Raw genomic sequence first — 52,385 nt, forward strand, 5'->3', positions numbered from 1 at the left:
AACAGGAAGAAATTATAAATAAAAATAAAATAATCATTAATGAAAAACCAGTGTCACAAGAACAAATGAAATTATTATCAGACTTTCTAAATTCATTTGAAAAGTGAGTCAAAACTATTCTTATGTAGGTTCTTTTAACTCTTGAATCGCTACAGGATAAGCTGGATTCTTATCTACAGTGATCACACGAGGGGTACGATTATGAGAAGCAGGCAAGGCTTTCTTGAAAAAGCCTTGCCTGCTTGTTTATCTCTTGATTCACTTAGTTAAAAATCAATCGTATGCTTTGCTGAATCAACTGCACGATACAGATACATCCATTGACCTTTGACTTTCACACAGGTTTCACCCACTCTCCAAGAGTCATTGGTTGTTTTCAGATGACGGCGTATTCTTTTGTCTAATTCAGAACCATATTGATCGACCCAACGCATAATGGTGGTGTGTGATCGATAAACCTCGTTCTTCCATCATTTCCACTAAATCACGAAAACTTAGGTTGTACCGTAGGTACCATCTTACTGTTAATAAAATGATGTCAGATTGATAGTGCTTCCATTTAAATTGATTTTCCATACTGATCATGTCCTTAGTATCAGTATTGTCCAATATTTAGAGATTACTTGCATGGTTGCATCAGAACCCCGAACTCTATATTCTCATGTAGGGTTTAGCTTGTCTTAAAGATGTCCCTCACTTGCCTATATTCCTCGTGTGAAATTTTACCTACTTCTTTAAGATTATTTAGTACTTCTCCAAGATCAATTTTTCCACTTGTCATATAATCGTTTAACTCTACTCCCAGTCTAGTTAACATTCTCGCTATATTATACTCTTCATCCATTTCTATCCCTCCCCAAAATATGGTTAAATTAAAGTGGTCATTTATTCAAAGTATATAAAATTCGCTGGCCACCCCTTACAACGACTGAAGGACAGTACCTCGTGTGAGATACTGCCCTCCATACAATCAACCAGTAGGTGGTTCGCCTATTGGTTCTGGTTATTCTATTTGAATTTCCTCTGTTACTGGAGGAATGAATAAATGAAGTTATGAACGCTACAGCTAATCCTTCAATTATAATTTTTTTCATTTTCAAAAACCTCCTTATTAAATTTGTTAAATATCAAATCGGGAAAATCTTTAAAACGATAGTCCGATTTTCAAAGATCAGACGTGCCTCATCAAGAAACTACTCTCATCCCATTTCGGTTAGTTCAATCAACGAACGTATAATGGTAGCAAATACAGCATCGTAATAGTCCCAATCTTTAATTTTCAGTTTTTCTCACGCTTCTTCAACTCTTCCTTGTGTAGCTAATAACGCTTTACTTATTGAGTCAGTACATTGTAAGTTTTCAGTTTGACCATGATAGACCAAAGTAAACTCTAAATAAAAAAACAGTTTCGCTATCAGGATTTTGTAGAAATTAATAATTATATTCTATTAATACTTGGTCCCCAGTTAATTTTCCCATCTTCGACCTTTCCTAAATTGTAATAAAGATTATTATAACTTCCACTCCCTCTATGAACCTCTAGTACTTCTCCGTTGTCAAGTACGGTTATAGAAGGGGTCTCTCCTGAATTATAATGATTATCTTTACTATACCAATTAATTTAACCATCTTTGTATTCCCCTATATTGTATTGCTTTTTTCATTTTTTCCTCCTCGTACTGTATGTTTACTCTCTTCTTTCACAAGTGTCATGGAGACGATCCGACAATCTTTTTTGAGAGTCCAATAACTCAACAAATCAATCAGGCTTTCAAATATAAGGACTTGGGCGAACCTAAAGAGACAAATTCGTTCCTCTACTCCTGTCCCTTGGAGATCAGCCCCACACATTTAGCAGGAGACGATACCACTTGTAGCATATACTTGTATATACAAATAGTCAATTTTTTTTGAAAAAATAATTTTTTATAATCCAAGAAGTTGAAATTCTCAAAGAAGCGGTGTCAATTACGTCAGTTTAATAGGAGTGTATAAACCAATTTTCGTCTTGAAATTATGATATATTAGACGGTACATAGTTAGTAAAGGAGTTCGAACAAAATGGTAAAAAGTGTAGTAATTGCTGAGAAACCTTCCGTTGCACGTGATATTGCAAATGTATTGAAGTGTAATAAAAAAGGCAATGGATTTTTAGAAGGGGATAAATACATCGTTACGTGGGCATTAGGACATCTAGTGACACTAGCAGATCCAGAAGCTTACGATAATAAATATAAAACATGGAATCTAGAAGACCTTCCTATGCTTCCAATGCACCTGAAATTAGTTGTCATGAAACAAACTGGAAAGCAGTTTAATACTGTAAAAGCACAGTTAAATCGCAGTGATGTGAAAGAAATAATCGTTGCTACTGATGCAGGGAGAGAAGGAGAATTAGTTGCTCGTTGGATTATTGACAAGGCAAAAGTTCATAAGCCTATCAAACGTCTTTGGATTTCCTCTGTAACAGATAAAGCGATTAAAGATGGATTCAATAACTTAAAGCCTGGTAAAGCCTATGAAAATTTATATGCTTCAGCAGTAGCACGTTCTGAAGCTGACTGGTATATCGGCTTAAATGCAACTCGCGCTTTAACAACAAAATTTAATGCACAATTAAACTGTGGTCGTGTGCAAACACCAACCGTTGCAATGGTTGCAGCACGTGAAGATGATATTAAGAATTTTAAAGCTCAAACGTATTATGGAATCGAAGCACAAACAGACGGCCCAAAATTAACGTGGCAAGATCAAAACGGAAATAATCGTAGCTTTCACAAAGAGAAGATCGATGCAATCGTAAAATCACTTGGAAGTAAAGATGCTACGATTGTTTCCGTTGACCGAAAAGCAAAGAAAACATACGCACCTGCTCTATACGATTTAACAGAGTTACAACGTGATGCGAATAAAATCTTTGGCTACTCAGCTAAAGAAACATTGAACATCATGCAAAAACTGTACGAGCAACATAAAGTATTAACTTATCCTCGTACAGACTCACGTTATTTACCATCAGATATCGTAAGTACTCTTCCAGAGCGTTTGAAAGCATGTGCTGTAGGTGATTATCGTTCTCTTGCAAATAAAGTGTTAAATAAACCGATTAAAGCGTCAAAAGGGTTTGTTGATGACCATAAAGTAAGTGATCACCACGCCATCATTCCCACTGAAGGATATGTAAATTTTTCAGCCTTCACGAATAAAGAACACAAAATTTACGACCTTGTTGTGAAACGTTTCTTAGCTGTTTTATTCCCTGCTTATGAATACGAGCAGGTAACCGTTCAAGCGAAAGTTGGCGACGAGACATTCATTGCAAAAGGGAAAACAGTCATAAAAGCTGGCTGGAAGGAAGTATACGAAAATCGATTTGATGATGAGGAATCAATGGATGATGTAAAGGAACAGGTATTGCCTCGCATCGAAAAAAACGACGTATTGAAAACAAAGTTAATGTCTCAAACTTCAGGACAAACAAAGCCATCAGCACGCTTTACAGAGGCGACCTTATTATCTGTTATGGAAAATCCTACGAAATATATGCAAACGAGCAATAAAGAACTTGTAAACACGTTAAAATCGACAGGTGGACTTGGCACAGTTGCAACACGTGCAGATATTATCGATAAACTGTTTAACTCATTCTTAATCGAAAAACGTGATGGGAAAGAAATTTACATCACATCGAAAGGCCGTCAGCTACTAGACTTAGTACCAGAGGAATTAAAATCTCCGACAACAACAGCTAGATGGGAGCAAAAACTGGAACTAATTGCTAAGGGCAAACTGAAAAAAGATGTATTCATTAACGAAATGAAACAACATACAAAAGAAATCGTAGCTGAAATTAAAGCAAGCGATAAAAAATATAAACATGACAATATCTCAACAAAGTCTTGCCCAGACTGCGGGAAACCAATGTTAGAGGTTAACGGCAAGAAAGGTAAAATGCTGGTCTGCCAAGATCGTGAATGCGGTCACAAAAAGAACGTGGCACGCGTAACGAACGCACGCTGCCCTCAATGTAAAAAGAAAATGGAACTACGTGGTGAGGGTGCAGGTCAAATTTTCACATGTAAATGTGGATATCGTGAGAAGCTGTCTGCCTTTAAAGCAAGACGTAATAAACAATCTGGTGGAAAAATGGATAAACGTTCTGTACAGAAGTATTTAAAACAGCAAGAAAAAGAACCTGAACCGATTAATAATGCCTTTGCTGATTTATTAAAAGGGATGAAATTTGATTAAATGATCAATGGAAGTGTCTATCTTAGATAGGCACTTCTAAATAGGCCAACCATTTTAAGTGACCTTTCAGATGGTCTAGCTCAACATGGGATAACAATAGTAGAAAATAAAGAAAGCCCTTCTTCAAGCGATTGAAGAAGGGTTCGTTTAGGATAAAAAATAGAAATATTTTCTAATTATTGTATTAATCTTTATGCAAAACTAGTGAGCGAATGTCTACTTTTTATTTAATACTTTCCGTTTCAGTTCATATTCTTCTTCGTTTATCTCACCTTTGACATATCGCTCTTTTAATATTAGCAACGGATGGTCTGTCACACTACTTCTTTTCATCAACTGGCGAACGACCATATAAATGGTCACTCCAACTAGAGTAATCAAGAGCAATAATCCAATGCCCATCATGAGAGACATTCCCATCATAGAATTCCCACTCATCATTCCATCCATCATAGAATTACCATCCATCATTCCATCCATCATAATCTTCAGCTCCTATCTAGATTGCTTTTCTCATAACCGCCTAAAACTGTTTAGACTAAGTGCTTGACTTACATCAAATGAAAAGCTATTGCCATTGCTATTCCTACCGTTTCTCAAAGGAGATTTCCCTTCGAGCCAAACGGGTTATCAGCTGATCAGAGGACTTACGTTTCCTACCGTTTCACTTTTTGTAACATGCTTCTTTTTATTTGTTGGTCCACAGCACATAACCAAGTCCACCTTTTCTTATAATGATGTTTCTTTAGGTTTTAAGCTATTGTCTTTTGAATCAAATTGACCTTCTTTATCTTGAGAAAGATTCCATGAACTTGTTGCAACTTTCCACCATTGTTTTTCCTTCCGGAGAGTTCATAGCGTCCACCACGTTGCCCATACTTGGATCTCTCATCATGCCGCCTGACATGCTGTCACTGTTCATCATTTGACTATCATTATAATTTGTTTTTTCAGCAAATATTATATTTCCTCCAGCCAAGCCGGCAGCTAATGTAAGGCCTAAAACAGTGAATGTGATCTTCTTTTTTTTCATCTTGTCCCCTCCTTATCACTTGATGCTTTTAGTATAAACAAGAAGTTTGTTCAAACCTTGTGTAGTATTTGAAGAATTTGTGTGTAGTCCTCTTTCTTTAATTTGGAGCAGAACCCTCTTGTGATTAAATTCTTCCTCGGTTATTTCTCCCTTAAGATGTCAAGTATCAGGTCTTCCCTTTTCTTAACGGCTTTTCTAGCGAAAGAAACCAGTCGATACACCATGACCTCTGCAATAAAAATAACAAAAAGAAAGACACATAAACCTCCTAAGACCATCGTTTCTTCTCTTTTACTGTTTTTTTTCTTCAATGCCTTTCCCTTGATCGGCCACTTTCGTCCAAGTACCACCATTATCATTTGAAACATAAACATCTTTCTTAAACGTAGCGAAGGTTATTTCGTTTGCTTTGACTGGATTTTCCGCGATATAGGCAATCGCGTCTTCGGTTAAGTCAGGAATTATTATTTCATCTGATTGTTTGTTTTCAACATTCCATTTCAAAAGATATGGTTTGTCACTGTAACCGCCAACAAAAAGGGTTCCATTACTATTAAAAAACAGGGAAGTTGCTTGACCTTTTGAAATTACTTTTTCAAAGTTATCTCCGTTATCTTTGGATAGAAATACACCCGTTTCAGTGCCAATGGCCACCACCGCCTTGTCTATAGGCTGTACAGCTATCGCAGTCGGTTCCTCACTAATCCCCTTCATAGCACTTTTAGCCCAAGTTTTAGTATCATCGATTGAATAGTAAAGTCCAGTAGAATCCATTCTTGAATTCGGTTGAGGATTTATCACGTAAATCGCATGGGATTGATACCCTACACTCATTAAATGGAAGTCCATTTCCTCATAAAGGTCTAACGTTTTAAATGTTTTTCCTTCATCTGTACTTTTTACAACACCAAAAGGATTCTTCTTATCAGATCCAGGGGCAGGGTGTCCACTGCTGTAAAAACCATCATCAACGGCAGCAAAGCCCATGTAATCATGTTTTTCTCCTTCAACATTATCCCAATGTCCATCTGAGTAACTTTTCAGTCCATCATGCGCAGGAATAACGATTCGCTTTCCATCAGCGGAATAGCCTAAACCATGCACATGTTCTAGATATACTTCGCTTTCCGTCGCAGTCAATCGGTCTCCCATAACGGTGAGACTACCGGTAATCACAACTCCTACAATAGATAATATCCATCCCCATTTTATTAGTTGCAGCCTTTTCGATAACTGCTCGCGTTTTTTTCGATCCTCATTCTTTTTTACATTTTGTAAAGCTTGTACTTTCTTTTTTACATTCAGATAGAAAGCGACGAATAAGATCAATAATAATCCCATTGCTACCAATCCATACATACTTAAAGGTAACCCAGCTGATGGTTCCTCAGCCCCACCATGTGCAAAAGCTTTAGTAGGCAGTAAAGCTATACCAACACTGAATGGATAAATAAGTTGTTTAAAAGCTCGCATTATGAATCTCTCCTCTTCCTTGTCCCTTTTATCACGTAGTAAATCAATCCCCCACCAACCGCCGGGAGTCCAATCCAAAGGCAGATTTGGAGAAAGTTTGTGAAATAAGAGCGAGTGGAATCGGTATACATCATCGCTGACATGGTTAAACAGGATAAGCCGACTACAAGCAAGAGCAAAACAATAACCCAGTCTAGCCTTTTCATTCTTCTTCCCCCTCCTTTGCTGTATCAGATGAAACGGGGAATATGATCTCAAATCGAGTGCCTTTTACTACCTCACTAAAGACCTGAATAGACCCTCCCTGTTGCTCTATTAGGTTTTTCACAATGGACAGCCCTAACCCTGTCCCTCCAAATTCGCGCGATCGGGATTTTTCCACTCGATAAAATCGCTCAAATATGTAGTCTAATTCTTCCTCTGGAATACCAATGCCTGTATCTTCTATTGAAATCTTCACTACATCATCCTCTTCCAACATTTCCACTAAAATTGTTCCTTGTTCAGTGTAACGGATAGCATTTTCCAACAAGTTGATAAAAACTTGTGCCATTCGATGACCATCGCAATAAACATACGTCAAATCATCTTGAATATGATCTTGCATGACCAGTCCTTTTTCTTCAATTTTCCATTTTACGGTTCGAATAGCACTATTCATCACTTCTGATAAATCGATCCATTCATAATGAAACTCAAGCTTGCTCTCCTCCATTTTGGAAAGCTCAAATAAATCGCCTATCATTCTAGTTAGGCGGATGGACTCTTGGTGCATAATGTCGAGGTATTGCTCCTTCTCCTCTTCCGTTTCATACAACTTCTCTTTTAACACTTTTGAGTATCCTTTCAAGCTTGTCATTGGTGTTCTTAACTCGTGAGAAATGTTGGATAAAAACTCACTTTTAGATTCCCGATATTTTTGTAAGTCAAAAGCCAAATCATTGATCGATTGGGCTAACGATCCTATTTCATCTTTGGATTCTAGGCTCACACGTGTTTTCAAATCCCCTTTAGCAATTTTACGGGTTGCTTTTTCCATTTGAATTAATGGATTTGATAATTTTTTTGAGAGGACATACGTGAACGCAAGGGCAAGAAAGAATGCACCCATTCCCGATAGCCATAACATACTGCGTATTCTTTCGACAGACTGGTCCATGGTTTCAAGTGAGGATACAACATACACCCCCCCGTAGAATTGATTTTCGGCCATAATAGGCTTTCCGGAGACCAAGTATCGTAGGTTGTCTGACGGTTCGATCCATTCCTTTTCCAGAGATTTACCCCGTGACAGGGTCCGAAGTTCATTTGCTGGTATAGAAGACCCTTTTACTGTACTAGGAATACCTGACTGAGCAACGATTTCCCCCCGGGTATCCACTATATATAATTTTATGTTCGAAAATTCAGCCATCATTTCGATCATGTAAGGTTGCTGTGAATGGTTGGTAACAGCCATTGATTCAGCATATCGAGATGATAGATCATCAATCTCAGTTCGCACCTCACTGTAATAAAACTCTGAAAAAGCTCGATCAATAACAAACCCAAGAGGAAGTAAAACCATTAAAAAAAGTAAAAGGATCGTTCCACCAAGTTTTAAGACAATACTGTTCCGAATCATTTTCGCTCATCTGTCCATTGAAATTTATATCCTACTCCCCATATGGTTTGAATAGGGTTAAAGGACAAACCTGCTTTTCTCACTTTTTCACGTATATTTTTCACATGCGAATCTACTGTGCGAAAATCCCCAAAATAATCGATTCCCCACACTCTTTCCAACAAATTCTCGCGTTTAAAAGCCCGACGAGGTTGTTCGGCTAATACAAGAAACAGTTCAAATTCTTTAGGAGTTAGAACGACCAACTGTTCTCTCACCAATAACTGTCTGCCCTCAGGATCAATCGTCAGATCTTGATAGGTAATGACTGTTGATTCCGTCGTTGTCTGAGAGATACTCGATCTTCTAAGAAGAGCGAACACACGGGCCATCAATTCGTCCGAATCAAAGGGTTTAACCAAATAATCATCTGCCCCAATAGTTAATCCCTTTACTTTATCTTTTGTGTCGGTACGAGCCGTTACCATCAAGATCGGAGTATTTTTCGTTTCACGGATTTTCTGACAAACTTCCCAGCCATCCATATTAGCCATCATGACATCCAAAATAATAAGATCAAAGGATAGTTGGTTGGCTAATTGAACTCCCTCATTTCCATTTTTGGCTTCCTTCACTTCAAACCCTTCTTTAGCGAGATAGATACGAAGGAGATTGCGCACATTCCATTCATCATCAATAACAAGTACTTGTAATTTATTCATCGTAATCCCTCAGATCTTGAGTTTTTTCTTTAAGTATTCAAGATTGTCCCCATTTTGCACGATTCATAATTTCCTTACCTTGATAAAGTGATTTTCCATAAAGAATTGCATTGCTACACATGGATTTACTTCTTTCAAGAAAGTAAAAATAACTTAACGAAACGATTTGTCATTTTCTCTTTCTCTTACTCCCATTATCATTCTGAAATCATTCTATACTAAAAATATGTTGAAAGTATGATAAAAAAAATCTTATGTTAATTATGTACCCTTAGATATGACTTGGAATCAAAGAAAGAGGATACAAATATAAACTTAGGTTGCCTCTTTTCGTTTGTTTTATTTATCGATCACTTGCTTAACTCAAAGGAGATAAATGCCTTAGCTCAAGAGTTTAAAGAATATGAAATAATTCGATCGATACCTAGTAAACCCCTCTTCCTCTTGCTCCCTGCGGTCGTCTTGTCAATTTATCTTGAATAGACACAAAATGAGAAAATGGCTTTTTCATTTTGTAGGTATTTATGTTATATGGCGATGTGGCAGTACTCCAAAAAGAACTGTTTTCCCCTATGCTAATTAAATCACTTTTTCCGGATAACTTGACTTCTGCTCTGAACTAATTTATATTAGTTGAGGCATCAATGATTGACCCATCAACTAATTGTCAGATCATGAAAAGGAGGGGTATTTTGTCTGACTCATGTTCTAAAGAGACGCAAATAGCATTTCAATTATATGGAATCACCAAGCAAATACTTCCGAAGTTTGAGCGTTGCACTGGCATCAGCCAATCGCGGCTAGAACTTTTGCACAAGCTATATGAAGTGGATGAAATCAGTCAGACTGCACTTCAAAAAGAAGTGAACATTGATCGTGCAGCCGTGACCAGACATTTAAAGCAGCTTGAAGACAAGGAAATAGTCACACGCCGTAAGAACCCTGAAGATAATCGGATTACGTTTGTCCGTCTAACTGACCAAGGACGTAATAGGATTGTTGCCTATCAAGAAGAGAAACAACTTTTTATTACTAAAGTCTTGAAGGACTTTAAAGAGGAAGAACGTTCAGTCCTTTTAGACATGCTTACACGTATACAACATAATATCGACCAAATTTAATCCTAACGATGGGAAAACACTATAAATATTAAATCAACTTAGATTAGACACAAAGGAGAATGCAAAATGAACAAAACAAAATTGAACGATTTTAACGAAATTATCACTGGACGCCGCTCCATTCGAAACTATGACCCAACTGTGAAAATTAGTAAAGAAGAGATGACTGAAATATTAACAGAAGCAACACTTGCCCCTTCATCGCTTAATATGCAGCCTTGGCGTTTTGTTGTAATCGACAGCGCGGAAGGAAAAGAGAAATTAGCCCCACTTGCAAAATTCAACCAAAAACAAGTGGAAACATCAGCAGCCGTGATTGCGGTATTTGCTGATATGAACAACATTGAAAATGCAGAAGAAATCTATAGTAAAGCAGTGGAGTTAGGCTACATGCCTGCTGAAGTGAAAGAAACACAATTGCCAACCATTAAAGGGTTATTTGAAACGGTAGATAGAGAACAGTTGAAAGATATAAACCTTATCGATGCAGGTCTCGTATCTATGCAACTTATGCTAGTTGCGCGTGCTCACGGTTACGACACAAATCCAATTGGTGACTATGAGAAAGAAGAAACGTCAAAAGCCTTCGGAATGGACGTTAATCGCTACGTTCCTGTTATGCTCATATCAATCGGCAAAGCAGCAGAAGAAGGTTACAAATCAGTCCGTCTGCCAATCGATACGATTGCAGAGTGGAAGTAATCTATAACAGAGAGGAAGATTGGTCATGATCATTATTCACGCTATTCTTCATGTAGATCCAAAGAAGCAACAAGCATTCATTGAAGATATCCACCCACTGATTGCAGCTTCTAGAGCAGAAAGTGGTAATGTTTCATATGATTTAATGAAGGATACAGAAAAAGAAAACGTGTATACGATGGTAGAAGTATGGAAGGATGCTGAAGCGATCGAGATCCATAACGTGAGTGAACACTTTACGTCCTTTGTTGGGAAAGCTAGTGAGTACTTAACAGCTCCGCTAGACGGAAAGGTTTATGATGCTAGAGAGATGGAAAGATAGTATCTTTTTTGAAACATGTTCTTTAAATAATGAGTTACTTATGGGGTGCAAATAAGCTAAAAGAAGCGTCAAAGACATTGAGTTGTACTTTGACGCTTCTTTAATAAAAATAAGTATGTGCTACTTATTATACGGTTCACCGTATTGGATCTAAAAGGTTTTCTTCTTCAAAAATGCATTCCTTGGATACAACTACAATGCGAAATTTGAGATTAAAATGTAGGAAAGACTTTAAAAACAATCAAAAATTATCCCTAGAAAGCGAAGAAACTAAACGATGTTTTCTAGGGATAAACTATTATAAAAGTAGGATTATTTGTAGAAAAATTATATAATGTCTCCGATTTTATTTCGTACTACATTTAAAAATCCTTTTATTTGTTGAATTGACTTTTCTTTTGAATTTTCTATAATATTTATGGTTTATATTATGTTTAAATCATGGATTAAGAGTGGGGTTCCCCCAAACAAGGTATTTTTGGAATAAGAGAATGGGTTGGTCCTAGTATTCAATTGTCAGTAAGAAACTACAAAAAACCGTTCCCTAGATAGTTACACGTAGGGAACGGACTCTTAAACAAACATCATAAATTTACTCTGTTACTAATTCTAATTCTACTGGTATAAATTCTTCTACGTTTTCTCCGTTAAAAATATTTTGGGCAGTTTCAACAGAGCTCATTCCGATCTCATCAGGTTTTTGTGCAATAGTTGCCGTCATATACCCATTTTCAATAGCAGTAATCGCGTCTTCATTCGCATCGAATCCGACAACTAGTACATCGCTCATCCCTGCTGCTTCCAATGCTTCTTTTGCACCTAGTGCCATTTCATCGTTATGGGCGAAAACCGCATCGAATTGTACATCACTTTGAATGATATTTTCCATAACACTTAAGCCTTCAGCACGGTCGAAATTGGCTGTTTGACTTGCGACCACTTCAATGCCACTTGCTCCAATTGCTTCATTGAACCCTTGCCCTCTTTCACGAGCTGCTGAAGAGCCTGAAATTCCTTCTAACTCAACTACACTTCCTTCTCCACCAATCTTTTCAACAATAAACTCACCTGCAAGCTTGCCACCCTCAATATTGTCTGATGCTATGTGCGTGACTACTTCTCCTTCACTAGCACCTCGGTCAACCGTTATAACCGGAATATCCGCATTGTGGGCTGATTCAAGTGCAGATACAACAGCGTCTGAATCAGCGGGATTGATCAAAATAGTATCGACACCTTGTTGAATAAGGTCTTCAATATCACTAATTTGTTTGGCTGGGTCACCTTGTGCATCGACAATCGTAATCTCCATGCCAAGTTCCTCAGCCTTCGCTTCTGCACCTTCTGCTAACGTCACAAAAAATGGATTATTTAATGTGGAAATTGAAAATCCGATCGTTTGTTCATTGCCAGATTCAGCACCATCATTGTCATTTTCAGAAACTGGTGAATCAAGTGAACATGCAGCTAGAATCAATGACATTACAACCAATAATGCTAAAATTGAATTCTTTTTCATTTTGTAACTCCCCTTTAATAAATTTATTGTATTAAGCAGCCTTCTTCCGGTCTAACAATACCGCTAGCAGAATTACGCCACCTTTAACCACTTGTTGATAAAACGAAGAAACGTTCATCAAATTAAGTCCGTTGTTCAGTACACCGATAATAAGAGCACCAATTAACGTACCAAAAATCCATCCTCTACCGCCTGTCAAACTTGTACCACCTAACACAACAGCAGCTATCGCATCTAATTCATATGCAGTGCCTGCAGTAGGCTGTGCGGAATTCAAACGTGAAGTTAAAATAATACCAGCCAACACACTCAACATCCCTGTCAAGGTGTAGACACCAATTTTGATTCGATCAACACTAAGTCCAGCAAGACGAGACGCTTCTTCATTCCCGCCGATGGAATAAACACCACGCCCGAACGTGGTCTTTTTTAAAATAAACCAAAGCACAGTAAAAGCAATAAACATCGTGATGACGGGAAATGGAATGCCGAGTACGTATCCTTTTCCGATGAATTGAAAAGTAAAGGAGTCAGAAAGGCCCGTTATTGGCCGACCTTCTGTGTAAACAAGTGTGAGACCTCGATAAATCGTCATCGTCGCCAATGTAGCAATAAAAGGTGCAACCTTTCCTTTTGTAATGATTATTCCATTAAACGCTCCCATTGCAGCACCAATTAGCAGTCCAATTAGTATAGCCAGAATCGGATCAATACCCGATGTCATGGCACCTGCCGTTAGTGCCGCGCCAAGCGCAAGCATCGAACCAACCGATAAATCAATTCCTCCTGTTAAAATAACAAAGGTCATACCAAAAGCGATCAACGCATTGATAGAGACTTGTCTTAAAATATTAAAAATATTTGTCACATCTAAGAAATTTGGGCTTACAATCGACAGTACCAAGATTATTAGAATGAGCCCGAAAAATGGACCGAGTTTTTGAATAATGTTTGTATTTTTCACCTTTACTTCCCTCCAGTAGCGGCGGTCATGATCTTCTCTTGAGTCGCTTCATCTCGATTAATACTTGCTTTAACACTACCCTCGTGCATGACGAGAACACGATCCGACATACCGAGGATTTCCGGAAGTTCCGAGGAAACCATAATAATGGAAACGCCTCGCTTTGTCAGTTGATTCATAATTTGATAGATTTCTTTTTTTGCTCCTACATCCACACCGCGCGTTGGTTCGTCAAGGATTAAGACTTTCGGTTCAATCGCAAGCCATTTTCCAATCACAATTTTTTGCTGGTTACCACCGCTAAGTGATTTCGATTGTTGCTCCATGCTGGATGTTTTTATTAGTAACTGCTCTATCAGTTCTTGTGCGGACTGTTGTTCCTTTTTTTGATTGAGTATTCCCCACTTCGACAGCCTTCTCAGTTGAACAGTTGCCAAATTCTCTCGAACAGTTTGATTCAGGATCAATCCTTCTTCTTTTCGATCTTCCGTTACAAAAGCAATCCCTGCTTCGATTGCTTTTTGAGGATTTTGGCTTGCAAGTGTTTTATTATTGAGTACAATATTTCCTTTTGTGCGTTTGTCAGCTCCGAAAATGGCACGCATAAGTTCGGTTCTTCCTGCCCCCATTAAACCTGCTATCCCAAGAATCTCTCCTTCTTTTAAGTTGAAACTAGCATTTTTCACACCCGTTTTCGTTGTTATACCCTCAACCGTCATACGTACTTTACCTGGTTCGTTTTCCCTAGCTGGAAACTGATCCCCTAGTTCTCGACCAACCATCATTTTTACTACTTCTTGAAAATTTGTTTCCTTAATAATTTTGGTTCCAATTGAATTCCCATCACGCAAAACGGTTATGCGATCGCACATTTTAAAGATTTCGTCCATCCTGTGGGAAATGTAAACAATTGCCACATTACGTTTTCTTAATCCTTCCATAACATTAAATAGAACATCGATTTCTTTGCTTGTCAGTGCTGCCGTTGGTTCATCCATAATTATCACTTCACTGTTTGAGGAAACAGCACGTGCAATTTCAATCATTTGCTGCTGACCAACGGAACATTCCGCTACGGATTGTTGTGGGTCCATCTGTATACCGAGCTCCATTAACCAATCTTTCGCTTCTTTATTCATTTCTTTATCTTTAAGCACTCCCCATTTCCCATACGTTTTTTCCTTTCCAAGAAAAAAATTTTGAGCAACGGTCAATTCCGGAATAATATTTAATTCTTGATGAATCACACTTACTCCAGCTTTTTCTGCTTCCTTTGGTCCTTTAAATTGAGATTTCTTTCCTTTATACGTAATTTCACCTTTATCCATTTCATGAATCCCTGTCAAAATCTTCATCAACGTTGATTTTCCAGCACCGTTTTCCCCCATTAATGCATGAATTTCACCTGGAACTAAATCAAACGTAACTCCTTTTAAAACGCTTACACTGAAAAACGACTTATGAATATCGTTCATCGTAATAATGGCTTTGCTTGTCAAAAAATCACCCCCGCATGAAGAATGAGATTGGCATAAGGAGTCGCTTCTCCTGTCCGAATGATTGCTTTTGCCTGATGAGTTTGTTTTTTAAACAATTCATGTTCAACCATTTCTACTTGTGAAAAATCTTTGTGAATTTTCTTAGCTAGTAAATGATTTTGCTCTTCAATTTCTTTAGCGATCGTTACCTTTTCAATTACCATTTCATTCATTAAGACGTCTAATACCGATTCAAAACTTGGAGAACCTACTGTTAATGCAAGATCAATTTTCTTGACGTGTTGTGGAATAGGGAGTCCACAATCCGCAATCACTACGGTATCTGTGTGCCCTAGATCCGAAAGAACCTTTGTTATTTCACTATTTAATGGACCTGATAATTTCATTTTTGTACCGCCTCTAGAAAAACTTCAAGCTCTGATTCAGTCGGCATTCCACCCTGTGCGCCAAACGCTGTAACAGAAAAGCTCGCAGCCACCACTGCTCGTTGGATTGCTTCTTTTACATCTAGACCACGATCAAGACCTGTAGCTAGTGCTCCATTAAATGTATCTCCTGCGCCAGTTGTATCTTCAACCTTCACAAAAGGTGCTGGTATCAATTGTCGTTGCCCTTGATTCATAAAAGAAGCACCTTTTGAACCTTCAGTTACAATTAATTTTTCTTCATATGACGATTTAAACTCTGGACTCTCTCGTAGCTCTTCTGCTTCATGTTCATTCGGAGTGACATAATCGACCAACTGCCACCAATGAGATGGGATTGGTTGGAAAGGTGCTGGATTCAAAATAATGATCGCATCTGCTTTTTTGGCGATCTCCATTGCACTTTCCACTGCTTCTATAGGAATTTCTAACTGTACCATCAACACATTACACGCTTGTATCACTTTGGTTGCTTGTTTAACGGCAGAGGGTGTCACCTCTTCATTAGCACCTTTAACAATCACAATTGAATTATCATCCTCTGAAACCGTAATACTTGCTGTTCCAGTTGACAGGTGTGTAACCGGTTTCACATGAGACACAAAAACTCCTTGCTTCTTTAAATAGGAATGATATGAATGACCAAATTCATCCTCTCCGATGCGACCAACCAGCTCTACTTGACTGCCTAACCGGGATGCTGCAACAGCTTGATTGGCACCTTTTCCTCCAAACACTGTAGCAAAAGCAGTCCCTTGAAGCGTTTCTCCTTTTTTTGGAAAACGATCAACACGTGTTACAAGATCCATATTTAAACTTCCTACAACGGTAATCATTTAAATCACTCCTTATCGAACCGATTGTCTAACCTTTAATTCGGCATGTAATTGGTGGTGTTCCACCTTACTGTGTACATTTTGAATTCGATCTAACAATAACTCCGCAGCTCGCTGCCCCATATAATAAATAGGCTGTTGCATCGTTGTTAGCTCCGGTGTTACCAATGTTCCCCATTTCACACCATCAAAGCCCATAACTGATAATTCCTCCGGTACTTTGATACCTAATTTCGACGCTGCTTTTAACGCACCAATTGCCATCACATCATTCCCAGCAAAAATACCATCTACTTCTGGGTGCTCAGACAATATCTTCATCGTACTAACCATGCCCTGTTCAATCTCATATTGTCCTTGTTGTAACAAAACCGGCAATTTATGATCGTTCATACTATCCAAGTAAGCACGTTTTCGTTCCATGGACGTAAACACATGAGGAGGTCCTTCTATATGAGCAATCTGTCTGCACCCACGATCAATCATGTATTTAATTGCTTTTTTACTGCCCTCATAATTATCGATTGTTACAGAAGATATCCGCTCATCCATAGCGCGGTCTAGCGCAACAACCGGTACGTGGAGCCCTTTTAAATGCTCCCACTGAAGAGTATTTGAAGCAATAATAAACCCATCGATATATTTAGATGTCATCCCTTCAATATACTCCAGTTCATGTAAAAGATTTTCATCGCTATTAAATAACATCGTGGTATACCCAGCAGGATACATCACATCCTCAACCGCTCTTACAAGCTGAGGAAAAAAGGGGTTTGTAATATCAGGAATTAAAAACCCGATTGTTTTTGACGTTTTTTTTGAAAGGCTTCTAGCTACACTATTTGGCTTATAATCTAATTCCTTAATCGCAAGGGTCACTGCTTTTCGCGTATCCTCATGAACATATCCCTTGTTATTTAACACTCTAGATACTGTCGCAACAGATACACCTGCTCTTTTCCCTACTTCCCTAATTGTCGACATCTACCATCACCGTGCCTTCTTCTATAACAATAGCAATCTTAAACACATTGCATGTAATCGGTTACACACAGTTTAAGGAGTAAGATTTATTTTGTCAACAGGACTTACTAATTATAAATTTTATGATGAAATTCATCCTAATGATCACTGATATACAAGAATATTCATTGAACAACACTCTCTTTTTCTACAATAATTACTTGGTAGACCATTAATTTCATAATTATTGAAACTTAATACCCTCAATTTCGCCCCTTTCTTTCACGAGAGTATTGTTTCGTTTGGATTTTTTATAGGTATCTGCTTGGCTGCTAGAACCCCATACTCATTAACCATTTAGAAAGTTTTTCTTCCCTTTCTTTAAAATCATTGTTTTTCACTTTATATTTACCAAGATGTTGTTCACCGATAATTTTTCCATCCAGCATATAAATGACACGTTCTGTTTTTGCTGCCACTTTTACATCATGTGTTACTAATAGAATCGTCGTCCCTGTCTGATTTATTTCTGCTAATAATTCCATGATCTCAACAGCTGATTTTGAATTGAGTGCACCCGTCGGTTCATCACCAAATATAATATCAGGATTATTAATGAGTGCTCTGCAAATCGCTACTCTTTGCAATTGCCCCCCTGAAGCTTGCGTAATGTCATTATCAGCAAGCTCTGCAATACCTGTCTTCTCCATTAATTTCATCGCTCTATTGTTAATTTCTTTACGGCTATTTTTTTTCGCCATATACGCAGATAGAATGATATTATCAAAGATAGACAAGTTTTTTAAAAGATGAATTTGCTGAAAAATAAACCCCATTTTATGCAAACGAAATCTGGCCAGCTCTTTTTCAGAAAGAGAAGATATCTCTTGTTCATCAAGAATAACACTTCCTGATGTCATTCTATCCATCCCGCTAATATTGTAGAGCAGCGTCGACTTACCAGAACCAGATGGACCCATGACAGATACAAATTCCCCCTCTACTATCTCTACGTTCACATCTTTAAGTATTTGGTTTGTTTGATTGCTCCCGAAAGCTTTATTTAACCTTTTTGCTTCTAGTATGGTTTTCATATTTTCGCCTCCTATTCAACTCTCAAATCAGCTAATTTCGCTTGCTTTAAGGATTTGGTACTCAATAATGTTGTAACTGTCACACTTAAAATTAATATAAGCGGGCAAAGAACGTAAGCCTGAACAGGATTAATGACAAACTCAATTTTAGAAGCACCCAAAAAAGACAATAAAACGTTAACCAAACTCTGTCCAATTGTATTTGAAATAATTGTTCCAACAATGATTCCTATAACCATTACAAGCAATACCTTTACTACATTTTGCACTTGAATATCCTTTAAAGAAAAACCTATACTTTTCATAATCGCTATTTGGGAATAGTCTTTGGCAACTAACATTTGCACAAACAAAGATGTAATGAGTATGGAAACACATATTGCAATCACGATAGCTACGATTGTCATAAGCTTTAACTGTTCAATCGTACCTCCTAGTGTTTGTGCTAAATATCCTTCCAAATGAGTCACCTTTGTCGAATGAAAAGCTTCCGTATAATCATGAATTTTGTCACCTATATTTACATGGCGTTTTACATCTAAATTAACTACATACCAAAGCACGGTTTTATTGTTTACAACAGGCAATAACGCTTTTGCTGTTCTGCCCCCATTGGTTATATCCTGATAGATACCACTAACCACCATTTCTTTCTTATTATCATCTACTATTAACGAAAGCGTGTCTCCAACAGATTTGCCCATCTCTTTAGCATTCAAGTATGAGAGAACAATTTCGTTGCCACTTGATGGGGCTGCACCTTCTAAATACTCAAGAGGAAAAATAGAAAAATCCCCCGTTTCTATACTGATGTTTTCCAAAACTCCATCACTATCTATAACATTAAACCGAGATGTAATCATAGGCGAAAATTTTTCAACATCTTTGTCATTTTCAATGTATGTGAGTACATCATTAAATCGTTGAACGATATCGTCTGATTGCTGTAAATCAATCCGTATATCACTTTGCCCAACCCCCATATATTTGATAAAACTAGGTGATTGGATTGTATTGAGGAAGTTCACTGGAACAATGATGATAATGGAACAAACAATGAATACAAAGAATAGTAATCCAAACATTTTCAGTCGACCTAAAATATCCTTTAAGCCCAAGAAAATATTAACGTCCAAGTATTTACTTTTATGCATTGGCAGAAAACCCTTACTTATTTTGGTTTCTCCAATACTGCCTGCCCGTAATGCTTCTACCGTGGTTATCTTATTAAACCTTCTAAGTGTCAATCTGCAAAAGAAAACGACAATGAAAAATATTATGCTAACTGAAATGAAAGGAATGATCTGATGAAGAATGTTATCTGATGTAGTCCCGATATATAGCATAATATTTTCTATAAATAACGGACTGATGAATAAAGACCCCAGATAACCTGCTATGGAAGCTAAAGCTGCTAAAACGATGTATTTGAATAGATATATTTTTTTAATATAATGCTCGTCAATACCAATTGCTTTCATAACGCCGATCTCTCTATATTCTTCTTCAATGGTGGCAAGAATGGTAAGACGAAGACAAAGGATCGCTATTATCATAAGCAAGATGCTCACCAATAAAATGACAGCTGGCACAATTCCTTCTGTTAGAGCATTCAAAATTTTAAACGTGCCATAGTCTACACTTGGTCCCTTATGTGGCAGGTTTGATGATTGATATGCCTGACTAAATTCGCTTAGTTTACTTAAATCCTTTAGAAGAAATTCAATAAGATATTCCTTTTCATCAAAGTTATTTTTAAGTGTTTCAAAATCAGCATCATTAACTAGAAAACGCTTTGAACTCACTACTGATGGATTCATTTGAGCATCTTGAACAAAATAGGCCACTGTAAATTCCTTATCAAATGATCCGTTAGAAATCCTAACTTTATCGCCTAATTTCAAGTTTTCCTCCTGCATATAATAGATAGGAACACCAACTTCACCCTTCGAAACTTGAATCACCTGGTTTTCTAAGTCAAGTAAATAATCAAATGATTTATTCTGTTTGACAAAACTAATATCCATCACGCTGTTTTTTTCCGGCTCATGACTGTTGCCTAAAAAGATATTAGCTCCGTCTATACCGACCATCTCAACTGTTTGTTGATCCTTCACAAGGCTGTTACTTGAAGTCCATCTATCAATTTCGGTCTGATCAACTTCTCCTGCGTGCATTTGAACAAAATGCGGCGTATTTGATGTAGTAAACAAGTTATCGATCGAATCGAATAGTTTTATAAACATAATTGATCCACTAGAAACAAGGAAAGCCGATAACATGACGAAAATAAACAATGTTATGGTTATGCTTTTCTTTCTATGGAAATCTTTCCTTAGCATTTTTAGCAGCATCTTATTCTCTTTTCTCCTTTCGCTTAACAAATAATATATTTAAAAAGATACTAGATACTGCCTCTCTCTACCTCAAAGGAAACATGGTCAACTGCCGTAAAATCTCCATATTTTTTTACAAAATCATTTACAACAATAATATTTTCCATTTTGATCACCTTTTTTTATTTTTAAGAAAACTTAATACTTTATAGACCTTATCAAAAGCACTGCTTACATTTTCTGAATTGGACATTTCATCACTTAATACTTCTTCAAACGCATCTAAAACTTTTTTACAATCATCGATATTTATTCCTGACTTTTCTGAAACTTCCTCCAACACTTCAGTATTATTCATTTGATTCTTTTCCTTTTTCATTATGATTTTTTCAGCTTCTACTTAATCATTTCTGGTATAAAACTAAAGGTGTCTTTTTCTGCCCCTAATGCATTTTCCATAATGTAGGAAAAGGCTATAGCTTTTTGTATTAGTTCGTGGGGCTGCCACTCGAAAATTCCTTCATCAAACAAAAATTGGGAAGATACTAGCAAAAATTCTACAGTTTCTCTAGGGTAAGGGGTTTGGAATAAACCTTCCTCTATTCCTTGTTCAATTACATCAGTGATAATAGGGCTTAGTTGCAGAATTGATTTTACCAGGCTTTTCTGGTGCATTTCTGCATTGTTTACTTGATGGAACTGTTCAACCAATAGTTCCTTGTTCTCAGATTTTTGTGCCATAAGGATCTGGAATATTTTTTCGGGGGCTTTGAGGTTTGGATCTGCGGCAATAGCCTTTGCAGCTTCTACCCCAATGTTTATAAAACGCATGACAATCGCTTCCATAACTTCTTCCTTGGATTTAAAGTAGTAATAGAAAGTACCTTTAGCGATACCAACCTTTTGTAAAATTTCATTAACTGTAGTTACAGGATAACCTTTTGTATAAAAAAGCATCTCAGCAGCATCTAAAATTTCATTTCTTCGTTCTTCAGGATTTTTTGAAATTCTCATACTTATACCTCCATTGTATAGACCGACCGTCGGTCTATAATAAATAATAACAATATTCACTTTATTTAGTCAATTGTTTTTTTCGATAATTAGAATAGGACATATGAGAGAGGGGGTTATTGTCCTAGTTAGCTCTATCCAATTTATTGAGAAATCTATCACTTTTACTTCAGTGTTCTTTTGTACAGAGCCTAGCCCTCTTAGATAAAATGCTATCTATTACCGAAGCTAACTGTTAATCATTTTCTGTACACGTTAATTGGTTTTTGAGTGCATCTTCAAGAAGCTCGATTAACTGTTGAAGTGCAACAGTTAATCGAGCTTCTTTGTTCTATTGACTACATGTTTTTCACTCAGGGGGGAATAGTACATATATCTAAAAAGTAAGGAGCCAATTTCATGAATGAAAAAATGTTTCGGACGAATAAGGGCCATTATTCTCTAATGGATATGCTGATGATATTAATTTCAAACAAGGTTCGTTATTTGTTTATTTTTGTTTTAGGTTTAATGTGGTTTCGAAATGCTTCCGGTAAAAAAGTGGTTTTAAATGCAGTGAAATCTACAGCAGTTACTTTGCTGATTAACACGTTCATTAAATTATTTTATTTTAAGCCTCGCCCGTTTATGAAACGTCGTGTTGGCATACTTATTCCCTCGAAGATGGATTCCTCATTTCCTAGTAAACACACTTTACTTGTGTTTGCCGTATCTACTTCGATTATTCTTTATAAGCGTACCCTTGGATCGATCATGATGGGGTTCTCAGTGTTAACGGGGATATCACGTGTTTGGCTAGGACATCATTATCCTTCTGATGTGATTGGAAGTGCCTTTATTGGAAGTTTAACAAGCGTTGTGATTGACAAAACTTCACGTTTCTTTAATCGTCTATAAGTTGTACTTAGTTGTTGTGGAAGAAGTTATTATAAATCAACAAAAGCTTCTGACCATTTACCATTAACAGCAACAATTCTTGCTTTGGTAAGGATAGTTAATAATCTTTTTTGAAGGTCAGCCCAGTCCGGTATTGTTTCCTTTAAGATGTTTCACAATAAAGTCTGCGCCTGCTAATGGATCAATTCCCTTCTGAAATTCGCTCCTTTTTTTATCCAAACAATCCATCTCTTGTGAAGAATCGAACAATTTTTCGAATATATTATTGATGCTTTCGATATCATCAATCTTTGTTGCCAACTCATTATTCACTAAAAAATCACAGTTTTTTTCTTCATGGCCAGGGATTGGTTGATAAATATACAAAGGAATTCCTGTTGCCAATGCCTCAAAACAGGTTAGGCCACCCGGTTTTGTAATAAGGAAATCAGTGGCTTCCATCCATTCATCGATCACATCCACAAACCCTAGTATACGAATATTGGGATGATGAAATCTTTCATCTTTTAAAAAGGAACTTCTTAGGGCTCTATTGTTTCCAGTACAAATGATAACCTGAATTTTTTCTTTCCATTTTAAAAGAGCATGAGCAAGTTGCCTCATTCCACCTAGACCCAGTCCTCCTCCCATAATCATTAGCGTTGGAATATCTTTTAAATTTAATTTTTTTCGAAGTTCCTGTTTATTTTTTCGAACACAGAAGTTTGAGTTAATAGGCATGCCCGTGACAACAATCCGATGCTCAGGAATACCCATCTCTATTAATTGTTTATACACATCTTTATTAGAAACCATATAAAAATCTACCTCAGAATGAGCCCATGCTCCGTGAACATAAAAATCGGTTACCATTGTACAAAGAGTAAATTTATGACCCATTTTTTTTAACCTAGATGCAGTTGAGCTCGTAAATGGGTGTGTACAAACGATCAGGTGGGGTTTTTCATTTTCAAGTAGAGCTTCAATATGTCTGTGAATCAGCTGGTGAATAACGTATTTTTTCCAATTAGAAAAAGGTTTGTTATGTGTCTTAAAATAGATTTTTCTCCATAATGAAGGAAAATGAACAATCATTTTTATATATGAATTAACGATTAGGTTTGTGGTAATCGGATGAAGTGCCTGTCCTACCTCCAAAACTTGTGTATGGACAGATGGAGAAAGATGAGAAATTCCTTGCATTAACGCTTCTCCAGCTTTTGTATGGCCGTTACCGATGGCTTCTGATAGGATCAGGACTTGTTTTTTCACGATTTACCCCCCTTTAAAAAATGTGATGAAAAAAGAGGGGGACTAACCCATTTCTTGAGATAGCCCCCCTTAAAAAGTATATCTATTGATAATCATTGATCTTATCAAATGTTTCAGGCGTTAATTCTTCAGCAAATTCACTAACATAATTCACTTGATTTGGAAATGGATTGCTCATATTATCTTGTAGGTTGTAGTATCCTTCTTGGATTTGGTGTACCCATTTTTTATTGCGGCTTCCGATTACTCCAAGAGTTGTTAAACCAAGTAATGACAACATTATGACGCTTCTGTTGTTAGACCTTCTTTTTCTAAACATGTTAATGAAGCGTCGGTTTCTTCTTCCCCCGATTAATGAAGCAAGAGTAGTTAAGTTGTTCATTCTGATACCCCCTCCTTTTTTTATGGATACAATCATATTTTGTTTAATATTAGGGAAAATATGATTGGTAATTATTACACCATAATTTTATCGAAAGCGATTTGTTCTGAACGTCCTAAAGCCATTAAATCGAGTTAACTTCTGTGCATTTATCCGAAGGTAAAACTGTTTTTTATTCCAATATTAAAGATAGGATCCAATCTTTAACATCTAAAATGCGTAAGTTTTTTGGTTGTGTATTTGTTCCCGTTACAATCATGGAAACAAGTGAATCTTGTTCATGCAACCCTCCGTGACTAGCTCCCCCGATATGAGTAGGAGATCCTTCACCAATAAACTCATGTCCTGGTTTAGCACTTACAACAAGATAATCTCCTTCATGTGAAAAAAAAGTCGTGTAAAGTCTTGCCAATGCATCTGGATAAATTCCATAATTGATTTTATTTTCATTTATTGAAAGGTCTAATAGTGTTAGTTCCCCTTTTATCTCCCAAGACTGCCCATATTTATCAATAAAATCTCCTTCAGGCTGAAATATTAATTGTCCATCGTGGATGCCAGAAGTTACTACAATGGAATTTTCTTTTTTCCAAGCAATAACATCGATCCTTTCATCTTTTTGTAAAATATTCGCGATATCTTCTAGAGATACAGTTTTAGCATCCAGTGTATAAATAAAGGACATTCTTTCATTCACACAAAGAACGACTTGATCTGAAGAGGTAACCGTGTCTTTTAACTTAGGAATTTGATACGTGTCAAGCAGCTTTCTCAGATCGATCAGTGCTAAGTTACGGTCATTTTCAATCCACGCTTGACCATTGTCACCTAGTATGATCCAAATATTATTCGTTAATGCTTCTTCCCAAGTACGATAACTGTTAAGGATCTTTTGCAGTTGCTTGTCAACTTTTTCAATTCCTTTACTATCCATTCTCCCATTTTTATGTATGCGTTGATCTAAATCAGGAAAATAAGCAATAGTAAGTGCCGGCAGCATGTCCTGCTCGATGAGATATTTCACTTCTTTTGCGGTAAATTTGTCATTAAACCCATATTTCTGCCAAAAAAATGAGTTCCTGATTGATGGATTCAGTTTTGCCATAGACCCGTATGAAAACACATTTGGAGCGGACACAACGATATTCCTTCTCATCCCTGTAATCAATGATAAAAGAAAAGGAAATTTTAATTGGACAGAATGATTTCCCCTATATAATAAAGTACTGATTGATGCCGTTTGAATATCTTGGTCCATAAGGATTTCATGAATCGTCTTATGTTCTTTACTTAAATGGTTATGGTTCAAATTGTAAAAAATATCTTCCATCGCTTGTTTTAACCCTAATTTAAAAAGCTCTCTAACATGACCTCCATAATCAATAATTCGATTTTCCTTTTTGTTAAACCAAACTAACCCCGGTACTTTATGTTGGTCACTGTAGACACCCGTTAATAATGTACTATCAACATTGACAGACATAGTTGGAAACGGACTCACGACATTGGGAATGTTATAACCATTGTCGATAAAAAATTGAAGTGCAGGAGCTTTTCCATTTTTTAAGGCTTCCTGTAAAGTTGTATTCATTAAGGTATCAACCATTAGCATGATAATATGTTTCTTTTCTGATATAGTCATCGGTCATTTATCCTCTCACTTTTTTTTACGATGTATTATCAAAACTGCGTAGCGCTTTTTTCTTTTGAATGTGCTCAATCTGTTAACAAAAATTGAATAGATTCCCAGCCGTGTTCGTGAATCTTTGAATGTCCCGCATACAAAGATCACCTAATACTTATCATCTATTTATTTCCAAATAAACGCTGCTTCAAACTTGTTAAATGGTTGATGAACTCAACGAAAGAAACACTCTTCAATATCAAAGAGTGTTCCGTTTTTAATCAGATTCAGAAGAATTATTAATGCAATAAAAAGAACGGCTTAGACAAGTGGGAAACGCATGAAATGAAAGGAATAAAACAATAAGCAGACAAAACAGTTTATCTAGCGCTGGCACAAACTCTCTACACTCTAATTGATCATTACAATAGCCCGAAGCGAGATTTTTCATCACTACATCTAGAATTTATCAATATCATATAAAAACGAATTGAAACGGTGGATAGGTTCCATGTCAAACTTCTATACTAAGACTATTCGTGGCCCTTTAGCGCTTGATCATTCAGATGTTCTTATTGAAATTCCTTCTCTCATTGGACAGATCGATCCATTGAAGCATTGATAGTGATAAAAGGACTTGATGTATGTTAGACTTTCTGTTGACTAATACCTTTTTAAACCGTAAAAGATACCGATGCTATGGGAAAGTCAATTCTTCGGTCAAGGAAAAGAGAGAAGGAGATAATGGTGGATTTTTATGATTTATTAGCAACGTTAAAAGACGCTGGGTACTGGGCCCTCTTTTTCGTGTTGTGGTTAGGTTTTTTTGGTGCCCCATTCCCCAATGAAGTCATCGTGTTAACAAGCGGCTGGATCTCCAATCAATTCATGTTTAAACCCATCCCGACGTTTCTAGTGACACATTTAGGAATATTATGTAGTTTAAATACCTTATATGTGTTCGGACGATTGAAAAAGAAGCGAAAAAAACAAAAAACAACTATTCTGAATGAAGCCATTTCACTCGTTGAAAAACATGGGGCATTGGCTTTGTTTACGAGTTATTGGTTTCCAGGTCTTCGCCATATGGTGCCGTTTTTATTAGGACTCCAAAAAGTACCTTATCGGTTGTTTTTTCTGTATTCTTGGTTTGCCTCCCTTATTTGGTTAAGTGTTTATTTTTCGATCGGGTTCGTGTTTTCGGCTTCCTTCTTTGACATGAAAGAGTGGATGATCGAACATGCGTGGATTTCAGCTAGTGGCAGCGTGTTAATCCTCCTTATCTTTACTTCCATATTGTATAAAAGAAGAAAATCCACCGTGAAAGAAAACACTCTTTAATGTGAAAGAGTGTTTTTTATCAGATTCGGAAGAGTTTTTAATGAAATAAAATGAACGAACTTAGACAAGTGGGAAATTAATGAAAAGATTGATAACAATAAGCCGGCAAAACAGCATAGAGCAAAAACGACAAATCAGTGTCTTGCGCTGGCAAACTCTCTACACTCTTGGGCACAGTGTAAACAACTTTGACCGCAAGCCTGTGAAATTTTATCAGGATGTTTTATACAATGTTCTCCACATACCTGACATACTTCAGCACATAAACAAGCAAGTGATTTGGCAAAAATGCTTTTGCTTGCAATATATTTAGCCATTAGGGTACACATATTCGCACAATCAGATAGTAGCTTTAATTGTTCTTTTCTACATCCTTCCATTTTAAGTATTTCATTTCTTGTAAATTCACATGTTGCTTCACAGTTTTGAACCGTGTGCAATAATCGATGCTGCAGAAAGATGTTACCGTTTGGATAAGCCGTCATAGGATGAGTAACGTTCATCGGGTAAGGCATTTTATTTATTGGATACATTTTTTCCTGTTCCTCCTACTTTATGTTAATGAATCGAAACAAATAGGGCATTTCTAACTATTTATAAACATTTCATTAACTTCCCAAGATTCTACGATTAAATAAGCGGTATGTGGGTCCACACCTCTACCCATTAAATAGGCCATCGCAGCAACTTCTTGTAATGCATGCTTATATGAAGTATCCTCCGCCTCTTTTAAGCCATAATTAACAAAAGGGTCAATGATATTAAATACTTGCGGTTTCAAATGAGGGTATAAAGGTTGTTTGATTTGTTGCTCTGCCCACATCTCAGACTGTGGGTATTGCGGAAACTGGTTGACATGGTGCTTTCGATAATAAGACATGTGGTAAGGATCGTAAGGATTCATTTTTACGTCCCCTTTCTTGGGATTGATTCCATTCAGTAATATACTATGTTCCACAAATGCCCTGGGGACTGGTCATTTGCCTATATACCCAAGTCTACAGATGGATTCACGCACAAAAATGATTCGCTGTGGATAGGATGCGCTTAATCGGACAACTATTTTAAAGTTAAGTAGACGACAGATACGATGATAAAAAGAGGATCTACAGCCACAAGAGAACCTCGAACATTCATCCAGATTTAAAGAACAGATGATGTAATAAACCTTCAAAAATAAAGCCGAACACACATTATAAATGACTAATGTGTGTTCGGCTTTTATTTTCTTATTGAACTCGTTCTTAATCTAACTTATCTCTTCCACAAACAGCCTACATGATCAAATACTACTCTGAATCCGAACGAGTTGATCTTGCTGCAAATGGATAAATAGGATCTTTCAATTCAAACTGATAAGTATTTCCATCTACAATTCCTACAACTCTGTCATTATCATAGAGCTCGAGCATAAATTCTGCCATTTCTATAGCCGTATGAAACTTCGGTACCACACCATCGTATTGAAATTCGTCAACATCGAAAGAACGCTTGGCAAATTCCGTTTCAGTTGCAGCCGGTGCCAAAACTTTCACCTGCATTTTTGCCCCTTTTTCTTTCAGTTCATGTGCAAGACCCTCTGTAAATGCACTCACGTAAAATTTAGTAGCACAGTAGGTAATGGCATTTGCAATAATCGTATATCCTCCACCAGATGAAACATTGATAAGTTGCGTACCCTCGACATTTGAGTAGTCACGAACAAATAGAGATGACAAGATGGTTAATGCTTCAATATTTAAATGTAACATTGACTCTATCTTGTTTAAGTTCTGTTCAGCAACTAAATCAAAGTTACCAAAACCTGCATTGTTAATCCAACTTTCAATATTGAATTTTTCAAGGCTTTCGTAAAGTTTATAAACATTCTCAGAAACTGATAAATCTGATGTTCGAATGACAACATCTAAGTCTTTGTTAATCTGTTCGATTTCTGACTTTAATTCCTCTAGCTTGTCATTTCTTCTGGCAACAATTATTAAGTTTTTTCCACGAGTCGCGAAAGCAAGCGCAGTTTCATAACCAATACCTGAACTTGCGCCGGTAATAACAGTGTATTTCATGTAAATTCCTCCCGAGTTTTTGAATGTAACCATTGATTGAATCATTTGTAAAACCTATATGATTTTGAGTGTGATCTTTAAGTTTAATACTTAGGGCACGTTCTAAAACAAATCACAAAAATTGTGTAGTCGGACGAACGATAATTTCGTTCACATCAACATGGTCTGGCTGTTCGATCGCATAGGCGATTGCCTTTGCAATATCTTCACCTTGTAATGTTTGTACATCTTTATATCTTTCTTGGAAATTACGAAGAATATCCTTATCAGTGATCGTATGCGTCAATTCAGTTCCTACGGCTCCAGGGCAAATAATTGTCGTACGGATGTTTTGACCGGCTTTCATTTCTTGACGCAATCCTTCTGTGATGGCTCTTACAGCGAATTTAGTGCCACTATAAACAGAGCTTCCCGGTACTACACCATGTCCTGCTATAGAAGAAATATTTACTATATGCCCTGATTTTTGTTCTTCCATATACGGGAGAACAGCTCCAATGCCATAAAGCACTCCTTTAATATTTACGTCTACCATTCGATCCCACTCATCAACTTTTCTTTTGCTTAAAAATGATAATGGCATAACCCCTGCATTGTTGACTAGAATATCAATTTGACCAAATTGTTCAATGGTTTCTTTCGCTAGAGCTTCCATTTCATCAAAAGAAGTTACATCTGTTACTCGATAGGAAGCCTCGCCACCATTGTCAATAATTTCAGATCGTAACTGCTTTAGTCTGTCTTCTCGTCTTGCTGCTAGCATTACCCGAAATCCCCGCTTCGCTAATTCAAGGGCCGTTGCCTGACCAATACCACTACTTGCCCCTGTTATCATTGCTACTTTTTTTGTCATCTTGATCACTCCAATTATAATGTTTTTACAAATTGGACTTTTTATGATCATTTAGTCTAATTTGTCTCAAGGACAAATATAACACTCATTTTATTCATTGTAAACAAAAAAGGTGTTTTTAGTCTAATTTATGTATAATAGGTTCACACTAGTGTATGATATATTTAGTTATCTAAGGAGGAAGTTATATGCGTAAGATCGATAAAGAAGAGATGAGAAGAACGTATGCAAAAAAAATAATCAATGTGATTCGTATACAAGGGTTTAATTCCTTAAAAATACAAGATATGGCTGAGCATATGCAGATAAGCAAGGCAACGCTATATAACTATTTTTCTTCTAAAGAAGAGATCATTCATGAAGTTGCCCAGACCTACATTTCATTTTTTGAACAGGTTGACCAAACCATTTTAAATAGTGAACTAACTTATATAAATCGTTTTCAAAAGGCGTTTGAACAAGAAGTACTGACTTCCATATATATATCTAATTTATTTTTAGAAGAATTAAAAATAGGTTTTCCTGATTTATATGAAGGGATTATTTCAGCACAAAGAAAAATAAAGTCCGATATTCGAAAATTTTATAAGATGGGGATGGAGGAAGGAATTTTCCATTCGTTAAACCCTTACATTTTACTCATGCAGGATGAAGTTATATTGAGAAAATTACTCGATCCAACCTACTTAATAGAAGAAGGCATCACTATCAAGCAAGCGTTATTTGACTATTACCAGGCAAAAAAAGTACAGATAATAAAGCCTGATGCGCTACTTGCAATAAATGATGAACCAATGATAGAAAAAATTGAACAGCTTGCTCGCAAGCTTTCTCATTCATATTTATAATAACTCGTAAGGAAGGAAAGCTTATACTGTCCATGACACTTTCACTACATGCCAATGATCGAAAGAATCCCCTTGTATCACTCTAATCTTGATACAAGGGGATTCTTTCTATTTATCCATTAAAATTGAAAGCAGCTGCACCCTAAACGACTTAAATAACCGCTCACTTCCTGTAAAGCTACACCATCAAACAACTCGCTAAATAATCCACATAAAGCCACCGACCAGGCGGTTTTCTCCCCTATAAACAAAAAAGGCAACCAAGAAACACTTGGCTGCCTTTTAAATCAACTATTTTTTTATTTTCCCGCTTGCTGTTTCAGCACTTCTGCTATATCTGTTTGCTCCCAAGGAAGGTCCAGATCATTGCGGCCAAAATGACCATAAGCAGCTGTTTGTTTGTAGATTGGACGACGTAGGTCAAGCATTTTGATAATGCCTGCCGGACGTAGATCGAAATTGTTGCGAACAAGATCAATTAGTACGTCTTCTTCTACAGTACCTGTTCCAAATGTATCGATTGAAATCGATACTGGCTGTGCTACACCAATTGCATAAGCAAGTTGAACTTCACATTTATCAGCAAGACCTGCTGCAACAATGTTTTTCGCAACATAACGCGCAGCATATGCACCAGAACGGTCAACTTTCGTTGCGTCTTTACCAGAGAATGCACCACCGCCGTGACGAGCGTAACCGCCGTATGTATCAACGATGATTTTACGCCCTGTTAAGCCAGCATCGCCTTGTGGTCCACCAATTACAAAACGTCCTGTTGGGTTAATGAAGTATTTCGTGTTTTCGTCAATCAAGTTGGCTGGAACAACCGGCTTAATGACATGTTCTTTAATGTTGCGTTGGATTTGCTCTAGGCTTACTTCAGGATGGTGCTGTGTTGAAACAACGATTGTGTCAATGCGAACTGGTTGATTGTTGTTATCATATTCAACCGTCACTTGTGTTTTTCCATCTGGACGAAGGTAAGGAAGAATTTCTTCTTTACGTACTTCTGTTAGACGACGAGAAATTTTATGCGATAAAGAAATCGGTAATGGCATAAGCTCCGCTGTTTCGTTACATGCATAGCCGAACATTAGACCTTGGTCCCCCGCTCCGATTGATTCAATCTCAGCGTCAGACATTGAGCTTTCACGATCTTCTAGAGCACGGTCAACACCTGCTGCGATGTCTGCAGACTGCTCATCGATTGAGACAAGTACCGAACATGTTTCCGCATCAAAACCATATTTCGCACGCGTATAACCGATTCCTTTGATCGTTTCACGTACGATTTTTGGAATGTCTACATACGTAGAAGTTGAAATTTCTCCTGCTACGAGTACAAGACCCGTTGTCACGGATGTCTCACATGCTACACGAGCATTCGGATCATCCTTTAAAATAGCATCCAAAATAGAATCTGAAATCTGATCACAAATTTTGTCTGGGTGTCCTTCCGTAACAGACTCAGACGTAAACAAATGACGTTTTGTTGACATAGTGTCTCCTCCTTGTGAAGTATATATGTTGGACGGTACTCATTACCCTCAGATATCGATTGTTAACCTTTGTGTAGATCATCCAAGCAGTAGCGCTTATAAAAATAACCTTTCCCCATTTAGCATTAGCTAGAGGAAAGGTTTTAAATGTAGCGCCTTTCACTCTTATCGTTCAAGGACAAAGCCTTGCTACAGGTTAGCACCTTCGCTCTAAAGAGTTGGAACGCAAAAGCCATAAGCTTTTTTGTAGAGCAGGTTGCTGGGTTTCATAGGGCCTGTCCCTCCACCAGCTCGGGATAAGAGTATCCGTTCAAAAAACCATCATACATAAACAGGACTGCAATGTCAATCCACTTCAACGATTTTTTCATTAAAGTTGAAAGAAAAACGAATTATATGTATTAGCATAGACTATTAATCTAAATGTGTTATACTAATTACGAACAAAGGATGCATGACCATTTTTGTATAAAGGGTGGGGAAAAGACAATGAATATCATTCGAAAAACAAATAATCTACACGATTTACTAGCAAAGGACCAGGTCCACCGCAACCTTTCTGTACCAAAATTGGTTGAAAAGGTTTTAGAACGCAAAGAAGGAACATTAACTTCAACTGGTGCTATTAAAGCAGAAACAGGTACATATACAGGGCGTTCGCCTAAAGATAAGTTTACAGTAGATGAGCCGACTTCAAGAGAGCTAGTTGACTGGGGGAATGTCAATCAGCCTATCTCTGTAGAAATATTTGAAGAGCTCTATTCAAAAGTGATGAACCACTTGCAAGACCTAGAGGAACTATTTGTATTTGAAGGCTATGCTGGTGCTGATCAATCCTCAAGATTACCGATTCGCGTTGTAAATGAGCGTGCTTGGCACAATTTGTTCGCTCATCAGCTCTTTATTCGTCTAGCAGATGGCGAGCAATGGGATACTACAAATGAAAAACCGTTTACCATTTTATCCGCACCATCTTTTAAAGCAGATCCTAAAGTTGACGGTACAAGATCTGAAACATTTATTATTGTGTCATTTGAAAAACGTACGATTTTAATTGGTGGTACAGAATATGCAGGAGAAATGAAGAAATCCATTTTCTCTATAATGAACTACTTATTACCGCAAAAAGAAATTTTACCAATGCACTGTTCAGCAAACATTGGACAAGAAGGCGATGTTGCCCTTTTCTTCGGTCTTTCCGGCACTGGAAAGACAACGCTTTCAGCAGATGCTGACCGACGTCTTATTGGAGATGATGAGCATGGATGGTCTGATAATGGTATCTTCAACATTGAAGGCGGCTGCTATGCAAAATGTATCCAACTTACTCAAGAAAAAGAGCCACAAATTTTTGATGCCATCCGCTTTGGATCTGTGCTAGAAAATGTTGTTCTTGATCCTGAAACTAAAGTTGCAGATTATAATGATTCATCTCTAACTGAAAATACACGTGCGGCGTATCCACTACAGGCAATGACAAATATTGTTGAACCAAGTTTGGCTGGGCATCCGAACACGATTTTATTTTTAACAGCTGATGCGTTCGGCGTATTGCCTCCGATCTCAAAGTTGACAAAAGAGCAAGCAATGTACCACTTTTTAAGTGGCTACACATCAAAACTTGCAGGTACGGAACGTGGGATTACAGAGCCAGAGGCAACATTCTCCACTTGCTTTGGCTCACCTTTCTTACCACTTCGTCCAACAGTGTACGCTGAAATGCTTGGGCGTAAAATGGAAGAGCACGATGTTCAAGTTTTCCTTGTCAATACAGGCTGGACAGGTGGAGCGTATGGCACAGGCTCACGTATGAAATTATCATACACACGAGCAATGATTCGTGCGGCACTTCAAGGCGAGCTAACGAACACAGAAACGACGAAAAATGGTCTATTTGGGCTTGAAACACCTCTACATGTACCAGGTGTACCTGACGACGTGCTTGTGCCTCGTTTTGCTTGGTCAAACGAGCAAGCATATGAGAAAAAAGCATTAGAGCTTGCTAATCAATTTAAAGAAAACTTTAAAAAATTCTCGAATGTTGATGAGAAAATTGTAAAATTAGGTGGACCTTTAGTCTAGGTTTTATTAGTAATAAAATGAGTGCCCAGTTCAACTTGGGCACTCATTTTTTAATTACTAGACTGTAAAGATATAAGTTCATAGGAAATGATTGTGCTGTTATCTCTCCACTCTACACGATAGATCTCAGCTGTCCCGCTCAGTTCTCCTTGTATCGTTCGTTTTACTTCTAATGGGACGTGCATTGGATACAAGCGATAGCCTTCTTTTATTAGTTGAAAAAAGTTTTCTTGTTGTCGATGTTCTTTCCCTTTTGTCACGATCATGGTGTTCAATTCTAAAGGCATTCCCATACATTTCACTCCTTACGGCTCATTCTTCTCGCTGACGTTTCATCCACTGACAAAGATCTCTAACCACTTGGCGATTAGTGTCAGGTGGAAATACATGATTAAAATCGTCAAAAAACCACGTTTCATATTTTTTGTCTAATTGTTTTAATCGTTCTTTTAATCGGTATGCGTGTTCAATTGAAACATTCACGTCTTTTACCCCATGGATAATTAAAACGGGTGCATTTACTTTTTGTAATTCATAAAGAGGCGTTCGATAGCGATAAGCTTCTGGGTGTTTCATTGGTGAACCACCAATCACTCGTTTCATCATGCGTCGCAGATCTTTGCGCTCTTCATACGTTAACACTATATCAGAGACACCGCCCCATGTCGTGATCGATGCAATCGTTGGATACTCAACAGCCACTTGAAGGGCCATCACACCACCTCGCGAAAAGCCAAACACATGAATGCGTTCCGCAATGACGAGAGGATGATTTTTTAGCACTTCAACACCCGAAAAAGCATCCTTTCGATCTTCTCCAGCAAAATCTTCATTCCCCTCTCCCCCACGATTTCCACGGTAGTACGGAGCGAAAACGATAAACCCTTGTGCAGCAAATTGGGCAATACGGGAAGAGCGAACCATCCCCACACTCTTAATCCCCCCTCTTAAATAGAGGAAACCGTCCATTGCTTCTGTGCCAATAGGTTCGGCTAACAATCCCTTCACTTTTAAGCCGCCAGACCATAATGTTAGTATAAATAATTCTACAGCAGGGTGTGGTGATGGAAAAGGAATACGCTGAATAATTTCACCATCTTTCATCGTTAAACCTCTCTTTCTTTCAAATGCTTTTCCCAAAAAAGATGCGCATGAACAACAACATCATCTTTCATAATAAAACTAAATTGATCTTCATTTCGGTGAACTAATAGATCTTCCTCTAGAAGATGTGGTCCATTCGTTTCAAAATAATGATCTTGTTCGATAAAATGAGTTACTTCAGTGAAAAAAATAGATTTTATAATCGAAGGATTTCCTTCCACCTTGTACTGCCCAATATAATAAAGATCGCTTATCTCTGCACCGACTTCCTCTCTTACTTCTCGACGTGCAGCTTGTTCGACCGTTTCACCTTGTTCAACTTTCCCCCCAGGAAACTCTAACCCTCTTTTTTTATGCTTCGTCATCACCCATTTGTTTTCATATCGTGTCATGATCCAGACATGTTTTGGGCTTTCAGAAAAAGGCTGATCATCAAATGATAGCTCTACTTTTTTATTAAAAAAATCCTTAAATATGTACATTTTTCACCTCCTTATTTGAAGGAAATAAAACTACTTATTTTTTTTACCGTTTTTTAAGAAGCGATTAAAGGATGACGATAATTTGTCGATGATTTTACATTTCAGCAAGATGGTTCTTACTATATTTTAACCCTGAATGCCTCAAGAGAAAAGTCTGGACGAATTCACGACCCGGGAAGTTTTCAAAAAACACTCTTCTTGGAGGTTTTGAGTACCAAATGATCATCGCTTTTCTAAGAGTGAAATCGTACGTTGGGAAAAGCCAAACGGATCTAAAAATGAGTATGAAATTTCAACTTGTGGCAATTCTAGTGAGAGGAAAACGCTTTAAATAACAAAAAGTGATACTGTAGAAAAAAACACTTTACAATTAACAACAATCAGGAGTAGAATATGTTTGTGAAACATTTCACAATAATATATTTTAAAAATTGTAGTGATGCACAAAAAATTTTATTTATTTGTTTACTTATTTGTGAACTATTTCACAATATTTATACACTTACTCAAACTAAGGAGGAATTGATATGATTCAAAGAAACGTCAATCGTGTAGTACTTATTGGGGCAGGATCTGTAGGGAGCAGTTATGCATTCGCGTTACTTAATCAATCGATTACAGAAGAATTAGTCATTATCGATCTAAATGAAAATAAAGCGATGGGTGATGCCATGGATTTGAATCATGGTAAAGTGTTTGCACCTAATCCAACGAAAACATGGTATGGAAATTTTGATGATTGTAAAGATGCCGCTATCGTGTGTATTTGCGCGGGCGCGAACCAAAAACCAGGTGAAACTCGCTTAGATCTTGTCGAGAAGAATTTAAAGATTTTCAAGTCGCTTGTTGATCAGGTTATGGCCAGTGGCTTTGATGGGATGTTCTTAGTTGCAACTAACCCTGTGGATATTTTGACTTATGCTACATGGAAATATAGTGGTCTACCGACAGAACGAGTAATTGGTAGTGGTACGATTCTTGATTCTGGTCGTTTTCGCTTTTTGCTCGGCGAGTACTTTGATGTATCCCCAGCTAACGTTCATGCACATATTATTGGTGAACATGGTGATACAGAGCTACCGGTTTGGAGTCAAGCTGATATAGGTGGAGTGCCCGTTACTGAATTAATCGAAAGAAATTCAGCTTATCAGATGAAAGATTTAGATGAGCTCTTTGTGAACGTTCGCGATGCAGCTTACCATATTATCGAGAAAAAAGGAGCAACTTATTATGGGATTGCCATGGGGCTCGCTCGAATAACAAAAGCCATTTTAAATAATGAAAATAGCATCCTAACTGTAAGCACGTACCTTGACGGACAGTACGAAGAAGAAAATGTTTATATAGGCGTTCCCGCTATTGTGAATCGAAACGGAATCAGGGAAGTTATAGAATTAACGCTCAATGAGCATGAACAAAAACAGTTTAAACACAGTGCCAAGGTATTAAAAGATGTTTTGGCTCCTCACTTTAAAGAATAATAAGAAGAATTCTTGCATGCTACTTTTAGAATGGAGAGACTATTTATGTGGTTACAACAATATGACCCGTTCGGTAATGAAATTTTAAGTGCACTAGTTGCTGTTCTTCCGATCGTATTTTTCTTTTTAGCTTTAACAATGTTTAAAATGAAGGGCATTCTCGCCGCTCTTCTTACCCTTTGTTTTAGCTTTCTTGTATCTGTCCTGTTTTTCGATATGCCGTTTGCCAAAGCTTTTTCTGCCTCAGTCCTTGGAATATTTAATGGCTTATGGCCAATTGGATATATCGTAATTATGGCGGTGTGGCTTTACAAAATTGCCGTTAAAACAGGTAAATTCACCGTTATACGTGCCAGTATAGCAGGTATATCTCCCGATCAACGACTACAGCTTTTACTCATTGGCTTTTGCTTTAACGCCTTTTTAGAAGGGGCAGCTGGGTTTGGTGTTCCGATTGCGATTTGTGCGGCATTACTTGTAGAGCTTGGCTTCCGTCCGTTGAAGGCAGCGGCACTATGTTTAATTGCGAATGCTTCTTCTGGAGCATTCGGTGCGATTGGGATACCGGTCATTGTGGGGGCACAGATGGGGAATATAGAAGCGATTGAACTATCACGGACACTTGCATTTACGCTTCCAATGATTTCTTTCACGATACCATTTCTGTTGATCTTTATTCTTGATGGACTTAAAGGAATTAAGGAAACCTTACCAGCATTGTTCCTTGTTAGTGGGATATACACAGGTGTCCAACTATTCACCATCCTTGTCCTAGGACCAGAGCTTGCAAATATATTAGCAGCGTTAGCTAGCTTAGCGGGACTTGCCTTGTTCTTACGGAAATGGCAACCTAAAAACACTTACCGAGAAAATAGCTCTCCTGAAGGATCAGAAACAAAAAAATATAGCTTGAAAGAGATTGTGAAAGCATGGTCTCCGTTTTATATTTTAACGGCTGTGGTTACAGTTTGGAGTTTACCTGCATTTAAAGCACTTTTTGATGAAGGTGGCCTTTTATTTAAAACAACCATCTTAGTAAAAGCGCCATTTTTACATCAGCAAGTTTTAAAAGCACCTCCTATTGCACCGGCAGAAACAGCTCTTGATGCGATTTTAAAATTAGATTTTGTTTCTGCTACTGGAACAGCTATTCTAATTGCTGTCATGCTGACAGGAATGTTTAGCTCGACCATTACATTAAAACAAGGTCTTAATTCTTTAAGAGAAACAACAAAGGAATTATGGATACCTGTTATGACCATCAGCTTTGTTATGGGTTTTGCAAGTATAGCTAATCTTGCCGGACTTAGTTCTACTATAGGACTTGCATTGGCGAAAACGGGTGATTTATTTCCTCTCGTCAGTCCTATTCTCGGCTGGCTTGGTGTCTTCATTACTGGCTCAGTCGTTAGTAACAACGCATTATTTGGTCACTTACAAGTCGTGACAGGGACGCAGATCGGGACGAACTCAACGATACTACTTGCAGCTAACACAGCAGGCGGGGTCATGGCAAAAATAATTTCTCCCCAATCGATTGCAATAGCAACAGCTGCTGTTAAAGCGACGGGTCAAGAATCTACCCTCTTTAAAATGACTTTAAAATATAGTGTCGTCTTATTAGCTATCATTTGCCTTTGGACATTCCTGCTATCAAAATTATTGCTATAAACTGTAACCAACCTAACAGAACGCTTGCTGTTAAAATGGCTTATTAACAATTAACGTGATCTTATTATATTACAAACAAATCATCCTCAATCCTTAACCGGATTGAGGATGTTATTCGTTTTAAGTTTCGTTTTGTTCTTCTTGAGATTGATCCCCGTCAACCGATAAGTATGGGTGTTCTTTCGTAGAATCAATAATCCCCATCGTATCAATATGCTTAACCGCTTCTTCATCGCCTATTTCTTGAATAAATGCGTAGACTTGATTTAACAATGTATCGCTTTGGTGATTGGGTTCATCATCATGGTACTGCACATAAGGAACATGTGCGCGTAAAAAACCATCCCAGCCAACTTCTTCAGCTGCATCAAACAAATACCGCAGCTGGGTGATTTCATCATCAGTCGCATGTACGACAAATTCATAAGGTGAATCCGTTCTGCTTCTCAAAATTTCGCCTCTAGCTACTGAAATGTAGTACGTGTTCTTTTCTTCTCCCACATTCCTACCTCCTTTTTTAAAGTATGTCCATTGATCTGCACATCAAAGCATATTTAATGATTAAATACGTTTCATTAGGGTATAGTTAGTTTAAATAAATTTTGATCTACATAACATGTCGCGAAAGGGATGAGATTGTTGAAACTCATTGATGAAATTTTTGAAATGTATCGAGGGAAAATACGAGGAACACAAGAAGATTTCGACATCATTGCGTTCACTATTTTGGAGCAGCTTGATCGTAAACAGCTTCTTTCGATGGTACAAGACATGTCTGATGACGAACTCGCCTATTTTATACGATCGTACATCGTTGAGTCACTCGAGGGAAAAATGAATAAAGTGACAAATGTTCAACAAGAAGGCTACTCAACCTATCACTGAGTCAAGCAAAAAAAATCTAGACCAACACTTTATGACAATAGACATTAATGCTAAAAAAGGACAAAGACGCTGATGCGTACTTGTCCTTTTTTAAGCTTGAAGATCAATCGTTATACCCTTTATGTGGGTCTGGAGCTGGAAGAAGCAGGAGAGACGCTTGTGACACACTTTCCAACATGGATAGCGCTCCAGCAGCCTGCTGAGATAATGCGCTATTCATAATACTTACTGTTTGTTGAAGTTGAGCTACTTGTTTTTCCATCATTGTTGATAATTAAACTTATATCTCTTATTTTTCCGATTATAACAAATGAAAAAAATTGAGATGGAGTTTTTCATTTAAGGGAGTTGAGTGATGGACTTGATGGACGGGAACTCATTCTAGTCCATTTTCGACGTATGAAATTTATTTCGATCCACGATGAACTTAATTTGATCCATCAAAAATTTATTCGACCCAAAATACAATTCACATAAAATAACAGACCTACAAGGTAGGCCTGTTAACGAGTAAATTATTTACCTAAGAATGAACGAAGCATCCAAGCATGTTTCTCTAAGCCTTGGTGTATAGAAATAAGCATATCTCCTGTCATTTCATCATTGATTTTGTCTGCGAAGTCCATTCCTTTTTTCAATTCTTTCATTAGCGTTTGGAAATCATTATAAATAGTTTCAACCATCTGATCAGCTGATTCTTTACCAGTTGCTTCCCCGACCAGCGATAATACCAGTGATTCTTTAAGCGTCGCTACAGGTTCTTCTCCAAGAGCAAGTAAGCGTTCTGCGAGCTCATCAATGTGAACGCTCGCTTCATTGTATAGTTCTTCAAATTTTTCATGTAATGTAAAGAATTGATAACCCTTTACAAACCAGTGATAATTATGTAATTTTGTATACAGGACAGTCCAACTTGCAATTTGTTGGTTAACGTTTTTAACTAAATTTTCTTTAGACATGTGTCATCCTCCTAGTGGTTTATCGTATGAATGTTGTTCGCTAAATATTGCTGTAATTAAACAACTTTAGCTTCTCCCAAAAAAGAATAGCTATCCTAAATCATAGAGGAACAAAATCTATCTATTCAATGGTATCATAAAGTTCAAGGAGGAGTATACCTATGTCATTTACGACTGTTATGATCGTTTCAATGATCATTATCATCATTGTTATCGGTAGTACTATCATCACGACGAACTCTGCTTATAAATATGAGCACAAAGTGGATCCAATACCTAAAGCCAAGGAAGACCTTCCACAAGATAAGAATCAAACCGAGTAATTAACTAGGGGTGTTTTCATTGAAACAAGTGATATTGCTAATTATCCGTTTTTATCAAAAGATTATATCGCCATTAACCCCTCCAAGTTGCCGCTTTTATCCGACTTGTTCTCATTATGGATTAGAAGCGATTCAAAAGCATGGTGCCTTTCGAGGTGGATTTTTGACCATCAGACGAGTATTAAAATGTCATCCCTTCCATCCAGGTGGAGTCGATATAGTGCCAGAAAATTGGCCATCAAGAGAAAAAAATTCTTGATGGTTTTTTCTTGCATTATTTTAAAATTCATAGTATATTATGCCGTGTTGTTTTATAAATCGTAATTATTACTATTTAACATTTTAGAAGAGGTGATCTGATTGAAAAAAACAGTTTACGCAATGCTACTCGCATCATTTGTCTGGGTACTTACAGCGTGTAATACGGATAATCCATCAGTAGAAAAGGACAGTGATTCATTAGAAGTCTATACGACAGTTTATCCGCTTCAAGACTTTGCTGAAAAAATTGGTCGTGAATATGTAAATGTGGAAACGATTTATCCTCCAGGTGCTGATGAACATACGTTTGAACCCTCTCAACAAGACATGATCAAACTAGCTGAAGCAGATTTATTTTTCTATATTGGTCTTGGACTAGAGGGTTTTGTTGACAGGGCAATAGACGTTTTGGAGAGTCAGGATCTAGTAATGAAAGCGGCTGCTGATTCCATCACTGATGGGCAGCTAGAAGGAAACAATGATGATGACGAGGAAGAGGACAGTGAGAGTGGGCATGAAGGACATGACCATGGGGATGTAGATCCCCATGTTTGGCTTGATCCCGTCCTATCACAATCGTTAGCCTTATCAATCAAAAATTCATTGATTGAAGCCATGCCAAACCAAGAAGCTTATTTTACAGAAAACTATGAAGAACTTGTTGCCCAACTAGATGAGCTCGATCATGAATTCAAAAATCTTGCAGAAGAAGCGCAAGTCAACCAACTATTTGTTTCTCACGCAGCTTATAGCTATTGGGAAAGTCGTTATGGCTTTGAGCAATTAGCCATTGCAGGAATATCTACTTCAGAAGAACCTTCTCAACGTGAGTTAACATCACTCATTAAAATCGCAAAAGACAATAACATCAAACATATCCTTTTTGAACAAAACGTTTCTTCAAATTTAACAGAAGTTATCCAAAAAGAAATTGGTGCAGATGCACTTGAATTGCATAATTTATCTGTTTTAACTCCAGAAGATATTGACAATAATAACGATTATTTTTCTCTAATGGAACAAAATATTGAAACACTGAAAACTGCTTTGCAAGTGAATGAGCTGCATTAATGGATGGTTTTCAAAAAAACAACCAAAGTGAGTTACTATTCTCATTTTGGTTGTTTTGTTATAAATGGTCCTCTTATCTATTTATTTGTATATTATTTCGTGGTGAATTCTCACTTGCTTCAACCGTTCCCTATTTAACTCTACGCCAATTCCTACTCCTTTAAACGGAAAGATTGTGCCGTCTTTAACGATGATATCTGTACTTGTTATATCCTCTTCCCAGTAGCGTGATGAAGAGGATATGTCTCCAGGAATTGAAAACCCCGGGAGTGTCGCAAGTGCCACGTTATGCGCGCGCGATACACCAAACTCCAGCATGCCACCGCACCACACTTGAATCCCATGCTCCTGACACAAATTATGAATACGAATAGCTTCCGTCAGTCCACCTACACGACCGATTTTGATATTGATCATCTTGCAACTGTTTAACAGAATGGCACTCTTGGCTGCATGCAATGAAGTGATGCTTTCATCTAAACAAATGGGAGTCTTCATTTTTTTTTGAAGTGCGGCGTGATCCACCAGATCGTCTTGACTGAGTGGTTGCTCAATCATTTGTAACCCAAGGTCATCAAGCTTTAGCAAAAGTTCTTCATTTTGAGTATAAGACGAATTGGCATCAGCTAAAATGTCCATATCTGGATATGATTCTTGAATAACCCGAATCCATTTCTCATCTTTTCCAGGACCAATTTTTATTTTGACTCGATTGTATCCGTCTTGCCTTGCTCGTTCAATTTGTTGGAGCATTTCTCTTATGGAATGTGCACCAATTACAACACCAGCCAACACGTTCTCACGCGTCCCCCCAATTAATTTGTGTAGAGGTTGTCCAAGCAATTTTGCATACAAATCCCAAACAGCCATATCAATTGAAGCTTTAGCCATTGGGTTTTTTCTCACTGTTTTCATCCTATCAAACAGTTCCTCAGGGTGTTCAAAGGACCGATTTAAAACGAGCGGAGCAAGTACGTCTTTAATGATATGAAAGCATGTCTCCACCGTTTCCTCCGTATACCATGGGGTTGAGAAAGCGACTGCTTCACCTAACCCTGTTGCTCTTGTTTCATCGTGAATTTCTACAATGATTCCACGACGATTCGTTACTTTTCCTAAACTCGTGACAAATGGTGTTTTCAGCTTCATTTCGATAATATGTAAATCGATTTTAGTGATCTTCATACTGCTCAGCCACCTTTTGTTTTAACTCACGTCTCAATAATTTATTTGATGCATTGCGAGGTAGTTGTTCGATGAAATAAACACATACAGGCACTTTATAGCTTGCCAATTGTTCTTTGCAATATGCAATCAAATCGTTTTCAGCTAACGTCTCACCCGCTTGTTGGACAGCGAATGCAACAGGGACTTCCCCCCATTGGTCATCCTTTTTCCCGACAACGGCTGCTTCTAAAATCGCATGATGAGAAGTAAGAACCGATTCAATTTCAGCTGGATAAATATTTTCCCCTCCAGAAATAATTAAATCCGAACGTCTATCTAACACATATAAAAAGCCTTCTTCATCTAAATAACCGATGTCTCCAGTATAAAACCATCCATTTTTAAAAGCGTCACGGTTTGCCTCTCTTCGATTAATATAGCCACACGTCACGTTTGGTCCCTGTACAACAATTTCTCCGCTTATATTGGACTCACAACGTTCATGGTGAGAATTTAAGATTTGAATATCATTCATAAAAAGTGGTTTGCCTGATGAACCAATTTTTCTCCCGCTATCTTCTGGTGCAAGTGTAGCAAATTGGGAGGAAGTTTCCGTCATGCCATACGTTTGAAATACGGGAATTCCCGCCTCAAAACATTCTTCTACAACATGAGATGCAGCCGGTCCACCGCCTAAAAGCATGCAGCGAAAACGTTCATGATAACAAGCATCACCACGAATGTTTAGTAAGCGCGTTAACATTGTCGAAACGACCGAAATCATGGTTGCTCTGCCTTCTACAAGATCCTGATGCACGACTTCTTCATCAAACTTTTCATATAAACGCACGCCATTCCCATAAATCACACTTCTCATTAAAATCGAATACCCACTAATATGAAATAAAGGAACGGCACATAGCCACGTATCCTCCACATTTAACCCCACATTTAATGCTGAACCAACCGCACTTGCAAAATGATTTTCATAGGATTGCAGAACACCTTTAGGCTGACCAGTTGTGCCTGATGTGTACATGATCGAACAAACGTCGCGTTCATGTTCAATGAGAGGTTCATTGGATGAATCAAGTTGCTCGACTTGAGCGATACTTAATACACTCAATTTATCCTCAAATTCTCGAATCACTTCTTCAAACTGGTCATCCACAATCAACAACTGTGCGCTGCTGTCTTTTAATTGAAATTCCCATTCATTTGATCGTAAGCGGGGATTGAGCATAACAGCAGATAACCCTAGCTGTTGCAAAGCATGGATGAGCACAATACCTTTTGCTGTGTTACGAATTAACAACGCGACTGGCTCATTTGTCAGAGAGAGTGATTGTATCTTTTTCGCTATTAAAGTTGTAGTCTCAAGCAACTCAGAGAATGTCCATGTAGACTCTTGAAAAGTTATAGCCATTCGATTTGGTGTGAGCGATGCTCGTTTAGATAGCCAGTGACTCATTGGATTCAATTTATTCACTCCCCCAGAATCAGATTTAGGAAATTCATTTCATTTTCTAAAAGATAAAAAAGAGCCCGTGAGTTCCCCCCACAGGCTTGTTAACGTTTGTATTAAGGAAAACGTGGGAATTGACCAAAGTCTGGTTTACGTTTTTCTTTAAATGAGTCGCGACCTTCTTTTGCTTCATCTGTTGTGTAATAAAGAAGTGTTGCATCACCAGCAAACTGCTGAAGACCAGCAAGACCGTCTGTATCAGCATTCATTGCTGCTTTGATAAAGCGAAGTGCAGTCGGGCTCTTCTCAAGCATTTCCTCACACCACTTAACGGTTTCATCTTCAAGTTCAGCTAAAGGAACAACAGTATTTACAAGTCCCATATCAAGCGCTTCCTGTGCATCGTATTGACGGCATAGGAACCAAATTTCTCTTGCTTTCTTGTGTCCGATAATACGTGCTAAATAACCAGATCCATAACCAGCATCAAATGAACCAACATTTGGCCCAGTTTGACCGAAAATCGCGTTGTCAGCAGCAATCGTCAAATCACATACAACGTGAAGAACGTGACCGCCACCAATTGCGTAACCTGATACCATTGCAATAACCGGTTTTGGAATCACGCGAATTAAACGCTGAAGATCCAACACATTCAGGCGAGGAATTTCGTCTTCTCCAACATATCCACCGTGTCCGCGAACACTTTGGTCTCCACCTGAACAAAATGCTTTTTCACCCACTCCAGCAAGCACGATGACACCAATGCTTGAATCGTCACGTGCAAAAGCAAATGCGTTAATCAATTCCATCACGGTCTTCGGACGAAATGCGTTGCGCACTTCGGGACGGTTAATGGAGATTTTTGCAATTCCATTATACGTTTCATATAAAATATCTTCATAGTTTCGTTCCTGTACCCACTCTCGAGTCATGAAAGAAACCCCCTTTTATGTATTTGGCTATTAACCTTCAAATAAAAACTCCATTAACATTGTACCAAACTTTTGCTGTTGTTCCACATGAATTGCATGCCCAGCACTTGGAATGACGACTTTTTTCGCAAAAGGAATTCTTTTTTTCATTTCGTCAGCTATGTTACGAAATTTGAGGTCTTCTTCTCCAACGACCAACAGCGTTTCACAATGTAAATCAATTAAGAAATCCCACCAAGATGGTTGTTTTCCAGTTCCAATTCTACGCAAACTTGTGGCAAGTCCTACTGGATCATTTTGTAGTCGTTGGTTTCTGATTTTTCCCTGGATTGCAGAAGACATACGTTTCTGCGTTGCAAAAAGAGGGATACTCTCCCATTTATCAACGAATGCTTCAATCCCTTCACACTCGATAAATTGTGCAAGATCTTCATCACTTTTACGCCTTTGCTCACGCTCATCTTCTTGTTTAATTCCTGGTGAAGCACTTTCAAGAACAAGTTTGCTCACTCGTTCAGGATACATGAAACTAAATGACAAGGCCACGCGTCCCCCCATAGAATAGCCAACAACATGACTTTTATCCACATCTAGCTTATCTAAAATTTTATCTAAATCCCTGCATGTTTCTTCGATATAAAAACGCGTAGGATCTTCTGTCATTTCTGTTTTCCCATGTCCAGGTAAATCAACCGCAATACATTGACCTCGTTTAGCTAACAGGTCTATCGTTTCATGCCAAGTCGTCGTGTCCCCGGTAAAGCCGTGCAGAAACAAGATTGGCTGCCCACTACCTTTCACCTCTACATAATAATGTGCCCCACGAATGGATTTGATCATCCTCTTTGCTCCACAATTTTTTCAACCGTTTCACGAACCTTATCCCACAACTGACGATGCGCTTGGACATTGTCTTGGCGATTTGTCATCACTTCTGCGATCGTAACTCCGCTAGTTGAAGAGAGCGCTTGAATTTCTCTGCCAACATGGTTAGTCAATTGAATCTGTTTATATGGCATTTCATATAAAGCTGCAGCATGCTTAAAATCAAGGGTAGGTGGTGTACCAAAAAGTGTTTCAAAATGTCTCGGCTGTGAACCTTGTGGAAGATAAGAAAAAATCCCTCCACCATTATTATTGAGGATAATGATATTTAAATGATTCGGGTGTTGCTTTGTAACGAGCAACCCATTTAGATCATGAAACATCGACAAATCACCAATTAATAAATAAACAGGTTCAGTCGTTACTGATGAAATACCTAATGCAGTTGACACAACTCCATCAATCCCATTCACACCTCGATTGGCCCATACCGTCAATGGATTTGATGAGCGTGTCCAAAACGTATCTACATCACGAATCGGCATACTATTCCCGACAACCACATGACTATTAGGAGGAAACGTGTTCAAAATCCGTCCAACAGCCGTTCCTTCATCGTGTATTTGTTCTGTATGCAGAGCTATTTGGTCAACAGTTGCTTCATTAATTTGTTGCCAAAAAGTCAACCATTTTCTATTTGATTTTTCTTCTAAATAAGGAAGCATCGATTCAATCAACACGTGTTCATTACAATCAATATAATCTGTCATGTTTGAGTTCGGGTCACGCCATTCCGTTCCTTGGTCGATGAGCCACTGATCGCTTGACTTTAGTGATGAAAGAAACTGCATCAAAGTCTTTGAAACAGGTGCCCCGCCAAACCGAATCACAAGCTCTGGCTGAACTGCTTGGCGTACTTTATCGCTTTTTAAAAAGGCATCATAGCCTTCAATCAACACTCGTTCTTGAGCAAGTTCTTTACGTAAATGACTTAATGGGTCAGTAAGAACAGGGAAACCTGTCTTATTCGCCAAACGAATAATCGCTTCTGATGCTTCATTTGACGCCATAGGTCCAACGACGATTAACCCCTCGTCAACTTGATTTACACGATTGGTTAACGCTTGAATATCATCTTCCCTTAGTATCTTAGTCCCTGTATAAACCCTAATAGGTTTTGTGCTATAAGCAGTGTGTTGATCTAACAACGGCACAAGCGGTTCACGGAATGGAAAATTCAGATGAACCGGTCCACATGGTGATTCCATCGATTTTGCGATCGCGCGTGCTGCTGTTCTTGTTACATGCTGAAGAACTCCCTTCGTATCCTCAGGAAGTGTCATGTCCGCGAACCATTTCACATGATTACCAAATAAATGAATTTGATCAATCGCTTGTGGAGCTCCCACACTACGAAGCTCGTGTGGTCGATCAGCCGTCAAAACGATCAGCGGTACACGTGCATAACGCGCTTCTACAATTGCTGGAAAATAATTTGCAGCTGCCGTTCCAGAAGTACAAACGAGCACAACAGGGTCTCCAATTTTTTTTGCCATCCCTAGTGCATAAAAAGCCGCTGACCGCTCATCCACATTAATGTGACAATCGATTAGAGGGTGGTCTTGTAGTAAATAAGCGAGAGGAGTAGACCTTGAACCAGGACTAATCACAGCCTTGGTCACCCCTCCATCAATCAATTGCTGTATAAATGTTCCCACAAATGTGGTCAAAGATTGCTGATGGTTCATTGCATTGTTCCTCCTACTGCACGTAGCATCGGACGGAATTTAATCAACGTTTCCTGATACTCCTTTTCAGCATTTGAATCGCTCACAATACCACACCCTGCATATAAATAAGCATGTTGATCATGAAGCAAACCAGAGCGAATAGCCACGGCAAATTCACCATTTCCCTGTGCATCCATCCACCCTACTGGCGCTGCATAAAAGCCACGATTCATCCGCTCTTCCTCTCGAATAACATTCATCGCGAGCTTTGTTGGTGTACCACCGAGTGCTGGCGTTGGATGTAAGCTCTCAACAAAATCGTTAATGGACATTCCCTTTTCCGCAATTCCTTTAACAGGTGTGTACAAATGTTGAATATCTCGTGTTTTCATTAATATAGGTTCAGCTGGAACGTGAACCTCTTCACATAAAACGGTGAGATTTTGTGAAATCATTTTTACAACTAAATCATGCTCATGTAGGTTTTTTTTATCATTAAGTAGTATTTTACCTAACTGTTGATCGTTTGTAATCGTTTCGCCCCGACCAATCGAACCAGCAAGACATGTTGATAAAATCGATTCATTTGATTTTTTTACTAACCGTTCAGGAGTTGCCCCAATAAAACAGCTATCCAACACTTCAAGTGAAAAAATAAAGCTATCTTTTTGGTCATCACGTAATCGCTCAAGCACCGTGTCTGAACGCTTCTTTCCATCAAAATCTACTTTAATTTTGCGAGCTAGGACAACCTTTTCCATCTCACCCTTTTTCAATCGATCAACAACTGACGTCAACGTGTTTTTCCACTTAATCGGTTCAATCTCAGTTGTTAGAGTCACTTTAACATCTTTCATTTCTAGATCAATCGAGGTGACTAGCTCATCTTTCTTTGATTGCATACGGTCCCAGATTTTTTTGGACTGATCGTCTTTTGAACAAACGATGTTCATTGTCAAAAAGCTGTTCCCCTCTTGATCATTTGTCAGCATAAACGATGGCAAATGAAAGTAACCATTTGAAAAGTTAGTCCACTCAAGCTCTGCTTCTTGTCTAGGGTCAAATGAATACCCGCCCATGACAAGAGGGCCTGTCCCTAATTTATGATCACCAACATAGACAGCAGACTCCAAAAATCGAGTCCATTGATTCTTTATCGCTTTAAAACGATTATCTTGTTGATTTGATGTGAAAGTTTGGGCATTGCCAATACCAACAAGAGCAAAATCACCATTCCGGTCCTGCCAAAAAGAGCGTTCGCCTTGATACAGCTGATACCCCGCCTCATAAAATTGAAGGGGGTCCATCGCCTCAATTGGTGTTACCATGCTAAATAGTACTTCCCTCTTGGATTGATGGGCTTTCTTAAATGCTTGTTCAAATGCCGTATATCCATGAGATTTTTGTAAAATTCTCACCCTGTTTCCCCCCAGAAATCACTGTTACGATCAAGTTTTCACTTCTTTAAAGATACACCTGTTTTTACAGTAATGTCAATGAATCATCACTTCTAAATCCTTATTGAAAACCGCTCAGCATAAATCATTTCTCATTTACTTAAAACAGCTATGTTCAAACCTTTTCAAAAAAAGATATAATAATGATAGAATTCCATGTCGAATTGGGTAAATTACCATTGACAGTACAAGCGGAATTTTCTACACTAACGATTGGGCTAAAATGCCACAAATCGTTAACACATTTAATTTAAGGAGAGAACGACATGAATACACGGCCAGATAGTGATAAAGGCTGGAGAATCTGGTGGAATCTAACACGTCCTCATACTCTTACAGCTGCGTTCGTACCTGTTCTTCTGGGAACAGTTTTAGCACTTGAATATACACAATTTCATTGGCTACTTTTTCTCGCCATGCTTCTTGCAAGTATGTTAATCCAAGCAGCCACCAACATGATCAATGAATACTATGACTTTACTCGCGGACTGGATAATGAACAATCCGTAGGAATTGGTGGAGCCATCGTTCGTAACGGTGTGAAGCCAAAGACAGTTCTTTCCCTTGCATTCATCCTTTTCGGTATTGCTCTATTACTTGGCATTTATATTTGTGCCAATAGCTCATGGTGGATTGCGGTAATCGGACTGGTCTGCATGGCAGCAGCGTATTTTTACACTGGCGGACCCTTCCCAATTGCTTACTCACCATTTGGTGAAATCACAGCTGGATTTTTTATGGGATTTGTTATTATTTTAATTTCCTTCTATATTCAAACAGGAACAATTGACACAACCGTAATGCTTGTTTCTATCCCAGTTTCAATTTTGGTTGGTGCAATCTTATTGGCAAATAATATTCGGGACCTCGATGGTGATAAAGAAAACGGTCGGAAAACCATAGCTATCTTATTAGGACGAAAAAATGCAATTTACTTTTTAGCAGCCATGTTTATTGTTGCTTATGGTATTGTTGTTGCGCTAGTGATAGCAGGACTTGTATCTCCTTGGTTACTCATCACCTTCCTTAGCATTCCCAAAGCCGTCAAAGCAACAACCGGATTTATCGGAAAAACAATGCCAATCCAAATGATGCCAGCGATGAAAGCAACTGCACAAACCAATACAATTTTCGGATTTTTACTTTCAATCGGTTTCCTAATTGATTATTTTTACTAACTCACACGACTCGTTCACATCGAACGGGTCTTTATTTTTGCACTTCGCAAGATTTTTCTTTTGAGGAAACAATACATATAAAATCGAATGATCCGAAGGAGTGCCATATAAGTCAATGAATAGCTAAACAAATTCACAACGCGGCCATCAACCTCCATAACATACCTATTCGATCGTGCTAAGCACTCCTGAAACACCATCAGATATGATCGGCGGTGAAGTACGATTATGATGATATGTACGAGGACACAAATCATATCATACACAGTCGCAACGCATCGAAAGACAGAAGTCTATTCTGAAGATAAGGTATTAGGTGAAAATAAAAATGTCAGAGGATTATCGTACTTCATCGGAGGTTATTCTTACAATTGGTCAGAATTTCTCGTATGCCCCACGTTAAAGTTTGAGGGTTGTCACATCTCGATCCGGAATTCTCACGCACGAAAATTATTTTCGTATGTACTTTTTCTTATCACTCTTGATTATAGTTTTATTGCTTTTAGTAGCAGTGGCAATGGCGGCGTTTAGAATTGACGAATTAGGAACAGGCTCTATGGTGATAATCGCCATTTAAGCATAAAGAAAAACACGTTCTATTAAAAGAACGTGTTTTTTAATGACCCGTACGGGATTCGAACCCGTGTTACCGCCGTGAAAGGGCGGTGTCTTAA

Annotated in this window: 52 protein-coding genes, 1 pseudogene and 1 riboswitch; of the genes and pseudogenes, 15 read left to right on the plus strand and 38 right to left on the minus strand. The window is 37.9% G+C overall.

Going from position 1 to position 52,385, the window contains the following annotated elements; translation table 11 throughout:
• Positions 1–129: 129 nt before the first annotated feature.
• Positions 130–582: pseudogene (locus AB1471_RS13465) on the minus strand (IS6 family transposase); the annotation flags it as partial.
• An 88-nt stretch (positions 583–670) separates the two neighbouring features.
• A complete protein-coding gene (locus tag AB1471_RS13470) occupies positions 671–844 on the minus strand; it encodes a hypothetical protein (protein WP_367780288.1) in 174 nt (57 codons plus the stop codon).
• Between the two features lie 1,217 nt (positions 845–2,061).
• Here AB1471_RS13470 and AB1471_RS13475 point away from each other — a divergent pair.
• Positions 2,062–4,251, plus strand: coding sequence for a DNA topoisomerase III (locus AB1471_RS13475; protein WP_367780289.1), 2,190 nt, complete (start codon positions 2,062–2,064; stop codon positions 4,249–4,251).
• 216 nt (positions 4,252–4,467) lie between these two features.
• Here AB1471_RS13475 and AB1471_RS13480 read toward each other — a convergent pair whose 3' ends face one another.
• The 6 genes from AB1471_RS13480 to AB1471_RS13505 all read right to left on the minus strand — a co-directional run bounded on the left by AB1471_RS13480 (position 4,468) and on the right by AB1471_RS13505 (position 9,082).
• Positions 4,468–4,734: an SHOCT domain-containing protein gene (locus AB1471_RS13480; protein ID WP_367780290.1), complete on the minus strand. Its 267-nt coding sequence runs from the start codon at positions 4,732–4,734 to the stop codon at positions 4,468–4,470.
• Positions 4,735–5,038: 304 nt separating this feature from the next.
• Positions 5,039–5,284, minus strand: a complete 246-nt coding sequence (locus tag AB1471_RS13485; protein ID WP_367780291.1) for a hypothetical protein — start codon at positions 5,282–5,284, stop codon at positions 5,039–5,041.
• Between the two features lie 291 nt (positions 5,285–5,575).
• A complete protein-coding gene (locus tag AB1471_RS13490) occupies positions 5,576–6,757 on the minus strand; it encodes a F510_1955 family glycosylhydrolase (RefSeq protein WP_367780292.1) in 1,182 nt (393 codons plus the stop codon).
• A complete protein-coding gene (locus tag AB1471_RS13495) occupies positions 6,757–6,963 on the minus strand; it encodes a hypothetical protein (protein WP_367780293.1) in 207 nt (68 codons plus the stop codon). The genes AB1471_RS13490 and AB1471_RS13495 overlap by 1 nt, the downstream gene beginning before the upstream one ends.
• Positions 6,960–8,381, minus strand: a complete 1,422-nt coding sequence (locus tag AB1471_RS13500) for a HAMP domain-containing sensor histidine kinase (protein ID WP_367780294.1) — start codon at positions 8,379–8,381, stop codon at positions 6,960–6,962. Before AB1471_RS13500 ends, AB1471_RS13495 begins: the two co-directional genes overlap by 4 nt.
• Positions 8,378–9,082 carry a response regulator transcription factor gene (locus AB1471_RS13505; protein WP_367780295.1) on the minus strand — a complete coding sequence of 235 codons (705 nt, stop codon included), beginning with the start codon at positions 9,080–9,082 and terminating at the stop codon, positions 8,378–8,380. Before AB1471_RS13505 ends, AB1471_RS13500 begins: the two co-directional genes overlap by 4 nt.
• A 692-nt stretch (positions 9,083–9,774) precedes the next feature.
• Here AB1471_RS13505 and AB1471_RS13510 point away from each other — a divergent pair.
• The 3 genes from AB1471_RS13510 (at position 9,775) to AB1471_RS13520 (ending at position 11,227) form a co-directional block, all read left to right on the plus strand.
• Complete coding sequence (locus AB1471_RS13510; RefSeq protein WP_367780296.1) at positions 9,775–10,203, plus strand: MarR family winged helix-turn-helix transcriptional regulator; 429 nt, start codon at positions 9,775–9,777, stop codon at positions 10,201–10,203.
• Between the two features lie 66 nt (positions 10,204–10,269).
• The gene (locus AB1471_RS13515; protein WP_367780297.1) at positions 10,270–10,905 is read left to right on the plus strand and encodes a nitroreductase family protein; all 636 of its coding nucleotides are present in this window, start codon (positions 10,270–10,272) and stop codon (positions 10,903–10,905) included.
• Between the two features lie 25 nt (positions 10,906–10,930).
• Positions 10,931–11,227 carry a putative quinol monooxygenase gene (locus AB1471_RS13520; protein WP_367780298.1) on the plus strand — a complete coding sequence of 99 codons (297 nt, stop codon included), beginning with the start codon at positions 10,931–10,933 and terminating at the stop codon, positions 11,225–11,227.
• A 592-nt stretch (positions 11,228–11,819) separates the two neighbouring features.
• Here the strand turns inward: AB1471_RS13520 and rbsB are convergent.
• The 10 genes from rbsB to AB1471_RS13570 form a co-directional block, all read right to left on the minus strand.
• Positions 11,820–12,746 (minus strand): ribose ABC transporter substrate-binding protein RbsB, encoded by a 927-nt coding sequence (gene rbsB, locus AB1471_RS13525; RefSeq protein ID WP_367780299.1) that lies wholly within the window; start codon positions 12,744–12,746, stop codon positions 11,820–11,822.
• Between the two features lie 31 nt (positions 12,747–12,777).
• A complete protein-coding gene (locus tag AB1471_RS13530; protein ID WP_367780300.1) occupies positions 12,778–13,710 on the minus strand; it encodes an ABC transporter permease subunit in 933 nt (310 codons plus the stop codon).
• Between the two features lie 2 nt (positions 13,711–13,712).
• Positions 13,713–15,185, minus strand: a complete 1,473-nt coding sequence (locus AB1471_RS13535) for a sugar ABC transporter ATP-binding protein (protein WP_367780338.1) — start codon at positions 15,183–15,185, stop codon at positions 13,713–13,715.
• Positions 15,186–15,205: 20 nt separating this feature from the next.
• Positions 15,206–15,595 carry a D-ribose pyranase gene (gene rbsD / locus AB1471_RS13540; protein ID WP_367780301.1) on the minus strand — a complete coding sequence of 130 codons (390 nt, stop codon included), beginning with the start codon at positions 15,593–15,595 and terminating at the stop codon, positions 15,206–15,208.
• Positions 15,592–16,470, minus strand: a complete 879-nt coding sequence (rbsK, locus tag AB1471_RS13545; protein ID WP_367780302.1) for a ribokinase — start codon at positions 16,468–16,470, stop codon at positions 15,592–15,594. The genes rbsD and rbsK overlap by 4 nt, the downstream gene beginning before the upstream one ends.
• A gap of 12 nt (positions 16,471–16,482) precedes the next feature.
• Positions 16,483–17,454 carry a LacI family DNA-binding transcriptional regulator gene (locus AB1471_RS13550; RefSeq protein WP_367780303.1) on the minus strand — a complete coding sequence of 324 codons (972 nt, stop codon included), beginning with the start codon at positions 17,452–17,454 and terminating at the stop codon, positions 16,483–16,485.
• A gap of 311 nt (positions 17,455–17,765) precedes the next feature.
• On the minus strand, positions 17,766–18,527 hold the full coding sequence (locus tag AB1471_RS13555; protein ID WP_367780304.1) for an ABC transporter ATP-binding protein: 762 nt from the start codon (positions 18,525–18,527) through the stop codon (positions 17,766–17,768).
• An 11-nt stretch (positions 18,528–18,538) separates the two neighbouring features.
• The gene (locus tag AB1471_RS13560) at positions 18,539–20,881 is read right to left on the minus strand and encodes an ABC transporter permease (RefSeq protein ID WP_367780305.1); all 2,343 of its coding nucleotides are present in this window, start codon (positions 20,879–20,881) and stop codon (positions 18,539–18,541) included.
• A gap of 154 nt (positions 20,882–21,035) precedes the next feature.
• Positions 21,036–21,221, minus strand: a complete 186-nt coding sequence (locus AB1471_RS13565; protein ID WP_367780306.1) for an HU family DNA-binding protein — start codon at positions 21,219–21,221, stop codon at positions 21,036–21,038.
• Between the two features lie 38 nt (positions 21,222–21,259).
• Positions 21,260–21,877 (minus strand): TetR/AcrR family transcriptional regulator, encoded by a 618-nt coding sequence (locus AB1471_RS13570; RefSeq protein WP_367780307.1) that lies wholly within the window; start codon positions 21,875–21,877, stop codon positions 21,260–21,262.
• Between the two features lie 399 nt (positions 21,878–22,276).
• Here AB1471_RS13570 and AB1471_RS13575 point away from each other — a divergent pair, with 399 nt between their 5' ends.
• Positions 22,277–22,774: an undecaprenyl-diphosphatase gene (locus AB1471_RS13575; RefSeq protein WP_367780308.1), complete on the plus strand. Its 498-nt coding sequence runs from the start codon at positions 22,277–22,279 to the stop codon at positions 22,772–22,774.
• A 117-nt stretch (positions 22,775–22,891) separates the two neighbouring features.
• On the opposite strand, the gene AB1471_RS13580 is transcribed toward AB1471_RS13575, so the two are convergent.
• The 3 genes from AB1471_RS13580 to AB1471_RS13590 all read right to left on the minus strand — a co-directional run bounded on the left by AB1471_RS13580 (position 22,892) and on the right by AB1471_RS13590 (position 26,049).
• On the minus strand, positions 22,892–24,025 hold the full coding sequence (locus tag AB1471_RS13580; protein WP_367780309.1) for an MGDG synthase family glycosyltransferase: 1,134 nt from the start codon (positions 24,023–24,025) through the stop codon (positions 22,892–22,894).
• 82 nt (positions 24,026–24,107) lie between these two features.
• The gene (locus tag AB1471_RS13585) at positions 24,108–24,407 is read right to left on the minus strand and encodes a hypothetical protein (RefSeq protein WP_367780310.1); all 300 of its coding nucleotides are present in this window, start codon (positions 24,405–24,407) and stop codon (positions 24,108–24,110) included.
• A 172-nt stretch (positions 24,408–24,579) separates the two neighbouring features.
• Entirely contained in the window at positions 24,580–26,049 is a 1,470-nt protein-coding gene (locus tag AB1471_RS13590; protein ID WP_367780311.1) for an alkaline phosphatase family protein, read from the minus strand.
• A gap of 729 nt (positions 26,050–26,778) precedes the next feature.
• On the opposite strand from AB1471_RS13590, the gene AB1471_RS13595 reads away from it, so the two are divergent.
• A complete protein-coding gene (locus AB1471_RS13595) occupies positions 26,779–27,372 on the plus strand; it encodes a DedA family protein (protein ID WP_367780312.1) in 594 nt (197 codons plus the stop codon).
• Between the two features lie 134 nt (positions 27,373–27,506).
• On the opposite strand, the gene AB1471_RS13600 is transcribed toward AB1471_RS13595, so the two are convergent.
• The 4 genes from AB1471_RS13600 to AB1471_RS13615 form a co-directional block, all read right to left on the minus strand.
• Positions 27,507–27,905, minus strand: a complete 399-nt coding sequence (locus AB1471_RS13600) for a four-helix bundle copper-binding protein (protein WP_367780313.1) — start codon at positions 27,903–27,905, stop codon at positions 27,507–27,509.
• A 53-nt stretch (positions 27,906–27,958) separates the two neighbouring features.
• Positions 27,959–28,276, minus strand: coding sequence for a hypothetical protein (locus AB1471_RS13605; protein WP_367780314.1), 318 nt, complete (start codon positions 28,274–28,276; stop codon positions 27,959–27,961).
• A gap of 385 nt (positions 28,277–28,661) precedes the next feature.
• Positions 28,662–29,435, minus strand: coding sequence for an SDR family NAD(P)-dependent oxidoreductase (locus tag AB1471_RS13610; RefSeq protein WP_367780315.1), 774 nt, complete (start codon positions 29,433–29,435; stop codon positions 28,662–28,664).
• 112 nt (positions 29,436–29,547) lie between these two features.
• Complete coding sequence (locus tag AB1471_RS13615; RefSeq protein WP_367780316.1) at positions 29,548–30,288, minus strand: SDR family oxidoreductase; 741 nt, start codon at positions 30,286–30,288, stop codon at positions 29,548–29,550.
• A gap of 188 nt (positions 30,289–30,476) precedes the next feature.
• Between AB1471_RS13615 and AB1471_RS13620 the strand changes: the two genes are divergently transcribed.
• Positions 30,477–31,136, plus strand: a complete 660-nt coding sequence (locus tag AB1471_RS13620) for a TetR/AcrR family transcriptional regulator (protein WP_367780317.1) — start codon at positions 30,477–30,479, stop codon at positions 31,134–31,136.
• Between the two features lie 299 nt (positions 31,137–31,435).
• Here AB1471_RS13620 and metK read toward each other — a convergent pair whose 3' ends face one another.
• Positions 31,436–32,635 carry a methionine adenosyltransferase gene (gene metK / locus AB1471_RS13625; protein WP_367780318.1) on the minus strand — a complete coding sequence of 400 codons (1,200 nt, stop codon included), beginning with the start codon at positions 32,633–32,635 and terminating at the stop codon, positions 31,436–31,438.
• Positions 32,636–32,797: 162 nt separating this feature from the next.
• A riboswitch (SAM riboswitch) is annotated at positions 32,798–32,938 on the minus strand.
• Between the two features lie 186 nt (positions 32,939–33,124).
• Between metK and pckA the strand changes: the two genes are divergently transcribed.
• Positions 33,125–34,717 carry a phosphoenolpyruvate carboxykinase (ATP) gene (gene pckA, locus AB1471_RS13630; RefSeq protein ID WP_367780319.1) on the plus strand — a complete coding sequence of 531 codons (1,593 nt, stop codon included), beginning with the start codon at positions 33,125–33,127 and terminating at the stop codon, positions 34,715–34,717.
• 50 nt (positions 34,718–34,767) lie between these two features.
• Here the strand turns inward: pckA and AB1471_RS13635 are convergent, their stop codons facing one another.
• The 3 genes from AB1471_RS13635 to ytkD are packed head-to-tail and all read right to left on the minus strand — an operon-like array spanning position 34,768 to position 36,303.
• On the minus strand, positions 34,768–35,010 hold the full coding sequence (locus AB1471_RS13635) for a DUF2584 domain-containing protein (protein ID WP_367780320.1): 243 nt from the start codon (positions 35,008–35,010) through the stop codon (positions 34,768–34,770).
• A 19-nt stretch (positions 35,011–35,029) separates the two neighbouring features.
• Complete coding sequence (locus tag AB1471_RS13640; protein WP_367780321.1) at positions 35,030–35,821, minus strand: alpha/beta hydrolase family protein; 792 nt, start codon at positions 35,819–35,821, stop codon at positions 35,030–35,032.
• 2 nt (positions 35,822–35,823) lie between these two features.
• The gene (ytkD, locus tag AB1471_RS13645) at positions 35,824–36,303 is read right to left on the minus strand and encodes an RNA deprotection pyrophosphohydrolase (RefSeq protein ID WP_367780322.1); all 480 of its coding nucleotides are present in this window, start codon (positions 36,301–36,303) and stop codon (positions 35,824–35,826) included.
• 527 nt (positions 36,304–36,830) lie between these two features.
• Between ytkD and AB1471_RS13650 the strand changes: the two genes are divergently transcribed.
• Together AB1471_RS13650 and AB1471_RS13655 are read left to right on the plus strand one after the other, a co-directional pair.
• Complete coding sequence (locus tag AB1471_RS13650; protein ID WP_367780323.1) at positions 36,831–37,784, plus strand: L-lactate dehydrogenase; 954 nt, start codon at positions 36,831–36,833, stop codon at positions 37,782–37,784.
• A 45-nt stretch (positions 37,785–37,829) separates the two neighbouring features.
• Positions 37,830–39,455 (plus strand): L-lactate permease, encoded by a 1,626-nt coding sequence (locus AB1471_RS13655; protein ID WP_367780324.1) that lies wholly within the window; start codon positions 37,830–37,832, stop codon positions 39,453–39,455.
• Between the two features lie 120 nt (positions 39,456–39,575).
• Here the strand turns inward: AB1471_RS13655 and AB1471_RS13660 are convergent, their stop codons facing one another.
• Positions 39,576–39,956 (minus strand): hydrolase, encoded by a 381-nt coding sequence (locus tag AB1471_RS13660; RefSeq protein WP_367780325.1) that lies wholly within the window; start codon positions 39,954–39,956, stop codon positions 39,576–39,578.
• Between the two features lie 138 nt (positions 39,957–40,094).
• Here AB1471_RS13660 and AB1471_RS13665 point away from each other — a divergent pair, with 138 nt between their 5' ends.
• Positions 40,095–40,340, plus strand: a complete 246-nt coding sequence (locus AB1471_RS13665) for a DUF6154 family protein (RefSeq protein ID WP_367780326.1) — start codon at positions 40,095–40,097, stop codon at positions 40,338–40,340.
• A 103-nt stretch (positions 40,341–40,443) separates the two neighbouring features.
• On the opposite strand, the gene AB1471_RS13670 is transcribed toward AB1471_RS13665, so the two are convergent.
• Both AB1471_RS13670 and AB1471_RS13675 read right to left on the minus strand, forming a co-directional pair.
• Positions 40,444–40,605 carry a hypothetical protein gene (locus AB1471_RS13670; RefSeq protein ID WP_367780327.1) on the minus strand — a complete coding sequence of 54 codons (162 nt, stop codon included), beginning with the start codon at positions 40,603–40,605 and terminating at the stop codon, positions 40,444–40,446.
• 250 nt (positions 40,606–40,855) lie between these two features.
• On the minus strand, positions 40,856–41,299 hold the full coding sequence (locus tag AB1471_RS13675) for a Dps family protein (RefSeq protein ID WP_367780328.1): 444 nt from the start codon (positions 41,297–41,299) through the stop codon (positions 40,856–40,858).
• A gap of 161 nt (positions 41,300–41,460) precedes the next feature.
• Here AB1471_RS13675 and ytzI point away from each other — a divergent pair, with 161 nt between their 5' ends.
• The 3 genes from ytzI to AB1471_RS13690 all read left to right on the plus strand — a co-directional run bounded on the left by ytzI (position 41,461) and on the right by AB1471_RS13690 (position 42,954).
• Positions 41,461–41,622 (plus strand): YtzI protein, encoded by a 162-nt coding sequence (ytzI, locus tag AB1471_RS13680; protein WP_367780329.1) that lies wholly within the window; start codon positions 41,461–41,463, stop codon positions 41,620–41,622.
• A 19-nt stretch (positions 41,623–41,641) separates the two neighbouring features.
• Complete coding sequence (gene yidD / locus AB1471_RS13685) at positions 41,642–41,881, plus strand: membrane protein insertion efficiency factor YidD (RefSeq protein WP_367780330.1); 240 nt, start codon at positions 41,642–41,644, stop codon at positions 41,879–41,881.
• A 101-nt stretch (positions 41,882–41,982) separates the two neighbouring features.
• Positions 41,983–42,954, plus strand: coding sequence for a metal ABC transporter solute-binding protein, Zn/Mn family (locus AB1471_RS13690; RefSeq protein ID WP_367780331.1), 972 nt, complete (start codon positions 41,983–41,985; stop codon positions 42,952–42,954).
• An 81-nt stretch (positions 42,955–43,035) separates the two neighbouring features.
• Here AB1471_RS13690 and menC read toward each other — a convergent pair whose 3' ends face one another.
• The 6 genes from menC to AB1471_RS13720 all read right to left on the minus strand — a co-directional run bounded on the left by menC (position 43,036) and on the right by AB1471_RS13720 (position 50,494).
• Positions 43,036–44,139, minus strand: coding sequence for an o-succinylbenzoate synthase (gene menC, locus AB1471_RS13695; protein WP_367780332.1), 1,104 nt, complete (start codon positions 44,137–44,139; stop codon positions 43,036–43,038).
• The gene (locus tag AB1471_RS13700) at positions 44,126–45,592 is read right to left on the minus strand and encodes an o-succinylbenzoate--CoA ligase (protein ID WP_367780339.1); all 1,467 of its coding nucleotides are present in this window, start codon (positions 45,590–45,592) and stop codon (positions 44,126–44,128) included. The genes menC and AB1471_RS13700 overlap by 14 nt, the downstream gene beginning before the upstream one ends.
• A gap of 110 nt (positions 45,593–45,702) precedes the next feature.
• Positions 45,703–46,521 (minus strand): 1,4-dihydroxy-2-naphthoyl-CoA synthase, encoded by an 819-nt coding sequence (gene menB / locus AB1471_RS13705; protein ID WP_367780333.1) that lies wholly within the window; start codon positions 46,519–46,521, stop codon positions 45,703–45,705.
• Between the two features lie 30 nt (positions 46,522–46,551).
• Positions 46,552–47,361 carry a 2-succinyl-6-hydroxy-2,4-cyclohexadiene-1-carboxylate synthase gene (gene menH / locus AB1471_RS13710; protein WP_367780334.1) on the minus strand — a complete coding sequence of 270 codons (810 nt, stop codon included), beginning with the start codon at positions 47,359–47,361 and terminating at the stop codon, positions 46,552–46,554.
• On the minus strand, positions 47,358–49,094 hold the full coding sequence (gene menD, locus AB1471_RS13715) for a 2-succinyl-5-enolpyruvyl-6-hydroxy-3-cyclohexene-1-carboxylic-acid synthase (RefSeq protein ID WP_367780335.1): 1,737 nt from the start codon (positions 49,092–49,094) through the stop codon (positions 47,358–47,360). The genes menH and menD overlap by 4 nt, the downstream gene beginning before the upstream one ends.
• Positions 49,091–50,494 (minus strand): isochorismate synthase, encoded by a 1,404-nt coding sequence (locus AB1471_RS13720; protein ID WP_367780336.1) that lies wholly within the window; start codon positions 50,492–50,494, stop codon positions 49,091–49,093. Before AB1471_RS13720 ends, menD begins: the two co-directional genes overlap by 4 nt.
• A 305-nt stretch (positions 50,495–50,799) precedes the next feature.
• Here AB1471_RS13720 and AB1471_RS13725 point away from each other — a divergent pair, with 305 nt between their 5' ends.
• Positions 50,800–51,711, plus strand: coding sequence for a 1,4-dihydroxy-2-naphthoate polyprenyltransferase (locus tag AB1471_RS13725; RefSeq protein WP_367780337.1), 912 nt, complete (start codon positions 50,800–50,802; stop codon positions 51,709–51,711).
• Positions 51,712–52,385 lie beyond the last annotated feature (674 nt).

The organism is Jeotgalibacillus marinus (genome assembly GCF_040801915.1).
Taxonomy (GTDB): domain Bacteria; phylum Bacillota; class Bacilli; order Bacillales; family Jeotgalibacillaceae; genus Jeotgalibacillus; species Jeotgalibacillus marinus.

What these genes read in the sequence shown, in the direction of transcription:
- rbsD (WP_367780301.1), bottom strand. Translation starts at nt 15,595, where the DNA reads ATGAAATTATCAGGTCCATTAAATAGTGAAATAACAAAGGTTCTTTCG.
- AB1471_RS13480 (WP_367780290.1), bottom strand. Translation starts at nt 4,734, where the DNA reads ATGATGGATGGAATGATGGATGGTAATTCTATGATGGATGGAATGATG.
- AB1471_RS13515 (WP_367780297.1), top strand. Translation starts at nt 10,270, where the DNA reads ATGAACAAAACAAAATTGAACGATTTTAACGAAATTATCACTGGACGC.
- AB1471_RS13555 (WP_367780304.1), bottom strand. Translation starts at nt 18,527, where the DNA reads ATGAAAACCATACTAGAAGCAAAAAGGTTAAATAAAGCTTTCGGGAGC.
- ytkD (WP_367780322.1), bottom strand. Translation starts at nt 36,303, where the DNA reads ATGTACATATTTAAGGATTTTTTTAATAAAAAAGTAGAGCTATCATTT.
- AB1471_RS13560 (WP_367780305.1), bottom strand. Translation starts at nt 20,881, where the DNA reads ATGCTGCTAAAAATGCTAAGGAAAGATTTCCATAGAAAGAAAAGCATA.
- AB1471_RS13535 (WP_367780338.1), bottom strand. Translation starts at nt 15,185, where the DNA reads ATGAACGATATTCATAAGTCGTTTTTCAGTGTAAGCGTTTTAAAAGGA.
- AB1471_RS13725 (WP_367780337.1), top strand. Translation starts at nt 50,800, where the DNA reads ATGAATACACGGCCAGATAGTGATAAAGGCTGGAGAATCTGGTGGAAT.
- AB1471_RS13550 (WP_367780303.1), bottom strand. Translation starts at nt 17,454, where the DNA reads ATGTCGACAATTAGGGAAGTAGGGAAAAGAGCAGGTGTATCTGTTGCG.
- AB1471_RS13620 (WP_367780317.1), top strand. Translation starts at nt 30,477, where the DNA reads ATGCGTAAGATCGATAAAGAAGAGATGAGAAGAACGTATGCAAAAAAA.
- AB1471_RS13585 (WP_367780310.1), bottom strand. Translation starts at nt 24,407, where the DNA reads ATGAACAACTTAACTACTCTTGCTTCATTAATCGGGGGAAGAAGAAAC.
- AB1471_RS13590 (WP_367780311.1), bottom strand. Translation starts at nt 26,049, where the DNA reads ATGACTATATCAGAAAAGAAACATATTATCATGCTAATGGTTGATACC.
- AB1471_RS13470 (WP_367780288.1), bottom strand. Translation starts at nt 844, where the DNA reads ATGGATGAAGAGTATAATATAGCGAGAATGTTAACTAGACTGGGAGTA.
- AB1471_RS13600 (WP_367780313.1), bottom strand. Translation starts at nt 27,905, where the DNA reads ATGTATCCAATAAATAAAATGCCTTACCCGATGAACGTTACTCATCCT.
- AB1471_RS13605 (WP_367780314.1), bottom strand. Translation starts at nt 28,276, where the DNA reads ATGAATCCTTACGATCCTTACCACATGTCTTATTATCGAAAGCACCAT.
- AB1471_RS13655 (WP_367780324.1), top strand. Translation starts at nt 37,830, where the DNA reads ATGTGGTTACAACAATATGACCCGTTCGGTAATGAAATTTTAAGTGCA.
- AB1471_RS13670 (WP_367780327.1), bottom strand. Translation starts at nt 40,605, where the DNA reads ATGATGGAAAAACAAGTAGCTCAACTTCAACAAACAGTAAGTATTATG.
- AB1471_RS13490 (WP_367780292.1), bottom strand. Translation starts at nt 6,757, where the DNA reads ATGCGAGCTTTTAAACAACTTATTTATCCATTCAGTGTTGGTATAGCT.
- menC (WP_367780332.1), bottom strand. Translation starts at nt 44,139, where the DNA reads ATGAAGATCACTAAAATCGATTTACATATTATCGAAATGAAGCTGAAA.
- AB1471_RS13565 (WP_367780306.1), bottom strand. Translation starts at nt 21,221, where the DNA reads ATGAATAATACTGAAGTGTTGGAGGAAGTTTCAGAAAAGTCAGGAATA.
- AB1471_RS13570 (WP_367780307.1), bottom strand. Translation starts at nt 21,877, where the DNA reads ATGAGAATTTCAAAAAATCCTGAAGAACGAAGAAATGAAATTTTAGAT.
- AB1471_RS13500 (WP_367780294.1), bottom strand. Translation starts at nt 8,381, where the DNA reads ATGATTCGGAACAGTATTGTCTTAAAACTTGGTGGAACGATCCTTTTA.
- AB1471_RS13610 (WP_367780315.1), bottom strand. Translation starts at nt 29,435, where the DNA reads ATGAAATACACTGTTATTACCGGCGCAAGTTCAGGTATTGGTTATGAA.
- rbsB (WP_367780299.1), bottom strand. Translation starts at nt 12,746, where the DNA reads ATGAAAAAGAATTCAATTTTAGCATTATTGGTTGTAATGTCATTGATT.
- menB (WP_367780333.1), bottom strand. Translation starts at nt 46,521, where the DNA reads ATGACTCGAGAGTGGGTACAGGAACGAAACTATGAAGATATTTTATAT.
- menH (WP_367780334.1), bottom strand. Translation starts at nt 47,361, where the DNA reads ATGATCAAATCCATTCGTGGGGCACATTATTATGTAGAGGTGAAAGGT.
- AB1471_RS13520 (WP_367780298.1), top strand. Translation starts at nt 10,931, where the DNA reads ATGATCATTATTCACGCTATTCTTCATGTAGATCCAAAGAAGCAACAA.
- AB1471_RS13635 (WP_367780320.1), bottom strand. Translation starts at nt 35,010, where the DNA reads ATGGGAATGCCTTTAGAATTGAACACCATGATCGTGACAAAAGGGAAA.
- AB1471_RS13675 (WP_367780328.1), bottom strand. Translation starts at nt 41,299, where the DNA reads ATGTCTAAAGAAAATTTAGTTAAAAACGTTAACCAACAAATTGCAAGT.
- AB1471_RS13575 (WP_367780308.1), top strand. Translation starts at nt 22,277, where the DNA reads ATGAATGAAAAAATGTTTCGGACGAATAAGGGCCATTATTCTCTAATG.
- AB1471_RS13505 (WP_367780295.1), bottom strand. Translation starts at nt 9,082, where the DNA reads ATGAATAAATTACAAGTACTTGTTATTGATGATGAATGGAATGTGCGC.
- AB1471_RS13475 (WP_367780289.1), top strand. Translation starts at nt 2,062, where the DNA reads ATGGTAAAAAGTGTAGTAATTGCTGAGAAACCTTCCGTTGCACGTGAT.
- menD (WP_367780335.1), bottom strand. Translation starts at nt 49,094, where the DNA reads ATGAACCATCAGCAATCTTTGACCACATTTGTGGGAACATTTATACAG.
- AB1471_RS13700 (WP_367780339.1), bottom strand. Translation starts at nt 45,592, where the DNA reads ATGAGTCACTGGCTATCTAAACGAGCATCGCTCACACCAAATCGAATG.
- rbsK (WP_367780302.1), bottom strand. Translation starts at nt 16,470, where the DNA reads ATGATTACCGTTGTAGGAAGTTTAAATATGGATCTTGTAACACGTGTT.
- AB1471_RS13650 (WP_367780323.1), top strand. Translation starts at nt 36,831, where the DNA reads ATGATTCAAAGAAACGTCAATCGTGTAGTACTTATTGGGGCAGGATCT.
- AB1471_RS13615 (WP_367780316.1), bottom strand. Translation starts at nt 30,288, where the DNA reads ATGACAAAAAAAGTAGCAATGATAACAGGGGCAAGTAGTGGTATTGGT.
- ytzI (WP_367780329.1), top strand. Translation starts at nt 41,461, where the DNA reads ATGTCATTTACGACTGTTATGATCGTTTCAATGATCATTATCATCATT.
- AB1471_RS13640 (WP_367780321.1), bottom strand. Translation starts at nt 35,821, where the DNA reads ATGAAAGATGGTGAAATTATTCAGCGTATTCCTTTTCCATCACCACAC.
- pckA (WP_367780319.1), top strand. Translation starts at nt 33,125, where the DNA reads ATGAATATCATTCGAAAAACAAATAATCTACACGATTTACTAGCAAAG.
- metK (WP_367780318.1), bottom strand. Translation starts at nt 32,635, where the DNA reads ATGTCAACAAAACGTCATTTGTTTACGTCTGAGTCTGTTACGGAAGGA.
- AB1471_RS13495 (WP_367780293.1), bottom strand. Translation starts at nt 6,963, where the DNA reads ATGAAAAGGCTAGACTGGGTTATTGTTTTGCTCTTGCTTGTAGTCGGC.
- AB1471_RS13485 (WP_367780291.1), bottom strand. Translation starts at nt 5,284, where the DNA reads ATGAAAAAAAAGAAGATCACATTCACTGTTTTAGGCCTTACATTAGCT.